Below are 57,671 nucleotides of genomic sequence, written 5' to 3' on the forward strand. Positions count from 1 at the left end.
ACAAGGCGTTAAGATTAACGATAAACACATCGAAGTTATCGTTCGTCAGATGCTGCGTAAAGTGACTATCGCGGATGCAGGAAGCTCTGAATTCCTCGAAGGTGAACAAGTCGAGTACTCACGTGTTAAAGTTTCGAATCGTAAACTGGAAACTGAAGGTAAAATTCCAGCTAACTTTGCTCGTGATCTGTTGGGTATTACTAAGGCATCTCTGGCAACAGAATCCTTTATCTCAGCAGCATCGTTCCAAGAAACAACACGCGTACTGACTGAAGCTGCCGTTGCTGGTAAACGTGATGAATTACGTGGTCTGAAAGAAAACGTTATTGTTGGACGTCTGATCCCAGCAGGTACTGGTTTTGCGTATCACCAAGACCGTATCCGTCGCCGTCATCTGAACGATGTTGTGGAAGCTCCACAAGTGAGTGCAGATGAAGCAACAGCGAATTTAGCTGAGCTATTAAACGCAGGTTTTAGCAGCGACAATCAGAACTAATTTCTGATTTCACTGTAAAATTTCTGATTGAAGCCAGTGCCGAAAAGGTACTGGCTTTTTTTATATCTAATAATTTTATAAATTTAATTTTTTCCAGTTAGCACCAGCCAACTCACCCATAAAGTCTTTTTATGTCGCACATTTATCTGAATATGTAATACGTATTTCTACTTTTGAAATATATCGAACACTAAAAAGAAGTAATAATAAATTAGTTCGACTAAAGATAAATAGTAATAAAAACAATGATAAAAATTTATTTTTAAACTATTTAATTGAAATAAATAAAAGGAATATGCGATGGATAAAAAAAAGACAAATGAACAGACTGATACAAATCAAACCAACCTTTCGGATTATTATGGATTACTATCAAATTCAGTAGGAGTAATGAATACATCTCAGATCGTTACAGGGAGTGGGCAAATTGCATTAGATTTAGTTGTGGTTATCGATACGAGTGGCTCAATGTCTGATGAAGCAGGGGATTTGAGCAAACAGATTGATGCGACGATTGAAGCTGCATCAGCAAAGTGTCCATCCCACCTTCGGGCGACATTTTTAGGTATCGAAGGGACTTGGGCAAACACAAAGTTTGACCAATCTGCCAGTGAATATTTAATCAAAATAGGTGCGAACGAAAGGGACCTACAAGCTAGATTACCGTTTAAAGAATCCGATGGGCGAGATCATGCTGGAAATAAAGAGGATTTATGTCGGGCAGTTATTGATATTAGTAAGCATTTTGACTGGCGAGATGATGCGCGTAGGGCTATTTTTGTCTTGGGTGATGAAGGAATGGAGGGGGGCGGTGGAATTCTCACGCGTGCTGCCATCGCAAAAAATAATGAAGCGATATCCGTTGCTCAAGAAAGAGGTATTAAGGTGTATACCTACCAAGGCACACCGGATGATAACCCAAGCAATCTAGATCGCTTTCCGACCTTGGTGGATAGAGATAACGTGACGCGAGAATATGAACGCCTAGCTAAAGAAACTGACGGTCGAGCGTATATTTACACCACTGGGATTGCAAACTTCTCGTTGGTTTTACAGGAAATACTGTGTGATAGTTTAACACCGCCAGTAAAACCGGATAGAAGACTTTCAGAATGCGACTCTGTTTGTGAAAACTTGCCACTCATTATAAATACCGTGAATACGTTGTCTGATATTATAAAAAAGACAATAGATTCTTGCTGCCCGGATCCCAAACATGATGACCCCTCAGACTGCCAGTGTAAACATTAGAATTGGTTAGCTAGAAAAAGTAAAAAGCGGGAATATGTCCCGCTTTAATTATGTGAATGGTAAATATAGTAATTAGTAAAAAATACCAATAATCGCACAGTGAGCCACAAAACCTACCATCAACGGCACGGCGGTTCGTTTTACTACGTCAAACGGCTGCAGTTTTGCGCCACTGGATACGGCAATAATAACCCCCGCAACAGGCGACATACCTCGACCCATGTGTGAGGCTTGTTGCATAGGTAAAATCATCGCGATCGGGTTAACGCCCATACTATGTGCAATTTGTGGAATTAACTCCACAAATGCCAAGAACGGTGCATTACCTGACCCCATGATGATTGCTGCAGCTAAAGTGACTAAGGCGAACACAATCGCCATGGCAAATGGTGGTAAGCCGACGGATTCAGCACCTAAAATCAGTTGGTCAATTGCTCCACTGACTTTAATACCATGAGCGAACACCCCAGCGGCAACCAATAAGCCAACCACATTACTAAATGCATGACCCATACCATTTAGAAATGTTTGGAACCCATTACAAACCAGTTTGAAGTTACGTACACGAAGAGTTTCAATCACCATACAGATTGCCATTGCAATCAGTACGATAGTCACGACATCTAAGTGAATACCTGAAAAAAATAAATTGGATGTTCCGACCGCCATAATAATGGGTAACATAGGAAGAAGTGCATAATACCCAGGAACTGACTTGGTCACTTTTTCTTTTTCATGAGACTGGATGGCTTTACCTATCTCAGGTACAAAGCCTTGCTTACGGTCACAGTGACGTTGCCAGAAAATATGGGTAATACCGACCACTAATACCGTCGCTAACGCTGCAGGCCCTTGGTAGTAAAGTACGTATTCAACGACAGACATATCGACCGCTTTCGCACCACGGATAGCATCAATCGCAGTTGGTGTGTAGGCTACCCCAAGAGATGTTGCGATAACCCCAGCAGCCGAAGCGGGCGATAGACCCAAACCTATCATAATTGGGAACATGGTTCCCATTAACAGTACGGCTAAGCCTGTCGCTGATGGAATGGCTAATTGCAAGATACTCGCCAGCAAGAAAGAGAAAAATAGCAATACATAAGGTGAACGCATATTTTTCAGGGGTTTTGTTGCGACACGTACCACTGCTTCATTGGCACCGATATGGTCCATATAGTGCGCAAAGCCCATCAATGCCATGATCATTAAACCGAGATCCGCTGCACGGCTACTGAATAAATCTCTCATGACTTCAAAGGGGTCGAGCCAAGTGATACCGGTGGTGGCGACATTTTTAGGGAGGATAGGTCCCCAGCCAAGGGCTAGGGTGAATATCATCAATACTAAGCCAGCGATTAATAATACTGGTTCAGCTTTGTATCCCTTCAAAATAAACCGCGCAACCAAAACAACGATAATCAGAACCGTTAGAATTGGGATCATGCTTTAGCTCCTGGTTTGAAGCGTTCTGCGGTGATTTGTACCACTTGTTTTAGTACATCGCTGGCGGCGTAAAGGGATTTCACTGGCAGGTATTCATAGATTGAATGGAAATTATGCGCTCCGGTGAAGATGTTAGGGCAAGGTAAACCATTTTGCGATAATGCAGCTCCGTCATAGCCACCACGCATTGGGATGACTTTTGGCGTAATGCCACAAGCTTGATAGGCATCAACAGCGATATCGATTGGATAACGATTGTCACCTTGTAAGCTGTTATAAACGTTAGAGTAGCGATCGGATAATTTACAAACGACACTCTCTTTACCCCATAAGCCTTCACAACTTTCAGCTAGTTGCTTCAGGAAAGCCATACGTTTGCGATAGCCGTCTTCGGTAAAATCACGCACATCCATTTTTAAAACAGTACGGGCGCTGTTACCTGACATTTGTTTCACCCAATAATAACCTTCACGGCCTTCAGTATATTCAGGCGCTTCTCCGCCCGGAAGCATGGCAATGAATTTCTGGGCCATTAGTAACGAGTTGATCAGCTTACCTTTTGCGGACATTGGGTGTGCGGATTTACCCGTAAAGATGATTTCGGCATCACCTGCGTTCCAGTTTTCATAAACTAATTCACCAATACCACAGCAGTCGAGGGTATAGGCAAAATCAGCACCGAATTCTTTAACATCGAAAACTTTAGCGCCACGTAGCCCTTGCTCTTCATCCGGCACAAAACCAATTTTAATTGTGCCGTGTTTAATCTCTGGGTTCTGCTTAAAGTATTGCAGCATATCCATGATAGAAGCAATAGCGGCTTTATCGTCAGCACCTAATAAGCTGGTTCCATCAGTGACAATGATGTCATCACCGATATAATTCACCAGTTCAGGGAACTCACTCTTGCGTAGATAAATATTAAGCTCTTTATTCATACACAAATCTTCACCGGTATATGGCAAGATTTGTGCTTTAGTGTCATTGGTTTGTTCTGCACTGGTGTCTAAGTGGCCAAAGAAAGCAACCGTCGGCACATCATAATCAAGGTTAGATGGCAACGTTGCGGTGACAATGGCTGTGTCACGCAGCTTAATATCTTCAACGCCGAGAGCTTCTAGCTCTTGAACCAGCTGCTTTGCAAGGACGCGTTGTCCTTCTGAGGAAGGCATAATTCCTGCCGCGCCCTTTTCCCTATCAGTGGTGGTGTTAATTTTGGTGTAAGAAATAAACCGCTCAACAATATTCATTCTTTTATTCCCCAGCATCTTATAGAATGCGTTTTACATTAGTTATATCTGTGGTTGTAATTTCATTTCACAGTATTATTCTTTTATCACAATTAAATATATTCTGAATATCAGACCTGAGCCATTTTTCTAAGAAATGCTAGTGAGAATATAAAATTGATAATTAATAGTGGCATTATTTGAATAATGGATTAGAATGAACGTTGTTGTTCTCTTCAGTTTTTTTGTTGTTAATTTATTGATATTAAAGATGAAAAATGTTTTATTTTAGTTAGAAACATTTTTCCCTCCTTATCTTAGATCTATTTATAAATACATGGTTTATAGCTCAGTGATATTATTTTAAATAATATTTTCATTCTTTATATTTTTTATTTTATCAATATATATAAAATTCAGAATGGTGTTTAATAGTGCATATTGTTGTTTTTATAAGGTAAGTGACCATTCACTGGTGTTTTTATTATCAAATATGAGAGGTTTTTGTTGTTTTGGTTTTGAAGTATGTTGTTGTTTTTATGGGAGTTTAACTATAGATATATAAATTGGATTAATGAATGAAAAATATCGTAAATTTCATATTTGTAAAATAAGCGGTGTTTTAATGGTATACAAGTGATTTTTTTGTCATGATAAAATTAACAATACCATTTATTTTGCATAGTTTGATAAAAAATCAAATTTAAAACATGCAAATGTATACATAAATATGAAGCAAGGAACCAATATGCCTAATTTTACGATAAGTAAAAATAACATTATCTCAGGTTTTCAATGGTTCTTTTTTATCTTTTGTAATACGGTTGTTATTCCTCCGACGTTACAGTCCGCTTTTCATTTATCACCACAAACCACATTTGTTATTACCCAATATGCTTTCTTATTAACAGCTCTGGCTTGTTTATTGCAAGCATTCTTAGGGCACAAGCGCTCAGTAATGGAAGGGCCGACAGGGTTGTGGTGGGCAACAATTTTGACTGTCACATTATCAGAATCGATGCAAGGAACTTCTCTTGGCACTATCGGCTGGAGTTTAGCTATTGGTATTTTCTTGTCTGGGGTCGTGACTATTCTTATTGGTTTGAGTGGATTGGGCGGTTGGTTGGCGCGTTTGTTTAAACCGGGTGTTTTAGTCGTATTCATGTTTTTGCTTGGCGCCCAGTTAGTAACTATTTTCTTAAAAGGAATGCTAGGACTACCATTTGGTGTTGGCAGTGAAAATATTACAGTCAATTACCCTGTCTTCTTTTTAGCGCTCGCAATACTGATATTTGTCATCGGGATGATCATTTATTTACCTATGAGTATCAGTAAATATGCATTATTGATTGGAACAATTACCGGATGGCTTGCTTATAGTGGGTTATTTGGTAGCACAATATCATCAGTTTCATCAGGGGAATGGGTGCTATTTCCATTAGGTCGCTCCGATGAAGTCAATATGAGTATTGTATTGACGGCTATTTTGGCGGGGATATTAAACACATCCAATACGTTTGGAGCGATGCGAGGAACTGATGTGTTTTACCCCAATTCATTGCCGACGAAGTCTCTATATCGACGCAGTTTTATGATGTCAGGGTTCGTCACAATATTAGCCGCGCCAATAGGGGTGGTGCCTTTTTCACCGTTTGTTTCATCCATTGGCTTAATTACTCAAACAAAAGATAGTTCACGTATCTCTTTTAGTATTGGTAGCCTTATTTTCTTATGTGTGGGGGGCGTTGCGGTATTAACTCAATTTTTTCGCTCTTTACCGTTAGCCATTGGTAGTGCAGTCATGTTGGCGACTTATCTGCCCCTGTTATTTTCTTCATTTTCATTTCTGGCAGATATGAAGCTGAATGCACGTAATATTTATCGTCGCGCATTACCTATTTTTATTGGTATCTTCTTGATGTCAGCACCTGCTGCGGTATTAAATTCTTTGCCAACAATGTTTAGTTCTTTATTGGGGAATGGGCTACTAATGGGCATTATCTTGGCACTTATTTTAGAAAATACGATCAAGTGGGATAACATAGCTTAATGTTTTGATAAAAAAAGCAAAGATGAAGGAAAATCTTTGCTAGAAAAGAAATAAAAAGGGATGTGATTTCATTTGGGCGTTTATTTTTTAGTATAAACCCAATTTTTTATATCAATAGGCTTAGTGATAATTTTGTTATCAATCAAAAATTGTTGAGTTTGCTTTAACTTACGGATGTCATTATCAGTAATATTAACGGAATAGCGTTTAGAAAAACTATCTATACTATGAAAATCATGTATTTTTTTATGATTTCAATATTAGTATCGCTTTCTTTAGCAAGTAAAATTTCTGCCTGATCGGGGTTATTTTGCGCATATTTACTTGCTTTTAATAAAGCAATATTCATTGCTTTAATCACCTTCTCATTTTGATTTATGAATGCTTCTCGCCCTACGATAACAGAAATACCTGAGAGTTCAGGTTCAGTACGGGTTGAATAAAGTGTTGTAATCGTCGGAGATTTATTTTCTAAACGGGCGGTACTTTGCTCAGTCCATACCATCGCATCAATTGCTCCGTTTAATAATGCGGATTCAGCATCATTTGTCATTTGAATAATATTGAAGTCAGATAATTTATATCCTTGTTGTTCAATAAATAGCGTGAAATACCGTTGCATATACGTTCCTCGTGGTAATGCAACTTTCTTGCCTTTAAGGTCAGCTAACGAGTGAATATTGCTATCTTTTCTTACTGCGATATTAGCATTGATGGAAGAATCCTCTGACATGATTAATTTTAAGGGAACACCTCTCGATGTGGCTATAATTCCCGGAAAATCTGCATAAACAGCAATATCAATAGCATTTGTCGCTAGGCCTTCATTGACGGCTGGACCTGCTCCTGCAAAACCAGAAATGGAATATTGGTAATCAACTTTTTGTAGCTCTTCTTCAAGATATCCTAGCTGTTTTGCTAAACCGAGCAAACCACTTAAACGACCATTATTATCCGCTGTGCCAATACGAACAATTTTTTCATTATTTTGCCTGTCAGGCAGCTTTTCATCCCCACAGCCAACTAAACTAAATGAAATGAATATGATGATAGGAAAAGTGATATAATTTAATAATGTCATGATATATTCCTTCTAGATTTCATATTCACTTGCGAAAAGCTCCGCAGAATTGTAAAAAAATTCTTGAAGAATAATTTTTTTATAATATGCAAAATCTGAACTACCACGGTTTCGTGGATAAGGGAGATTAATATCAATTGTTTTTTTTATCTTTCCAGGACGTGATGACATAATAATTACGCGATTTCCCAAATATATTGCCTCTTCAATATCATGGGTAACTAAAATCATAGTCAGTTGCTTTTCTTGTTTGATAGATAAAATTTCTCGTTGCATTTCAATTTTGGTTAAAGCATCAAGTGCGCCAAGCGGTTCATCTAATAACAATAATTCAGGCTGAGTGATTATTGTACGGGCAATTGCCGCACGTTGTGCCATTCCTCCTGAGAGTTGTTTGGGGTAAGCATTCGCAAACTCAGTCAAGTTTACGAGTTTTAAATAATTTTCAACTAGAATTTTCTTCGTTTTTTTATCTATATGATCTAACCCAAAAGCAATATTATCGGCAATTGTTAACCAAGGTAGAAGCCTATTTTCTTGAAAAATCATTCCTCTTTCTATATTTGGCTCGGTTATCTCTTTATTTTTAAAAGGCACACTTCCACTATTGAATTGGTTTAAGCCTGCAATTATGCGCAGTAAAGTACTTTTCCCACAACCACTATGGCCAACGATAGCAATAAATTCACCTTGTTGAACTTGAAAGTTAATATCTTCTAAAACAGGAAGTAACTTATTATTGATAGTAAAATTTTTAAATCCATGCTTGATTGATAGCATATTTATTTCCTTTCTGTTCGTAACCATGGCAGTAGGTAATAAGATATAATTAATAAAATTTTATCTAATAATAAACCGACTATACCGATAACAAGAATACCCACTATAACGACTGGGGAATCTAGCATAATTCGGGCATCATTGATGCGATAGCCAATACCTGAGTTAGCTGCGATCATTTCTGCTGCAACGACTGTTGCCCAAGATAACCCCATTGCAAGCCTTAAACCTGTAAATAGGTTGGGAAGTAGTGATGGAATATAAATTTTTCGTAATTTTTGCCAGAGATTGAATTGATAAAGATTACCTAATTCAATATAAGTCATAGGTGTCGTTTGTATTCCATTGATGGTACTTAGTAATATAGGGAAAAAGGCACTTTTTATAATAAGAATAATTTTAGTTACTTCACCAATCCCAAACCATAAAATTAATAATGGTATCCATGCTAGTGGAGGGATTTGACGTATAGCATTTAATGTTAGGTTGAAAATTTGGTTTGTTCGTAGCGACAATGCCATGATAATACCAAGAAAAAAAGCAAAAATAGCAGCGATAGCAAAGGCTATTAATACTCGGGATAAACTAATTGATATATCTTGCCATAATTGCCCAGAATATAATTGGAAATTCAAAGAATGCCATGCTTGCGGAATAGATGGAAAAATAACAGGAGAAACACCTCCAATTGTTGTTGTAATATACCAAATTGTAAAAATAATGACTGGAAGTAGAAGTAAATAAAAACTGTTTTTCAACATGATATATAAACCTCAACTTATTTTATCGAAATATTGATTGAGGAAGCTCACATATGTTTTTGTATCCTGTAATCCAACGAGTTTATCCACTAATTTTCCATTATTTGAGACTGCAATAATAGGTATACTTCTAAGTGAATACTTTTGAAGAATTTCAACAGAATTATTTACAGAGAGATAATTGATTTTATTTATTGAGTAAAGTTTCACTAATGAAGGTAATAACTCATTCAATACTTTACATTTATTGCACCAATTAGCACCGAAGAAAATCAAATTATTTTTATTTTCATTAATAATTGAATCGAATGTTTCACTATCTATTTCATATATTTTATCGGAAAAGAAAAATATGTCAGATTTTTTGGAGGAATGATTATCTCCAGTGCGAGCAATACATAAGATATCATCATCTGGAATTTTATGTTTTATTATCCCTTCGATATACACTCCTGTAATTGTATCTTTAGGGGCTGCATTTGGTAATCGAAATTGAGAGACATCCGTAGGTGCTATGCTATTTTCTTCAGGTATATCTAATTGAGGGATCCAATCATAAGGGATTCTATAAGCACGATAGATCATATTATTGCGTTTTTTTCCTTCTCGCCAGTAAGGTGAGACATATTCCCACACAATCTCATGTTCAGCTGTTATTTCAATCAATCGCCCATTTGAGCCTTCGGTAATTAAAGTATTACCATTTGGTAGACGCTGAGCGCTACTTACATATGGGCTATAGAATCGACTCGAATCCATGGGAGATGCAAAACCTAGTTTTTCTGCATCATGTTGCCAAATAATTTCGAGAGTAACTGGGTTTATTTCTAATACTCGAGAACTATCTCGCCATGCATTTTTTAAGCCATATACAGATGAAGGGTTTGGTGCTCCATAACCAGCCCAACCTCCATTATCAAAAATTAACAGATTTCCTGCACCTGGAAGGCCATGAGGTATAATATGAGCATGATGAGGTCCGATAATCCAACCAAGATGATGAACTTGTTTGTCGTTATAATCGGGCCCTAATTGCCAAACTATTTTTCCAGTTTTTCGACTAGTTATTCCGATTATATTTGCTTCTCTAGAATCCCAAATAATATTATCAGGATGAAAACGTTCGTCTCCATGATCATAATGTAGATTTGGTCCTATACGAGACATGGTATTAATATGTAGATAATCTCCCATGCCTCCACCAGCACTACGCATATTTGGGTTACGATATAAAACATTTCTAGCTTCTTCGCTGAAATTTAATTCTGAAAAGTGATCGCTAAATGCCCATTGCCAGATAATATTACCTTGCCAATCTACTTCGATAAAAATATCATCAAGTAGCCATTTATCTGATATTTCAGGTTTGTAAATATTCTTATGGCATAGTATTAGAGTATTTCCGCTATGGGTTTGTGATGTTAATGTAGGAGAGTAATAACCAACGGGGTTTCCATCACGTTGAAAATCATGATGTTGTCTTGCCATCCATATTATTTCTTGATTGGGATCTTGTATTCTTTCTAATTTATTGAATGACCATATAATGTTACCATCCCAATCAAATTGAACTAAATCAACTTGATCTTGAACACCATATTTAGGTGATCGCAAACCATGACTACCAAATAAACATCCACCAGGTAAAATTTTATTAGGAAAACCATCAACTCCTTGCCATAAATGCACTTCTCGACCATTCATATCAATTAATAGCGCACCTTTTCCAGGTGCGTTAAAAAGGGTATAACCACTAAATGTTTTTTCTTTATTGAAAATAGTAGTTCCTGAAGGATAAATACTTGGGTGTCCCATATTAAATATTCCTATAGTAAATTTTTTCTATGTGGAATAATGGTATAAAGGTAATGGGTTTTGAAATATCTTTTATTATGGTGTTATAACTTAATAGAACAATAAAGTAATGTTCTATTAAGTTTTTATATTTATAATGTTACGTAATAAGAATATAATACGTAATTAATACAAAAAGTTAAAAATATGATTGATTTTTTCCTAGTGATGGCAATAAGTATTGCTCATATTTTATGATTAGTAGCACAGTATGAATGATATTAAACTATATATGAATTCATTTACTGATCGTTACTTGCGGGCTAACATCGCGTTAGCCCGCAAGATTTAACGGCCTAAATAGCTATCCCAATCTTTCCAAACGGGCTGTAAACCGGCTTGCACAAGGGCATGTGCGACTTGTGTAGCACTGCGGTTATCATTTGGGGAAAACTGTTCTAACTCTTCTTTGGTATCTGCATAGCCACCCGGCTGGGTTTTTGAGCCGGCACTGACGTTGTTAATTGCCAATGGCACCACGTGATCACGGAAATAAGGTGATTCACGGGTTGAGAGGGAAAGCTCAACATTCGGTGCGAGTAAGCGAAAAGCACAAATTAATTGCACTAATTCCGCCTCACTCATCAGAGATGCCGGTTCAACGCCCCCCGCACAAGGGCGCAAGCGAGGGAATGAGATAGAATAACGACTTTGCCAGTAGTATTGCTGTAGGTACAACAAATGTTCTGCAACCATATAGCAATCGGTACGCCAACTGTTTGATAAACCAATTAACGCACCAAGGCCGATTTTATCTATACCTGCTTCCCCTAAACGCTCTGGAGTGGCTAGGCGCCAGTGAAAATCCTGCTTTTTACCTTTGAGATGATGTAGCTGATAGGTGGGCTCATGGTAGGTTTCTTGATAGACCATCACACCGTCTAACCCCAACGTTTTCAACTCTTTATATTCCTCTGTGCTTAATGGCTGCACTTCCATCATTAAGGAACTGAAATAAGGGCGAATGATGGGGAGTGTGTGGCGAAAGTAGTCCATACCCACTTTACTTTGGTGTTCTCCGGTGACCAGCAATAAGCTATCAAAACCAATTTTGCGAATGGTTTCGCACTCATTAATGATTTCGTCGTCATTTAGGGTTTTACGTTTGATTTTATTACTCATCGAAAAACCGCAATAAGTACAATCATTTGCGCATAAGTTCGATAAATAAAGTGGCACGTAAAATCCAACGGCATGGCCAAAGCGCTGGCGGGTGAGCTTCTGAGCCTTTTGTGCCATTAGTTCAATATAGGGACGGGCAGCAGGGGAAAGCAGTGCCATAAAATCATCGAGTGTGAGTATGTCTGCCGCCAAAGCGTGTTCCACATCGACAGCGGTTTTACTGTTTATCCGCAGTGTCGTATCGTCCCAATCCAGCGCTTGTAAGCGTTCTTGGAAACTTGGGATCATGATAAGGCCCCTAAGAAACTGGTTAACGGACTGGATGCTTTCGCCTGTTGCTTCGGTGCAGCTAACCCACTTTGATAGGCCAATTCAGCTGCTTCGACAGCCAATTTAAACGCTTTTGCCATAAGTACAGGTTGCTTCGCTACCGCGATTGCAGTATTAACTAAAACGGCATCCGCCCCCATTTCAATCGCTTCTGCCGCATGGCTTGGAGCACCGATTCCCGCATCGACGACGACTGGCACAGAAGCTTGTTCAATAATGATACGAAGCATTTCTTTAGTTGCTAAGCCTTTGTTTGTGCCAATCGGTGCCCCTAATGGCATAACAGCAGCACAGCCAACCTCTTCTAAACGACGGCATAACACCGGGTCTGCGCTGCAATAAGGCAATACAACAAATCCCTCTTTAACGAGCTGCTCTGCGGCGAGTAATGTCTCAATGGGATCCGGTAGCAAATAACGCATATCTGGATGAATTTCGAGTTTGACCCAATGAGTACCGAGGGCTTCTCGAGCTAGGCGCGCAGCAAACACCGCCTCTTGGGCATTTTTCGCCCCTGACGTATTCGGTAATAGTTTCACACCCAGTTCTTGCAGAGGTTGTAGAATGCCATCATCTTGCCCACGTAAGTCAATACGTTTCATTGCCATTGTCACTAATTGACTGCCTGAGGCCGCAATGGCATCTTGCATTAGGTTGGCGCTGGCAAATTTACCTGTTCCAGTAAACAGGCGTGAGTGAAAAGTTAAATCTGCGATCTTTAACATCATTAGCCCCCAGCGATAGCTTGAAATAACAAGATATTGTCTTGGTCATTAATGAGATGTGAATCCCACTGACTTTTAGGAATGATCACTTGGTTGATAGCAAGTGCGGTTCCCACTATAGGGCGGTTGAGAGTGGAAAATAATTGATTAACCGTCAGTGGGGCGTCGAATTCCATGGGTTGGTCGTTAATTATGATATGCATGTTTCTTCCCGACAGATTGGACATTGCAATGATGGCGTTAATTGCAATGTATTCCATTGTTGCTGCTTACCATCGAATAAACGCAGTTTACCGCTCAGTGAAGAGGGAAGGCCGACGAGTAATTTGATGGCTTCCAGTGATTGTAAAGTCCCGATCACCCCGACGACGGGGCCAAGTACACCAGCCGTTCGGCAATTGCGTTCGGGTTCATTTTGGTCGGGGTATAAGCAGGCGTAGCAACCCGTACTAAATGGCGGCTCTAACACCATTAATTGGCCACCAAACCCAACCGCACTACCGCTAACTAAGGGGGTATTGGTCATGACACAAGCGGCATTGACCGCGTGACGGGTGGCCATGTTATCGCAGCAATCAAGGACTAAATCGACTTGTTCAGCTAAGGGAATTAACGTCTCAACATCCAACTTCTGTGCGACAACATGGGTTTTTACCAACGGATTGAGTTGATGCAATCTATCTGCGGCAAGCTGTGCTTTAGATTGGGAAATGTTGTCTGTATCGTAAAGAACTTGTCGTTGTAAATTAGAAACATGTAAATCATCGTGGTCAGCTAACCACAATTCGCCGACACCAGCACCAGTTAAATAAAGGGAAGCGGGTGAGCCTAAACCCCCTAAGCCGACAATGAGGACTTTGCTATTTTTCAGTTTTTGTTGCCCCTCGGGGCTGATGTCTTCAAGTAATAGCTGGCGGCTGTAACGCATGAATTCTTGGTCACTTAACATGATTGAATTCCTCAAATCATCACTAACCCTGTTTTTATGATGATAAAACAGGGCTAATTTTGTGATTAAAAATCGACTAGTTGGCGTAATTTTGCTCAATTAAATTCAGCAAGGTTTCTGTTGCAGCGCGCCAATCATCGGCTTTGGTGATCGCACTGACCAGCGCGACGCTGCCCACTCCAGTTGCTAGCACTGCGGGGACTTTCTCAATGGAAATCCCCCCAATGGCGACCGTTGGGTAATCAGGCGTGGCTTCCACCATGGCTTTAAGTGTTTCCAAGCCCTGAGGTGAAGATGGCATCTCTTTGGTTTGTGTTGGAAAGATATGCCCCATCGCAATGTAAGAAGGACGCACAGATTTTGCGATAGCCAGTTCATGCTCATCATGCGTTGATATTCCTAACCGTAGCCCAGCTTGGTGTATTGCCAGTAAGTCGGTCGTTTCTAAATCTTCTTGGCCCAAATGTACGCCATAAGCACCGAATTCAACCGCTAAGCGCCAGTAGTCATTGATAAATAACCGCGCGTTATGCTTTTTACCCAAAGCGATGGCTTTTTGAATATCATCACGCACATCGGCATCTGCTTTGTCTTTGATGCGCAATTGGATTGTGGAAACACCTGCATTAAGCAGGCGTTCAATCCATTCAACGGAATCAACGACAGGGTAAAGCCCAAGGCGTTGTTCGGTCTCTGGAAAGGGTGACGTTGGCGTGATAATAGCGTTAGGCGATTTTTTCATTATCAGTGACCTCTGTATTCACAATCTCTGCGCCATGGTACAGTTCGCTGCCGTGAGCACGAAAGGCCTCTGACATCTGTTCCATACCCGCTTCTTTTTCAGTGGCTTCTTTTTGGGCAGCGTAATCACGGACTTCTTGGGAAATCTTCATCGAACAGAATTTCGGTCCGCACATTGAGCAGAAATGGGCAATTTTTCCAGAAGCTTGTGGCAAGGTTTCATCGTGATATTTGCGAGCAGTTTCAGGGTCTAATGCCAAGTTAAATTGGTCTTCCCAACGGAACTCAAAACGTGCCTTGGACATGGCATTATCACGAATTTGCGCACCTGGATGGCCTTTGGCAAGGTCAGCGGCGTGGGCTGCGATCTTATAAGTGATTAGCCCTTGTTTAACATCGTCTTTGTTTGGTAAACCCAAATGTTCTTTCGGGGTGACGTAGCACAGCATTGCACAACCAAACCAGCCGATCATGGCCGCACCAATCCCAGAGGTAAAATGGTCATAACCTGGTGCGATATCCGTCGTTAGAGGACCTAATGTATAGAATGGCGCTTCGTGGCAGTGCTCCAACTCTTCCGTCATATTACGGCGGATCATCTGCATTGGCACGTGACCAGGGCCTTCGATCATCACTTGAACATCATATTCCCACGCAATTTTGGTTAACTCACCAAGGGTATGTAATTCGGCAAATTGTGCTTCATCGTTGGCGTCTTGGATTGAACCTGGGCGCAGGCCATCCCCTAATGATAAGGAAACGTCGTAAGCGGCACAAATTTCACAAATTTCGCGGAAGTTTTCATATAAAAAGTTTTCTTGGTGATGAGATAAACACCATTTAGCCATGATAGAACCACCACGAGAAACAATCCCCGTTAGGCGTTTAGCGGTCATTGGCACATAGCGTAGTAATACGCCAGCATGGATAGTGAAGTAATCGACCCCTTGCTCGGCTTGCTCTAATAATGTGTCACGGAACATTTCCCATGTGAGATTTTCGGCGACACCGTTCACTTTTTCGAGTGCTTGGTAGATAGGTACTGTACCAATCGGCACAGGGCTATTACGTAAAATCCATTCGCGAGTTTCGTGAATATAACGGCCAGTGGATAAATCCATGACCGTATCTGCGCCCCAACGCGTCGACCAAATCAGTTTTTCCACTTCCTCTTCAATGGAGGAAGTGACCGAGGAGTTACCAATGTTGGCATTCACTTTAACCAAGAAATTACGGCCAATGATCATCGGTTCTGATTCGGGATGGTTAATATTAGCAGGGATGATGGCGCGGCCCGCAGCCACTTCTTGGCGAACAAATTCAGGGGTAATATTTTCCGGTAAATTTGCGCCAAAGCTTTGGCCTGGGTGTTGTTGTAATAAAACTTCGCCACGAATGCGTTCACGCCCCATATTTTCACGGATGGCAATAAACTCCATTTCAGGGGTTACGATACCTTTTCGTGCATAGTGTAATTGGGTAACACATTTGTTAGGTTGGGCTTTTAATGGGTGGGGGCGGTTGTTAAAGCGCAGATGGTCAAGGCCTGCATCAGCAAGACGTTGTTGGGTAAAATCGGAGCTTAAATTTTCGACAGGTACGGTATCAGCACGTTCACTTATCCATGGCGCACGAATTTTTTTAAGGCCTTTATGGACATTTAATTCAGAGACTGGGTCGCCGTAAGGGCCAGATGTATCATAGATAGGAACAGGTTCGTTATCTTCAAATTGTGGGTTGTCTTTATCGCCCCCGATCAAGGTTTGAGAGAGTTGGATTTCTCGCATCGGGACTTGGATATCGTCTCTAGAACCTTGTAAATAAATGCGCTGTGAATTAGGAAACGAAACGCCAGAAACGGTATTAATAAAATTTTCAGCGGCATCACGTTGAGCTTTACGGGTGCGAGCGGGTGCTGCTTGTGGCGATAAATCAGCAGTAGGGATGATATTTTGTTCTGTATTATTGGACATAGCAATTTCCTGACATTGTCACGGCTATCACAGTTTAGTGTGTAGCGGGTTTATCGAAAGAAAGTTGCTTGTCAGGAGTTCGGAGGAGTAATAAAAAGGCTTGCGCTGAATTTTTCACCAAATCTAATGGGGTGAAATGACGCTGAGTGATTACTCTTGTTCCCTTCGCGGGTATTAACCCGATCAGGTTCCGCGGATCCCGAATTAACGGTCTCAGCCTGATGCATTGCATGCTAGGCACTCCGACAAGAGGTTTCAGTATAAGCTTTCCTCGTTATTCTTCAAGCGATAAGTGCGTTGGCTGCACTCGGCTCCCCAAGTCACATACTTATGTATGCTCCTTGGGATATCCTTGTTTGCCGTCTTCTTCTCACTTGAATAATTTAGAGGAAAGAGGAAATCAAAGTGGAATAAGACTATTTCCTCGTCATTCTTCGCGCGATAAGTGCGTTGGCTGCACTCGGCTCCCCAAGTCACATACTATGTATGCTTATCGGGATAATTCTATTCATCTCCTTCCTCTAGCACGAATAATTTAGAGGAACCTTTGAAAGGCAAGTTAGTTAAAACCTAAAAAATTGAAATCAAGGCTGAGATAAAAATAAGATTTATAAATTCCACTGATATTGCGGCCAGTTGTTTTCATTGGCGGCTTGGAGGAGGCGAGGGTCACCGTTGACGATAAAGGTTTCGTCAGCAAATTGACACATAGGTAAGTCATTAGCAGAGTCAGTATAAAAATAAACATAGGCATCAGTGATTGGCTGGTAGCGTATCCAGCCTAATAGGCGTTTGACTTTGCCTTCTTTAAAGGTTGGTATACCGTCGATTTCTGTGGTGTAGCAGCCATCTTGTTGCTTGATATCGATCCCCATGGCGACGTCTGCACCCAGTTGATCCGCAATCTTTTTCACAATAAATGAAACCGTTGCGGAGATCACAATAATGGGGATCCCTTTGGCTCGATAATGTGCGATCGTTCTAATCGCTTCAGGGTAGACTCGCGGTAAAATCACACTTTGTACAAAATCATCCAACCAGATATCCACTTGATCAGCTTTCACATTGGCGAGAGTCTGCAGGTTAAAACGTAAGTAAGTCGGCATATCTAATGTGCCTGCATTATATTGCGCCATCATGGCTTTATCCGCTTCCACAAACTGTGGGTCACTGATAATTTGCCTGTCCCACAGATATTGTGTCCACAATACGCTACTATCACCTTGAATTAACGTATCATCTAAATCAAAAATGGCCAGTTGGTTTTGCATTATATTCCTATTCACTGATTAACTAAGTGTGCGAATTTCATTTTTATTAAACATAAGTTCAAGGTGAGTTCCTGGTTCAAATAAACGCTCAGATGAGCGGTTAAGTAAATCCACGGTCATGTCACCTGCGGGGGTATTCACACTATAACGAATGATATTGCCGAGCAACTGATGATCCAATATCACGGCATCAACAGGGTGAGAAATATGGCTACCATACTGTCGGCCAGCTTCTTTGACATATATAGACTCAGGACGGATAGCCAATGTGCCTTGCAAATCAAGGCCTAGCATTGTATTGGCTTTTTCTGAATCAACAAGGTTGTAATGCCCCATAAACCGAGCAACAAACTCTGTTGCTGGTTGGGTATAAATATTCTCAGCTGTACCACTTTGTACTATCTGGCCTTTATTCATAAGAAAAATACGATCAGACATAATCATCGCTTCATCTTGATCATGAGTAACAAAAATTGTGGTTAAGCCTAACTCACGTTGAATTTGGCGGATTTGCTGGCGCAAGTGCTTGCGAATGCGTGCATCAAGAGCGGAAAGCGGCTCATCAAGTAACAAAATTTGCGGTTTCATCACCAATGCTCTTGCTAGCGCAACGCGTTGGCGCTGCCCCCCTGACAGTTGATGGGGAAATTGTTGTTCTTTGCCTTGCAATTCAACTAATTCAATCACTTCAGCGACTGCTTTAGATCTCGCTTGGCTATCAATTTTACGCATTTTTAAACCAAACGCGATATTGTCAACCACAGTCATATTGGGAAATAAAGCATAACTTTGGAACACCATACCCACTCCGCGTTGTTGCGCGGCTTGGTGGGTTACATTCTGGCGATTAATATAAAGTTCACCATGATTAAGTTGTTCAAGCCCTGCAATACAGCGTAATAAGGTAGACTTTCCGCAACCACTTGGCCCTAGTAGGGTAATAAATTCACCTTTTTCGATAGTAAATTGAATATCAGCAAATACCTGATTAGTGCCAAAAGATTTGGCTAAATTTTCTGCAATAACATAACTCATCATTCATCTCCTGAACGATTTAATCGCATTGCTAACCACGTCAGCAATAAGGTAAATAGAAAATAAGACATCACCAGGGCAGAAGTGAAGTGTCCGCTGGTTTGTCGCATATTGAAAAGATAGATTTGCAAAGTTTCATAACGTGTTCCCACAAGGATATTGGCAAACACAAATTCACCCATTAAAAATGAAAATGAAATTAATAATGAAACCAACATACCTTTGCGAATATTCGGTAACACAATCATCATGAAGGCTTGGAATGTACTGGCACCGAGTAAATGTGCAGCATCCATTAAGTCTTGCAAATTAATGCCTTGGAAGCTATTCGCAAGCGCACGATACATAAAAGGTAACGTGATGGTGAAATAGGTACCAATCAGGATCCAAGGTGTGCCAACTAACATGAATGGTTCATCAGCAAATATTTGCAACAAACCTACCGATGAGACCACCGGTGGGATCGCAAAGGGTAAAATAATCAGTAAATCCATTATCCCTTTGAGTTTGGGGAACCGATAAAATACGGCAAACGTCATCGGTAAAATAATTAATGTGCTAACCAGTAATGTACCAAAGCAAATAATCAATGAACGACCAAACGCCATAAGAAAACGCGGGTCTTGCCATAATTGTAGATACCATTTTATGGACAAGGCGTCAGGTAGCACTGTGGCCCCCCAAGAGGTTGCGATGGAATACAAAAATGTGGCGATAATCGGTAGCGCTAATAAGCTAGCAACACAGATTAGTACTAATTTATGCAGCCATAACCCAGAGGATTTATTGCCATTGGTTATGGCTGGGCTAATCGCATTATTATTTTGCATGGTAGCTCCGCTTGATTAACCAATGATGGATGGCAGTTATAAAAGCTAAGATAGCGATAAGTAGCATTGATAACGCAGCAGCCATATTCGGCTCGAGAAATAAATCACCGGAAACTAAACTGGCAATTCGGATAGTCACAAGGTTGTAATTACCACTCGTTAACGCATAAGTACTGGCGTATGCGCCCATTGCATTCGCAATTAGGATAATAAAAGTGCCAAGTAAAGCAGGAGAAAGCACTGGAATAGCGACTTTCAACCAATAGGTTAGCTTACTTGCACCCATCGTTTTCGCTGCGTCTTCCCACTCCGGTTTTAGTGCGTCAAAGGCGGGGTAGAGCAACAACACACCTAATGGGATCTGAAAATACACATACAACAGCATCAAGCCACTTGCGCTGTATATATTAAAATCTTCGATAATTCCCCATGATTTGAGTTGTAAGGTAATCGCCCCATTGAAGCCCAAAATAATAATGAATGCGAAAGCAAGGGGAACCCCGCTGAAATTGCTGGCCATGGTGGTGAAGGAGATCATTATTCGGCGAATTTTCCCTTGCATTTTATAAATGGAAAATGCCGTGATACTGGAAATCAATAAGCCAATCACACTACAAATAACGGAAAGCCATAACGTGTTTTCAAACGCTTGCAAGTAAAAATCATTATTGAATACTTCAAGATAGTTACCGAATGACCATGTTTCTTCGTAGATAAAGCTATTAATGAGCACCCAAATCATTGGGGCGATTTGGAATAGACTAAACAACACAAAGAATGGCAAAAGTAGCAGTGCGGCTCGCCAGTGAAAACGAGCAAAACATTTTTTCAACATGGCAGTTTTTCCCTGTTGTTGGTATGTCTGTTCACAGGGAGCAGGGATATCAGCCATTACAAATCTCCTCGTAACAGCGCATCACAAACTGGTTTATCGAGAGAGTTGGCACCAAGTAAGTGACAAATGGTTCCGCAAATTGCAGTTTGCTCAATATTGCAGGGTTGATGAGAAAACTGCGAGCCGATCACAAACAATGGTACTAAGCACTCTTCGGGGAGCGTTCCACCATGGCTACGATCATTGTTCATCCCATGGTCACTCGTGATCAGAATTTGATAACCTTGCTCAACCCATGTAGGAATATAATTCGACAGGATAATATCTGCATGGCGTGCTGCATTACGGTATTGTGGGGAATCAAAGCCAAACTTATGCCCTGTATCATCTATGTTCATAGGGTGGATCAATAAAAAATCAGGGTTAAATTGAGTCCGTAAATATTCCGCATCGACAAATAAATGGTCATCAGGGTAATGGTCTGCTTGATAAAAGCAGCCGTGTTGGATAGCGAGTGAATCATCGTGGGTGAAACGGTCTCGTAAGGCAACAAAAGGTGCCCGGTTATACAGTTCACTCACCCAATAATAAGCAGCGGCAGCGGTCGTTTTGCCGGCAAGGCGCGCGAGAGAAAATATGCTGTCAAAATGGGATAAACGGACAATTTGGTTATTCACAATACCGCTTTTGATCGGAGGAACGCCTGTTAGTATGCATTCATATAAAGGACGAGACATCGAAGGAAGCTCACACTCTAATTGGTAACATGTTGCGCTGTCGGCTTTGACTAAGCCGTTGAGATAGCCCATACAGTGATGGGCTACTGAATAACTTAAACCGTCTAGGACAACAAGTATGACTTTTTCAGACATTAATTTTTCCTAAAATCAATTCATTAAATTACTGCTGGTGGATCAAAACTTGCTGTTGCCACATTTTAGGGAGATTACGAGATGACTTTTCCCAACCTTCAGCATTTTTAATTGGCTGAACATTTTTATACTGTTCTTCAGGTAATAATTTGGCTTTAATATCATCAGGTAACGTTAAATATTGTGCACGAATTGGTCGTGCATAACCTTCAGCAAGGTTAATTTGCCCTTTATCACTGAAAATAAACTCACGAGCTAGCTTCGCTGCGTTAGGGTTTTTGGCAAATTTATTGATGATAGTGGTGTAACCTGAAATTACAGAGCCATCAGATGGGATCACAACCGTAAAGCGATCGCGATTGATCTGATCACGGTAATTCAGTGCGTTAAAGTCCCATAATATGCCAACTTCGACTTCACCTTTTTCGATATTTGCGACAGTTGGGTCATTAACGGATAGGCGTTTTTGTTTGGCGAGTTCAGCAAAAAATTCAATGGCAGGCTTTAGGTTGTTTTCATCCCCACCACGCGCAAATGCAGCAGCCAGTACAGCGTTATTCGCTTGTGCAGCGATGCCAACATCCCCAACGGTGACTTTATATTTCCCTTTGAGTAGGTCATCCCAGCTTTTCGGTGCATCTTTTACTAAATCATTATTGATCATAAAAGCGATAGACCCCGTATAGGCTAAAGCCCAATGACCGTCTTTATCTTTTGCCCAATCAGGAATTTGTGACCAAGTTGTTGGTTTATAAGGCTGAGTTACTCCTTTTAGCACGGCAACAGGCCCAAAAGAAGCACCGACATCACCAATATCTGCTGTCGCATTATTTTTTTCAGCAGCAAATTTGGCAATTTCTTGGGCGGAACTCATATCGGTATCTTGATGCTTCAAGCCATATTGTGTTGCTAAGTCTTGCCAAGTTCCTTTCCAGTTCGCCCAAGTATCAGGCATCCCAACGCTGTAAACTTGTCCTTCTTTTTTCGCTGCATTGATTAATTCTGTTAAATTAGTCTCGGCAGCTAATGTCACACTGGATGCGGTCAATGATAGTAAAATCGCAGGAACGATAGTTTTCATTATTTTCTCACTTTTGAAGAACGGTGAACCGTATTGGTTACTTAGCATCCTAATTTTAAGACGTGACAGTTAGTTGATCCTTTTATGACAGTTTTTAGACATTTTATGGAATGGAACGTCTAAAAAGTGTCAAAATTGCTAAAGAAAAACAATGAAACAAACGTTTGAATGACTTTGTGTCAAAAAAGTATATTGTGTCATTAATAGATTTATTTTACCGACAATAAAAACTGACAAAAGACGTGAAAAATGAATAAGTTAAAATTATCAGGAACAGAAAGTGGTTGGTGGTTTATCTGTTTTTCCGGGCGTTTGTGGTTACCTCATGGAGACATTCCTCGAGGTATGGCAAAGGACTATTTGTTAGAAGGAAAAACAGCAACACCCATTGGTGAGTGGCAAGGGGAAATCGTCTGGTTGATAGCCGAAAAAATGCCATCAGATATGGCTTCTCCCCGTATTGTTGCTGCGCAAGATGAAGGCTTATTTCGCCTCGCTGGGCGAGGTGTGCAATTAGCAGAATTCTATCGCTCTCACCGCTATTGTGGCTATTGCGGTACCGCAATGCGCCATAGTGAAACAGAGTGGGCATGTTTGTGTGATCATTGTCATGAGCGTTATTACCCGCAGATCGCCCCTTGCATTATCGTGGGGATCCGCCGTGATGACCATATTCTATTAGCTCAGCACCGACGCCATTCGCAAAACCCGTTATTTACGGTTCTTGCTGGTTTTGTCGAGGTTGGCGAAACGTTAGAAGAAGCAGTCATGCGCGAAGTCATGGAAGAGAGCCATATTAAAGTAAAAAATATCCGCTATGTTTCTTCACAGCCTTGGCCTTTTCCTCATTCCTTAATGATGGGGTTTCTTGCGGACTATGAGAGTGGTGATATTAAAGTCGACCCGAAGGAACTGGTGAGTGCAAATTGGTATCATTACGATGATTTACCGTTGATCCCACCGGCAGATACAATAGCTAGGCGTTTGATTGAAGATACGGTCGCATTGTGTCGTCAAAGTGAATATGAAACGGGCGAATAGCACAGCGCTGATATTGTTATCATTAACATGATACAATAATGAACTTCGCTCTTAGCCACTTGCGGCGGCCACTTATAATAATGGAGTAAATAATGACTGAGTTAAAAAATGACCGCTATCTACGTGCTTTGCTACGTCAGCCTGTAGATGTGACCCCTGTATGGATGATGCGTCAAGCAGGGCGTTACCTGCCTGAATATAAAGCAACACGCGCGGAAGCTGGTGATTTTATTGCTCTGTGCAAAAACACCGAATTGGCTTGTGAAGTAACATTGCAGCCATTACGTCGTTTTCCATTAGACGCTGCAATTTTATTTTCTGATATTCTTACCATCCCTGATGCAATGGGGCTTGGGCTATATTTTGAAACGGGAGAAGGCCCGCGTTTCCATAAACCGATTATGAGCGCAACGGATGTAAAAAATATCCCTATCCCTGATCCTGAAATGGAACTTGGTTATGTGATGGACGCCGTTCGTGCCATACGCAAAGCCCTTAACGGTAATGTGCCACTCATTGGTTTCTCTGGTAGTCCGTGGACTCTGGCGACTTATATGGTGGAAGGCGGTAGCAGCAAAGCCTTCACTAAAATCAAAAAGATGATGTACGAAGATCCGAATTCATTGCATTTGTTATTGGATAAACTGGCAGATAGCGTCATTTTATACTTGAATGCGCAAATTCGTGCTGGTGCACAGTCTGTGATGATTTTTGATACATGGGGTGGCGTATTAACTAAGCGTGATTATTTACAGTTTTCACTGAATTATATGCATAAAATTATTGATGGCTTAATTCGTGAAAATGATGGTCGCCGTGTGCCTGTGACCTTATTCACTAAAGGTGGCGGTCAGTGGTTAGAAGAAATGGCAGCAACGGGTTGTGATGCATTAGGCCTTGATTGGACGACTGAAATTGCCGATGCTCGTCGTCGTGTTGGTGATAAAGTTGCCCTGCAAGGAAATATGGACCCATCCATGTTGTACGCACCACCTGCGCGTATAGAAGAAGAAGTACAAAATATTCTGTCGGGCTTCGGTCAAGGTGAAGGGCATGTATTCAATTTAGGCCATGGTATCCATCAGGATGTTCCACCTGAGCATGCAGGTGCATTTGTGGATGCTGTTCACCGTTTATCCCGCCAATATCATCAATAATTATCATTTATTGATGTTCTTGATTTATGGTGTATTTATAGGATCTTGTAAGTACACCATTATCATCTATGATTAAGAATAATTAAATCTCATAAGCAATGGACGCATGATGGTTTTAGATACCCAACGGTTACGAACAGAACAAACTAGCCAAGCCTCAAAAATCATTTTGCATGATGAATTTCCTCCCCTCAAACTGATTGGTGGGGCGGATGTGGGCTTTGAGCAGCAAGGTGCGATTACGCGTGCTGTGGTGGCTGTACTCTCTTGGCCACAGCTAGAACTTGTTGAGTATCAAATAGCAAGAATACCGACGCAATTGCCTTATATACCGGGGTTACTTTCTTTTCGCGAAGTACCTGGCCTAATGGCCGCGTGGGAAAAAATACAAAATAAACCTGAATTAGTGCTTGTGGATGGACAAGGGATTGCACACCCTCGACGGTTTGGTGTTGCCTGCCATTTTGGGTTACAAGCGAACATTGCCACAATTGGTGTAGCAAAAAGCCGTTTATGTGGTGATGCCGATGAGTTAAATGAAGACCCCGAAAGTGTTCAGCCGTTAATGGCAGGTGAAAATCAACTTGGTTGGGTGCTGCGGAGCAAAAAACGCTGCAAACCATTATATGTTTCTCCGGGACATAAAGTCGGTTTTTCGTCTTCCTTAGAATGGGTTAGGCAGTGTCTAAAAGGGTATAGGTTGCCTGAGCCAACACGTTTTGCTGACGGAATTGCATCAAATCGAACGTTTTTTAAGCGAATGAATGAGAAAATCAGCTAATTATCAGCAAAATATGTGGCATTGACAGATTTTCAGGTAAACTGCGAAGTATTAAGATTGATGAGTCAGAAATTATGTTAAGAAATCCCATTCATTTGAGGTTGGAAAAATTAGAAAGCTGGCAACACACGACTTTCATGGCAAGCTTATGTGAAAGAATGTATCCCAACTTTCAGATGTTTTGTCTGCAAACTGAATTTGCCGATGCAAAAGTTTATCGTTCCATCCTTGATTTAGTTTGGGAAACTTTGGTCATTAAAGATAGCAAAGTCAATTTCGACAGTCAGTTAGAAAAATTAGAAGAAATTATCCCATCAGCGGATGATTTCGATATGTATGGTGTGTATCCAGCTATTGATGCCTGTATTGCATTGGGTGAAATTATTCATTCGAAATTGAGTGGTGAAACCCTCGAACACGCAATATTGGTTAGCGAAGCATCCATTCGTACAGTTGCCATGCTCGAAATGACTCAAGCAGGGCGGGAAATGACAGAAGAAGAACTCAAAGAAATCCCGGCCGTTGAAGAAGAGTGGGATATCCAGTGGGACATTTTCCGTTTACTGGCAGCTTGTGAAGAGCGCGACTTAGAGTTAATTAAAGGATTAAAATCTGACCTCCGCGAAGCGGGGGTGAGCAACATAGGTATTACTTTAAGCTGATTTTTGCATTTTCATTATCGAAAACGTGACTTGACGCAGTAATGCTGAGTACTAAGACTTCACATTTGCCCCTACTCTGGTCTACATTTAGGGGCGAGAAGAAGTGGCTATCGGGGGCGTGTATCAGGGGCTGTCAATTTGGCATATCCGACGCACTCGATGCTTTGCAAACGATAAACACACTGTGTAAGGATAATTTATGAATAAGACTGAATTAGTTGATGCTATCGCAGAATCAGCGGACCTGACCAAAGTTCAGGCAAAAGCAGCATTAGAATCTACTCTGAATGCTATTTCTGAAACGCTGAAAAAAGGCGAGCAAGTCCAACTGGTCGGTTTCGGTACTTTTAAAGTTAGCCATCGTGCTGCACGTACTGGTCGTAACCCACAAACTAAAGCAGAAATCCAAATTCCTGCTACAACAGTACCTGCTTTCTCTGCCGGTAAAGCACTGAAAGAAGCTGTAAAATAAGAACATTGTACAGACGAATTACCAGAGGGGGTAAAAAACTCCCCCTTTTGTTTATTCAAAAAGGGTTGCTGGTATTGGGAGTCATCTCAATGCTAAGCGCCTGTTCTTCTAATGCACCAAAGCTGCCTGAGTTTAGTGCAAGTGGTTTTATTGCTGATGATGGCGTCATTCGTATGTGGCGGCTGAATAATGCACAAAGCCAACCACTCGTCTTAATGGTGGTTTATAGCCCCTATAAAGGCACAGACACTTCCGTTAATTTCTTCGAATACCGCTCCGGTAAACTCTGGCAAATTCGCAGCCAAATCTTGAACCAAAAAAATGGTGATATCACCGAACAATTACGCTTCGATAAAAACAATGACGTTGTTTTTATGCAGCGCGCCCAAGATGGCCATAAAACATCGCTTTCAACAGATGACATCACGCGTTGGCGCTTTGAAGCTGAACGAGTACTTGAGACAAACACTGCGCTTATTGTTGGTGGCGTCAAACTCTATCAAGGTCGCTGGCAACAAGGTAAAGTGACCACCTGTGAAGGTGATGTGCGAGAAATAACCTTCGAGCCCTATGCTGAAAATTGGTTACAGAGCCGTGCGAAAGTGTGGCATTCGCAGTTAAATTTAGCGTGGTTGGAGTCTTCAGAGGGAAATCAGCTTTTGATGGTAGCTGATACCGATTTTTGCCGCTGGCAACCTTCTAAAGATAGCTTATAAATAATCGCTCGTCGTCTTTCGAATCACAGCTATATTGCTACGTTCGCTCACTCTAGTCACATACTTATGTATGCTCCTAGAGATTCTCTCTCTTGGAGCTTTGCTGTGATTCGAAATACTTAGAGCCATTGTCTGTGTGAATGGTCAAAGGCAAAAACAAATTCAAAAAATAGAAAATAAAAAAGCTGATAAAAGTTTCCTCTTATCAGCTCAGGGAATGGTTTAGTACTTTGTATTATTTTATACGAGCGATAGCACGGTAGCCGATATCGTTGCGGTAGAAGCTATTATTCCAGTGAATGGTTTTTGCCACTTCATAAGCTTTTGCTTGGGCTTTAGCGATATCATTACCTAATGCTGTTACGCATAGGACGCGACCACCGGCAGTCACGACTTCTCCATCTTTCATGCGAGTACCCGCATGGAAAACTTTACTATCAGCCGCTTCAGTAGTTGGTAAACCCGAAATTATATCGCCATTGTGGTAGTCGCCTGGGTAACCACCTGCAGCAATTACTACCCCTAAAGCAGGGCGCTCATCCCATAATGAATCTTTACCTGCCAGCTCACCTTTTGCCCCCGCTAAACATAAAGCGACTAAGTCCGATTGCAAACGCATCATAATAGGTTGAGTTTCAGGGTCGCCAAAACGGCAGTTGAATTCGATAACTTTTGGGTTACCTGCTTTATCAATCATTAATCCAGCGTATAAGAAGCCTTGATAGCGGTTTCCTTCCTGATCCATACCTTTAACCGTTGGATAAATAACTTGTTCCATCACGCGTTGGTGTATTTCATCTGTGACAACAGGAGCTGGGGAGTAAGCGCCCATTCCACCTGTATTTAAACCTGTATCACCATCACCGACACGTTTATGATCTTGGCTAGTTGCCATTGGAATGACATTTTCACCATCTACCATAACGATGAAACTCGCTTCTTCACCATCAAGAAACTCTTCGATAACAATACGATGCCCTGCATCACCAAAGGCATTTCCCGCTAACATATCGTGAACAGCTTCTTTTGCTTCTTGTAGGGTCATGGCAACGATAACGCCTTTCCCCGCGGCAAGGCCGTCAGCCTTAATTACAATAGGCGCACCGACTTTATCTAAGTAAGCCAAAGCGGGCTCTATTTCAGTAAAATTTTCATAAGCGGCAGTTGGAATATTGTGACGAGCTAAAAAATCTTTGGTAAATGCTTTTGAACCCTCAAGCTGTGCAGCACCTTGGGTTGGGCCAAAAATAGTTAAACCAGCGGCTTTAAATGCATCTACAACACCAATAACTAATGGTGCTTCAGGGCCGACAATCGTTAAATCAATTTGTTTTTCTTTAGCGAATTGGAGCAGCCCATCAATATCTGTTGCCGAAATATTCACGTTTTCGAGTGTAGGTTCTAATGCTGTTCCTGCATTACCTGGGGCAACATAGACTTTTTCCGCTAAAGGTGATTGCGCAGCTTTCCATGCCAATGCATGTTCACGACCACCACCACCAATAATTAAAATATTCATGACTAGGCTCCTAATAATTAGTGACGGAAATGACGCATATTAGTGAAAAGCATGGCAATACCATGTTCATTTGCGGCTGCAATCACTTCATCATCGCGAATAGAACCGCCAGGTTGGATAACACAAGTTACGCCAACAGCTGCCGCGGCATCAATACCATCACGGAATGGGAAAAAGGCATCTGAGGCCATCGCACAGCCAGCGACTTCTAGACCTTCATCTGCGGCTTTAATACCTGCGATTTTTGCAGAATACACACGGCTCATTTGCCCTGCGCCAATACCGATAGTCATATCATTTTTGGCATAAACGATTGCATTGGATTTTACAAATTTCGCGACTTTCCAACAGAATAACGCATCTTTTAGCTCGCGTTCAGTGGGTTGGCGCTTAGTTACAACGCGAAGTTCTTCTTTTTCAACCATTCCTAAGTCACGGTCTTGCACTAATAAACCGCCATTTACGCGTTTAAAGTCTAAACCTGCAACGGGTTTGCTCCATTCGCCACATTCAAGTACGCGGACGTTTTGTTTAGTTTCAAGAATAGGCAATGCATCTTTAGCAACAGAAGGCGCAATAATGACTTCCACAAACTGACGTTCAATAATCGCTTGAGCGGTTTCTTTATCTAATTGACGGTTAAAAGCAATAATGCCACCAAAAGCCGAAGTTGGGTCAGTTTTGAATGCATTATCATAAGCTGTATGAATAGAATCTCCGATAGCAACACCACAAGGGTTTGCATGTTTGACAATTACACAAGCAGGTTCTTTGAATGATTTAACACATTCAAGAGCTGCATCAGTATCAGCGATATTATTATAAGACAGGGCTTTACCTTGGATCTGCTGCGCAGTTGCAATAGACGCTTCTTTTGGATTTTCTTCTATATAGAAAGCCGCATCTTGATGGCTGTTTTCTCCATAACGCATATCTTGTTTTTTTATAAAGTTTAAATTCAAAGTGCGAGGGAAGCGGCCGGAAGGCTGAGTCGTATCACCGTAATAAGGGGCAACTAATTCACCAAAGTAATTCGCAATCATGCTGTCATAAGCTGCAGTGTGTTCAAAAGCTTTAATTGCGAGGTCAAACCGAGTCGACCAATTTAGTGAGTTCTCGTGGTTATCCATCTCATCAATGATGGTTTGATAGTCATTACTATTTACCACAATTGCGACATCTTTATGATTTTTAGCCGCGGAGCGCACCATGGTCGGGCCGCCAATATCAATATTCTCTACAGCATCTTCAAGGGTGCAATTTGGTTTTGCCACGGTTTGGGCAAATGGGTATAGATTAACAACGACCATATCGATAGGCGCGATGTCATGTTGTTGCATGATGGCATCATCTGTACCGCGACGCCCTAAAATTCCGCCATGCACTTTTGGGTGCAATGTTTTCACTCGGCCATCCATCATTTCAGGAAACCCTGTGTAATCTGAAACTTCAGTTACGTTTAATCCTGACTCAGCGAGTAACTTTGCAGTACCGCCAGTAGATAGAAGCTCAACACCACGTTGAGATAACGCCTTAGCGAATTCAACAACCCCTGTTTTATCAGACACACTAAGCAGGGCACGACGAATAGGACGAAGCAGTTGCATGAGATAGATCCCTTGGATTTGAATAAATAAGGCAATAACGAATATCAGTCAGTAAAAACTCAAAGAGCTTTTCTTATATACCTATTATATCTATTGATGAAAGCCAAGCGGAATTAGCCCGCTTTCCCTATAACAATATATAAGTCACTAACAATTTCAGAACATAAAAACAAAATCAATGCTGAAATTTCGAGCCAATTGTAACGCAAACGTTTGCGTAATGCGCGGTAATTTTTAAATTATTTTCATGTTGTGGATAACTTGGTGTATAAGTCGGTATAAGTGGGGGTTTTGCTGTGGAATGCAGCAGTTGAACAAAATAATGCAAAAAAGGGGTTGCCAGATTTTTCTGACTCCCTATAATGCGCATCCACTGACCGGGAACAAGACAACGCAAAGCGCGATGAACACTGAAACGGCAGCGAGAGATTCTGAAAAGAAAAAGCAAAAAATTGCTTGACTCTCACGGAGGAAAACGTAATATACGCCTCCTCGCGACAACGACCTCGAAGTCGAAAATCGAAAGATTAGTCGCAACGCTCTTTAACAATTTATCAGACAATCTGTGTGGGCACTCACAGGACACTATCAAAAAAATATTTGATTTTAAGTCTTGAAGAGTGACTAACACGTTAATTCATATATATGAAATAAGGTAGTAACGCTTATTTTGGAAGGATAACGCGAAGGCAAGCAGAGATAACCCGAGGCAGTACTTAGGTACGGCGAGGGGAAGCGATGCGAAGCCGACAAAGTTAGCCGAACAAAAGAACGTTACGGTCAGTAAGACATTCTTTGAGCATCAAACACTTTTAATTGAAGAGTTTGATCATGGCTCAGATTGAACGCTGGCGGCAGGCCTAACACATGCAAGTCGAGCGGTAACAGGGGAAGCTTGCTTCCCGCTGACGAGCGGCGGACGGGTGAGTAATGTATGGGGATCTGCCCGATAGAGGGGGATAACCACTGGAAACGGTGGCTAATACCGCATAATCTCTTAGGAGCAAAGCAGGGGAACTTCGGTCCTTGCGCTATCGGATGAACCCATATGGGATTAGCTAGTAGGTGGGGTAATGGCTCACCTAGGCGACGATCCCTAGCTGGTCTGAGAGGATGATCAGCCACACTGGGACTGAGACACGGCCCAGACTCCTACGGGAGGCAGCAGTGGGGAATATTGCACAATGGGCGCAAGCCTGATGCAGCCATGCCGCGTGTATGAAGAAGGCCCTAGGGTTGTAAAGTACTTTCAGTCGGGAGGAAGGCGTTGTTGCTAATATCAACAACGATTGACGTTACCGACAGAAGAAGCACCGGCTAACTCCGTGCCAGCAGCCGCGGTAATACGGAGGGTGCAAGCGTTAATCGGAATTACTGGGCGTAAAGCGCACGCAGGCGGTTGATTAAGTTAGATGTGAAATCCCCGGGCTTAACCTGGGAATGGCATCTAAGACTGGTCAGCTAGAGTCTTGTAGAGGGGGGTAGAATTCCATGTGTAGCGGTGAAATGCGTAGAGATGTGGAGGAATACCGGTGGCGAAGGCGGCCCCCTGGACAAAGACTGACGCTCAGGTGCGAAAGCGTGGGGAGCAAACAGGATTAGATACCCTGGTAGTCCACGCTGTAAACGATGTCGATTTGAAGGTTGTTCCCTTGAGGAGTGGCTTTCGGAGCTAACGCGTTAAATCGACCGCCTGGGGAGTACGGCCGCAAGGTTAAAACTCAAATGAATTGACGGGGGCCCGCACAAGCGGTGGAGCATGTGGTTTAATTCGATGCAACGCGAAGAACCTTACCTACTCTTGACATCCAGAGAACTTAGCAGAGATGCTTTGGTGCCTTCGGGAACTCTGAGACAGGTGCTGCATGGCTGTCGTCAGCTCGTGTTGTGAAATGTTGGGTTAAGTCCCGCAACGAGCGCAACCCTTATCCTTTGTTGCCAGCGATTCGGTCGGGAACTCAAAGGAGACTGCCGGTGATAAACCGGAGGAAGGTGGGGATGACGTCAAGTCATCATGGCCCTTACGAGTAGGGCTACACACGTGCTACAATGGCGTATACAAAGAGAAGCGACCTCGCGAGAGCAAGCGGAACTCATAAAGTACGTCGTAGTCCGGATTGGAGTCTGCAACTCGACTCCATGAAGTCGGAATCGCTAGTAATCGTAGATCAGAATGCTACGGTGAATACGTTCCCGGGCCTTGTACACACCGCCCGTCACACCATGGGAGTGGGTTGCAAAAGAAGTAGGTAGCTTAACCTTCGGGAGGGCGCTTACCACTTTGTGATTCATGACTGGGGTGAAGTCGTAACAAGGTAACCGTAGGGGAACCTGCGGTTGGATCACCTCCTTACCATTGAAGTGTTTTTGTGAAGTGCTCACACAGATTGTCTGATAGAAAGTAGAGCAATAGGCTATACGTGGGAGACTTATTCGAAAGAATAGGGCTTACATGAGATACCGCGCAGTAAGTGCAATATCTTGTGTCCCCTTCGTCTAGAGGCCTAGGACACCGCCCTTTCACGGCGGTAACAGGGGTTCGAATCCCCTAGGGGACGCCAATTGCGCCGATATCGAGTGAAAGACGATGTCCCCAATAATGATTAAGCCAATTATTTTAATAGTTGGTTTAACAATTATGCTCTTTAACAATCTGGAACAAGCTGAAAATTGAAAACAACGCACATTGTTTATCGCTTAAACAATGTGAGAGTCTCTCAAAAATCTCAACTTGAATAGTGTACTTTGAACTATCGAGTCGACGAGCGAAATGAGTTCAAGGCAGCCCGCGCACAGCAAGCGCAGCGTACTTTAAGTACGTGAGCATTGCGCGCACGGACTAACGCCGAAATCATGAAGCACAGTCACTCGTTGTAAGAAGACGCCTTCGGGTTGTGAGGTTAAGCGACTAAGCGTACACGGTGGATGCCTAGGCAATCAGAGGCGATGAAGGACGTGCTAATCTGCGATAAGCGTCGGTAAGGTGATATGAACCGTTACAACCGACGATTTCCGAATGGGGAAACCCAGTGCAATTCGTTGCACTATCGTTTGATGAATACATAGTCAAACGAAGCGAACCGGGGGAACTGAAACATCTCAGTACCCCGAGGAAAAGAAATCAACCGAGATTCCCCTAGTAGCGGCGAGCGAACGGGGAGCAGCCCAGAGTCTTAATCAGCATTAGCATCAGGAGAACGGTCTGGAAAGTCCGGCAGTAAAGGGTGATAGCCCCGTATCCGAAGGTGTTAGTGTTGTGAACTCGACGAGTAGGGCGGGACACGTGTTATCCTGTCTGAATATGGGGGGACCATCCTCCAAGGCTAAATACTCCTGATTGACCGATAGTGAACCAGTACCGTGAGGGAAAGGCGAAAAGAACCCCGGCGAGGGGAGTGAAATAGAACCTGAAACCGTGTACGTACAAGCAGTGGGAGCCTTGATTTATCAGGGTGACTGCGTACCTTTTGTATAATGGGTCAGCGACTTATATTCTGTAGCAAGGTTAACCGTATAGGGGAGCCGTAGGGAAACCGAGTCTTAACTGGGCGAATGAGTTGCAGGGTATAGACCCGAAACCCGGTGATCTAGCCATGGGCAGGTTGAAGGTTGGGTAACACTAACTGGAGGACCGAACCGACTAATGTTGAAAAATTAGCGGATGACTTGTGGCTGGGGGTGAAAGGCCAATCAAACCGGGAGATAGCTGGTTCTCCCCGAAAGCTATTTAGGTAGCGCCTCGTGAACTCATCTTCGGGGGTAGAGCACTGTTTCGACTAGGGGGTCATCCCGACTTACCAACTCGATGCAAACTACGAATACCGAAGAATGTTATCACGGGAGACACACGGCGGGTGCTAACGTTCGTCGTGAAGAGGGAAACAACCCAGACCGCCAGCTAAGGTCCCAAAGTCATAGTTAAGTGGGAAACGAAGTGGGAAGGCTCAGACAGCCAGGATGTTGGCTTAGAAGCAGCCATCATTTAAAGAAAGCGTAATAGCTCACTGGTCGAGTCGGCCTGCGCGGAAGATGTAACGGGGCTAAACTATGCACCGAAGCTGCGGCAGCGATATGTAAATATTGTTGGGTAGGGGAGCGTTCTGTAAGCCTGTGAAGGTGTACTGTGAGGTATGCTGGAGGTATCAGAAGTGCGAATGCTGACATAAGTAACGATAATGCGGGTGAAAAACCCGCACGCCGGAAGACCAAGGGTTCCTGTCCAACGTTAATCGGGGCAGGGTGAGTCGACCCCTAAGGCGAGGCAGAAATGCGTAGTCGATGGGAAACGGGTTAATATTCCCGTACTGGTGATAATTGCGATGGGGGGACGGAGAAGGCTAGGCTATCCGGGCGACGGTTGTCCCGGTTTAAGAATGTAGGCAGGTGAATTAGGCAAATCCGGTTCACTACATGCTGAGGTTCGATGACGAGTCACTACGGTGATGAAGTAGCTCATGCCCCGCTTCCAGGAAAAGCCTCTAAGCTCTAGATTATCATTAATCGTACCCCAAACCGACACAGGTGGTCAGGTAGAGAATACTCAGGCGCTTGAGAGAACTCGGGTGAAGGAACTAGGCAAAATGGTGCCGTAACTTCGGGAGAAGGCACGCTGGCGCTAGGTGAAGTCCCTCGCGGATGGAGCTGAAGCCAGTCGCAGATACCAGCTGGCTGCAACTGTTTATTAAAAACACAGCACTGTGCAAACACGAAAGTGGACGTATACGGTGTGACGCCTGCCCGGTGCTGGAAGGTTAATTGATGGGGTTATCCGTAAGGAGAAGCTCTTGATCGAAGCCCCAGTAAACGGCGGCCGTAACTATAACGGTCCTAAGGTAGCGAAATTCCTTGTCGGGTAAGTTCCGACCTGCACGAATGGCGTAATGATGGCCAGGCTGTCTCCACCCGAGACTCAGTGAAATTGAACTCGCTGTGAAGATGCAGTGTACCCGCGGCAAGACGGAAAGACCCCGTGAACCTTTACTATAGCTTGACACTGAACATTGAGCCTTGATGTGTAGGATAGGTGGGAGGCTTCGAAGCGTGGACGCCAGTCTGCGTGGAGCCAACCTTGAAATACCACCCTTTAATGTTTGATGTTCTAACGTTGCCCCGTTATCCGGGGTGCGGACAGTGTCTGGTGGGTAGTTTGACTGGGGCGGTCTCCTCCCAAAGAGTAACGGAGGAGCACGAAGGTTGGCTAAGCATGGTCGGACATCATGCGGTTAGTGCAAAGGCATAAGCCAGCTTGACTGCGAGAGTGACGGCTCGAGCAGGTACGAAAGTAGGTCTTAGTGATCCGGTGGTTCTGAATGGAAGGGCCATCGCTCAACGGATAAAAGGTACTCCGGGGATAACAGGCTGATACCGCCCAAGAGTTCATATCGACGGCGGTGTTTGGCACCTCGATGTCGGCTCATCACATCCTGGGGCTGAAGTAGGTCCCAAGGGTACGGCTGTTCGCCGTTTAAAGTGGTACGCGAGCTGGGTTTAGAACGTCGTGAGACAGTTCGGTCCCTATCTGCCGTGGGCGTTGGAAGATTGAAAGGGGCTGCTCCTAGTACGAGAGGACCGGAGTGGACGCACCACTGGTGTTCGGGTTGTCATGCCAATGGCATTGCCCGGTAGCTAAGTGCGGAAGAGATAACCGCTGAAAGCATCTAAGCGGGAAACTTGCCTTGAGATGAGTCTTCCCTGACCCTTTAAGGGTCCTAAAGGAACGTTTAAGACTAAGACGTTGATAGGTTGGGTGTGTAAGCATAGCGATATGTTGAGCTAACCAATACTAATGAACCGTGAGGCTTAACCTGACAACACCGAAGGTGTTTTAGAGAGATTGGGTTGTTTTTGATAGCGAGTGAGAAGCCGAGAGGTGAAGGACACACAGCTTGTTTGAGATTGATGTTTTGGTTTAGTGCATAAAAGTGACATTAAACGGGAACAAACAGAATTTGTCTGGCGGCAATAGCGCGGTGGTCCCACCTGACCCCATGCCGAACTCAGCAGTGAAACGCCGTAGCGCCGATGGTAGTGTGGGGTCTCCCCATGTGAGAGTAGGGAACTGCCAGACATTAAATTAGTGAAGAAGCCACCCATTGGGTGGCTTTTTTGCGTTTAGGGGTAACGAACTAATTGTTGATGTTAGAAGTGAAGTTCCTTAATATCCCAACTCCCAACTCCCAACTCCCAACTCCCAACTCCCAACTCCCACTTCTTTCTTTTAACGGCTCACTTAATTTAATCCTTCTACGCAGGGCGATTAGTCATGAATATAACCATCGTAATCATGAATATAACAGTCGCAAATGGAAGTTCATGATACAAAGTAGTGAGTAACAGCTCACTTGTTTCTTAATTAGTCGAGTGCAATAAAATTAACTATATCACTACAATATGGTGTGGTAGTGATTATCTACTAGCGCCATGAATGGAAGGTCTGGAACTAAAGTAGTGAGTAACAGCTCACTTATTATTTAATTAGTCATTTTTAATTTTAATAAAACCAACTGGATATGGTGTGGTGGTTATCTATTACTACTGTGAATGGAAGGTCTGGAACCAAAGTAGTGAGTAACAGCTCACGTATTATTGATTTAATCGTAGTTAATTCCAGTAAAATTAACTGGATATAATTATCTGGTGATTATCTATTATTGAAGCCGATATAAGGGTTTGTACCAAAGTTGTGAGTAACAACTTACTGGTATTACAGAATGAGTTAACTAATTGAGATAGTGGAGATTGTGGATTTTAAAGCTAATTATTGAGTATAAATTATGTAAAAGCCTTCTTATTATTTGTAGATAATAAAAATGAGTCACTCTCAATATAAAATATGGGAAATCAATAAGTTGATTGTCGGATATACTGGTTGAGAATGAGTAATAAGTTCTAGTGCTTGAAATTATTTCATTTAACCTTGAAACACTCGACAAGACGAATAACATTAGTTAGATTATTTGGCATTCTAGAAGTCTAAACGTATAAACGGAAGAGGGAGATGAATGATGCCTATTCGTTTACCAGATGAACTACCGGCAGTTAATTTCTTGAGAGAAGAAAATGTTTTTGTTATGACAACAACAAGAGCTAGTCATCAAGAGATCCGTCCCTTGAAAGTATTGATACTCAATTTGATGCCGAAAAAGATAGAAACTGAAAATCAGTTTCTTCGTTTACTGTCAAACACACCATTACAGGTTGATATTCAACTATTACGAATTGATCAACGAGAGTCAAAAAATACTCCAACAGAGCACTTAAATACCTTTTATTGTGATTTTGAAGACATACAGGATCAGAATTTTGATGGCTTAATTGTAACGGGTGCTCCACTAGGACTGGTAGAGTTTAATGACGTGCTATACTGGCAGCAAATAGAAAAGGTAATAGCTTGGGCGAAGGAACATGTCACATCAACCCTTTTTGTTTGTTGGGCTGTGCAAGCGGCTTTAAAGGTGTTGTATGACTTACCTAAATGGACCAGAGAAGAAAAACTATCAGGTATATACCAACATGATACGTTAGAGCCATATGCTTTACTGACAAGAGGGTTTGATGGGTCATTTTATGCGCCTCACTCTCGTTATGCCGATTTTCCTGAAGATCTTATTCGTCAGCATACTGATCTGGAGATTTTAGCAAGCTCACAGGAGGCAGGTGCTTATTTGTTTGGGTCAAAAGACAAACGGTTAGCATTTGTGACAGGTCATCCCGAATATGATGGAGATACGCTAGCACAAGAATATTGGCGTGATATAGATGCTGGAATTTCGCCTCAGATCCCATGCAATTATTTCAAAAATGATGATCCCAATAACCCTCCAATGGTGAATTGGCGTAGCCATGGGCATTTATTGTTTTCAAATTGGTTGAATTATTATGTGTATCAGATCACACCTTTTGATCTTACTAATATGGAACCAACACTAGATTAAAAAAAGAAATATAAATTTAGTAATGACAATAAAATAAGTGTTTTTGCTGGTTGTACCAGTTTAAATTAGGCTTATATCGTAAAAACAGGTGTCAAAGCTAGTCTGAAAGCAGCTATTTATTAGCTGCTTTTTTTATTTCCAACGAAAAATTTCAAAAGTACAGCTTCTTATAATTAGTTGATTTAACGGCTATTTAACATTTTATTTAAAGCAAAGGAATGGGTAGTCAATTTATTTATTATTCAAAAGCACATTATTATCAATGGCTTATTTGTTTATTAAAATAAAATGGAAATCGTTTTTGATTTATTTTTGTTTTGATCTTATGCTTAATTCATAGTCAACGATGAATGAGGGTTTGGTCGATGGAGCAGCAACTACCTATATCGGAATTAACATTCACAAAGAATATTGAACAGCTAGAAAATCAAGTTTTATCTATTGATTCTATTGTGTTTCTTTCTAAATTAGTTGAAGAGTTTCTTCCTCGTAGAGAGAAATTATTAAAAGATAGGGTGCTCAGGCAGCAAAAGATCGATGCTGGCTCTTTGCCTGATTTTATTTCGGAATTTGATTCCATAAAAAAATCAAATTGGAAGATTCAAGGTATCCCAGCAGATTTGCAAGATCGCCGTGTCGAAATTACTGGGCCGGTCGAACGTAAAATGGTTATTAATGCTTTAAATGCTAACGTAAAAGTATTTATGGCGGACTTTGAGGATTCTCTGTCTCCTTCATGGGAAAGATTGATCGATGGTCAAGTCAACTTAAGGGATTCGATTCGTGGTGATATTTCTTATACCAATGAAAGTGGAAAGGTCTACCAATTAAAATCTAATCCTGCTGTTTTGATTGCTCGTGTTCGTGGCCTTCATTTAGATGAAAAACACGTTTTATCAGGAGAGAAGCCGATCCCTGGTGGCCTATTTGATTTCGCTATTTACTTCTTTAATAACTATGAAGCGTTATTAAAAAAAGGAAGTGGCCCTTATTTTTACATCCCAAAACTTGAATCTTGGGAGGAAGCAAAATGGTGGAGCGATGTCTTTAGTATGGCTGAAGATTTGGTGGGGATACCTCGGGGTACGATTAAAGCAACCGTACTAATTGAAACATTACCCGCAGTATTTCAAATGGATGAAATCTTATACCACATGCGCCACCACATCGTGGGGCTGAATTGTGGACGTTGGGACTACATATTTAGTTATATCAAAACGCTGAAAGAGCACGCAGATCGTGTTTTGCCAGACCGCCAAGTTGTCACAATGACACAATCATTTTTAAGTGCTTATTCGCGCTTATTAATTAAAACGTGTCATCGTCGTGGTGCATTTGCGATGGGGGGAATGTCTGCTTTTATACCCAGTAAAGATCCTCAAGAAAATGAAATTATTTTAGCGAAAGTAAAAGCAGACAAAGAGTTAGAAGCCAAAAATGGGCATGATGGCTCTTGGATTGCACATCCGGGCTTAGCGGATACTGTTATGAGCGTGTTTAATCAAGCTCTTGGTGATCAGCAAAACCAGCTACATGTATCCCGTGATTTTGACGAAGAAATCACGGCTGGCCAGCTATTAGAGCCTTGTGCCGGTGAGCGAACAGAAGCAGGCATGCGAGCTAACATTCGTGTTGCGGTTCAATATATCGAAGCATGGATCTCAGGGAATGGTTGTGTACCCATCTATGGTTTGATGGAAGATGCTGCGACAGCAGAAATTTCACGGACTTCAATTTGGCAGTGGATCCGTCACGGTAAAACACTGTCCACCGGTGAGAAAGTGACTAAGACCTTATTTGAAGAAATGCTGGATGAGGAATTACAAGTTATTCAAAAAGAACTTGGTGACCAGCGTTTTCAAAGTGGTCGTTTTCGTGAAGCTGCGGAACTGATGAGGCGGATTACAACACAGGATGAACTTATTGAGTTCTTAACTATCCCCGGATACCAATTATTAGACTAGCTATAGCAAAGAAAAAATTCGATAACCCTACATATTCTTATAAAGGAAGTGGATCATGACAACATCGCGCTTAGAACAAATTGCCCAATTAGAAAATGAATGGAAAAAACCACGTTGGAAAGGTATTACTCGCCCATATACAGCCGAAGAAGTGGTGAAATTACGTGGTTCTGTGAATATTGAACACTCTTTAGCACGCAAAGGCGCAGAGCGTTTTTGGGATCAATTACATGGTGGTTCAAAGAAAGGTTATGTAAATGCACTGGGCGCTTTAACGGGTGGGCAAGCGCTACAGCAAGCGAAAGCAGGTATTGAAGCTATTTATTTATCAGGTTGGCAGGTTGCTGCGGATGCAAATACGTCATCGAGTATGTATCCAGACCAATCACTTTACCCTGTTGATTCAGTGCCATCAGTAGTTAAGAAAATTAATAATACATTTCGTCGTGCAGACCAAATTCAGTGGGCGAATGGTATTGGCCCTGACAATAAAGAGTATATTGATTATTTTTTACCGATTATCGCGGATGCGGAAGCGGGCTTTGGTGGCGTATTAAATGCCTTCGAACTAATGAAAAATATGATAGAAGCGGGGGCTGCAGCCGTCCATTTTGAAGACCAATTAGCCGCAGTTAAAAAATGTGGCCATATGGGGGGGAAAGTTCTTGTGCCTACCCAGGAAGCAATTCAAAAACTGGTTGCAGCTCGTTTAGCTGCGGATGTTTCAGGTGTACCAACTATCTTGGTTGCTAGAACGGATGCGGATGCTGCGGATCTTCTCACATCTGACTGCGATGCTTATGATGCAGAATTTGTTACAGGAGAACGCACCTCTGAAGGCTTTTTCCGTACCAAAGCAGGAATTGAGCAAGCGATTAGCCGCGGGCTAGCTTATGCACCTTATGCAGACCTAGTTTGGTGTGAAACGTCGAAGCCTGACCTTGAGGCAGCAAGACAGTTCGCTGAGGCTATTCATGCTAAATATCCAGGTAAGTTATTGGCTTATAACTGTTCTCCATCATTCAATTGGAAAAAGAATTTAGATGACAGCACAATCGCCCGCTTCCAAGACGAACTTTCAGCGATGGGTTATCGTTTCCAATTCATTACGTTAGCCGGTATTCACAGCATGTGGTTCAACATGTTTGATTTGGCTCATTCCTACGCACAAGGTGAGGGCATGAAACATTATGTTGAAAAAGTTCAAGAGTGTGAGTTTGCAGCAATGAATAAAGGCTATACCTTCTCTTCACATCAGCAAGAGGTAGGAACAGGCTATTTTGATAAAGTGACAACCGTTATTCAAGGAGGGGCTTCATCAGTGACGGCTTTAACTGGCTCAACTGAAGAAGAGCAATTCTAGTTAGATTATTTTCCTTTCAATCGGTGTTTCTGGTGTCTTTATTGGTTAGCTATATCTGTTAATTTTTCAGGCACGTTTAGTGCCTGTTTTTTATTCAATGCGAGTCTGTATTCTTATAGGAGTGGTTATGATATTGACGACAGAACAGATAATAGCGCAGACCATTTTACAGGGTTTTGATGCGCAATATGGTCGCTTCCTTGAAATAACCTCAGGTGCACAAGAAAGGTTTGAACAGGCAGATTGGCATGCTATTCAGCATGCGATGAAAAGACGAATTCAATTGTATGACCATCATGTTGGCTTAGTCGTCGCTCAGCTACAGTTTATGGGGTTAGTACAATCGTTAACACCCGATAAACTGGCACAGATAAAAAATATTTATAAAACTTTATTACCAGATTACCCAAGGTTTGAAATAGCAGAAAGCTTTTTTAATTCCGTTTATTGTCGGCTATTTCAGCATCGAGAGCTGACACAAGATAACCTATTTATTTTTACGTCTCAGCCTGCGAGGCGCTTTTCTATTTCGCCTAGGCCGTTATCTCGCGAATATGTTGTTAATAATAATTTAGAGGGATTATTGTTTACGATGTTAAGTGGATTACCTCTCAGGCTAAAGTGGCGGAATCTGGATTTCGATATTCATTGCATTATCAATGTATTGAAAACAAGATTTCCCGATATTGAAAACCAAAAAGTCAGCTTACATATCGCAAATGAGCTATTTTATCGTAATAAGGCAGCTTGGTTAGTTGGTAAAATTTATATTAATGATGAGGTTTACCCATTCTTACTCCCTATTCATCATGATGATGGTCAGTACATTTATATCGATACCTGTTTAACTGAGTTTGATGAAGCCAGTATTGTGTTTGGTTTTGCTCGGTCCTATTTTATGGTGTATGCCCCTTTTCCAGCAGCTCTGGTTTTTTGGTTGAGGGAGATTTTACCGAGCAAGTCAATTGCGGAATTATATATGGCAATTGGCTGTCAAAAGCATGGAAAAACAGAGTACTACAGAGAGTATCTCGCCTATATTAATTTTTCACGAGAGCAATTTACTGTCGCTCCAGGTGTGAAAGGAATGGTGATGTTAGTCTTTACATCGCCTTCATTTGACCGTGTTTTTAAAATTATTAAAGACCAATTTGCACCACAAAAGCAGGTAACACGAGAACGGGTTTTAGAATGCTATCGTTTGGTTAAAGAGCACGATAGAGTTGGCCGGATGGCTGATACCCAAGAGTTTGAAAATTTTGTGATTAGCAAATCTTCTATCAGCGATGAATTGATGGCGGAGTTACTGAAAGAGGCTCCATCTCAAATTGAAGATCTAGGTGATAACATATTGATTCGTCATCTGTACATGGAAAGAAAGATGATCCCATTGAATATCTATATGGATAATGCTACTGACGCACAATTACATAATGCATTAAATGAATATGGCTGGGCGATTAAGCAATTAGCGGCCGCAAATATTTTTCCCGGGGATATGTTGTTTAAAAATTTTGGCGTAACGCGTCATGGCCGTGTTGTTTTTTATGATTATGATGAAATCTGTTATATGACAGAGGTGAATTTTCGTAAAATTCCTGAGCCATTATACCCTGAGCAAGAGTTATCGAGTGAGCCATGGTATAGCATTGGTGAACAAGATGTTTTTCCTGAAGAGTTTGCTTCTTTTATTTGCCAAAATGAGAAAATTCGTCATTATTTGCAGCAAGATCATGCAGATTTATTTGCAGCGGATTATTGGAAAAAACTACAAAATAGGATTTTAGCCGGGCACGTAGAAGATGTTTATGCCTACCGTGAAGAATTACGTTTTTGTCAGAAACCCAATGAGGTTGCATAATTACAATAGTATTAATTAAAGGGAGTTAAAAACGACCCAGTAAGTGACTGAGCCGTTTTTTGGGCGCTATTTTTTTGCGCCTTGTACCGCTTCTTGTGCAAGTTGGGTAATTTTTTCGTAATTACCTGAATTCAGTGCATCTTCAGGAACGAGCCAAGAACCACCAATGCACAGAACGCTATCTAATTCTAAATAACTGAGGTAATTAGCTAGCGATATTCCACCCGTTGGGCAAAATTTGACTTGTGAGAAAGGGCCGGCAATGGCTTTTAACGCTTTAACCCCACCGTTGGCTTCTGCTGGAAAAAATTTAAACGCTTTTAAGCCATATTGCATACCAAGCATAAGTTCAGAAACGGTTGAAATACCTGGAATTAAAGGAATATTCCCTTTAGTGGCGGCATTGAGCAACTCATCCGTTAAGCCGGGGCTGATTGCAAACTGTGCTCCAGCTTCAGTGACTTCAGTAAGTTGTTTTGCATTGATAACAGTGCCTGCGCCAATAATCGCTTCAGGTACTTCTTTTGCAATAAGACGAATAGCATTAATAGCACATTCAGTGCGTAACGTGACTTCTAAAACGTTAACACCACCTTTGACTAATGCTTTTGCAAGAGGAACCGCTTGTTCTAATTTTTTAATAACAATAACAGGGACGACAGGGCCTTGTTTTAATACGCTTTCAGCGGTCATTTTCCAATTATTCATTTTCTATTCCTATTCAATGAAAATAGATTAAAAATCAATGCTACAAGCGCCTTCTTCGGCACCTGATAAGTGTCTTCTTAATGCCCCGAAAAGCTCTCTGCCACAGCCACTACGCTCAGCGGTTAAATCAGCCTCAAAGGGTTGGCGTTTATTGAGTTCTTCTTCATCAACCCGTAATTGCAATTCTCCCGTCAATGCATTTACCCTAATAATATCGCCATTTTTTACTTTTGCTAACAGTCCACCATTGTAAGCCTCAGGCGTGACATGAATTGCGGATGGCACTTTGCCGGATGCTCCAGATAAGCGACCATCAGTAACGAGCGCGACTTTGTAGCCTTTATCCATAAGAACACCTAGTGGCGGCATTAACTTATGCAGTTCTGGCATGCCATTTGCGGATGGCCCTTGGAAGCGAACAACGATGATGCAATCTTTATTGAGTTCACCGGCTTCAAAGTGTGTAGCAATCTCATTTTGATTGTTAAATACGACCGCAGGCGCTTCGATAATCTGATTCTCTTCAGGAACCGCTGATGTTTTCATCACAGCGCGACCTAAATTACCAGACAGTAATTTTGTGCCTCCATGAGGAGAGAAAGGGCGGTCTATATCAGCAATAACATCCAGATTGAATGAGGACTCTGGTCCTTCTCGCCATGCAAGTTGGCCATTGTTTAACCAAGGTTCCAAGGTGTAATTTGTTAGTCCAAATCCTGCGACAGTATGGACATCGTTATGCAATAAACCTTTTTGTAATAGCTGGCGGATAAGCAAAGCTACGCCACCCGCAGCTTGGAATTGGTTGATATCTGCTTGGCCATTAGGATAGATACGGCAAATAAGTGGAACAATGGCAGAAATATCAGAAAAATCATCCCAATTGATAATGATCCCTGCGGCTCTTGCTATAGCCACAAGATGCATGGTTAAGTTAGTTGAGCCTCCCGTCGCGAGTAATGCGACGATACCGTTAACAATCACTTTTTCGTCAACCAATTGACCAATAGGTAAATACTGACCTGACTGCTCAGTTAAACGTGTAATTTGTCGTGCGGCGGCTTCTGTTAATGCATCTCGTAGTGGTGAATCGGGGGATACAAATGATGCACCGGGTAGATGCAACCCCATCACTTCCATCATCATTTGATTCGAGTTAGCCGTACCATAGAAAGTACAGGTGCCTATCCCATGGTAAGACGCTGCCTCAGCCTCTAATAAAGCGAGTCTATCAACCTTGCCTTCAGCATACAGCTGCCGAATGCGCACTTTTTCTTTATTTGGTAAACCCGTAGCCATTGGGCCTGCAGGAACAAATATTGCAGGAAGGTGGCCGAATGAAAGCGCACCAAGCATTAAACCAGGAACAATTTTGTCGCAAATGCCTAAATAGAGTGCGCCATCAAACATATTGTGGGATAGGCCAATAGCGGTTGACATGGCAATGACATCTCGACTTAACATCGATAACTCCATCCCATCTTGACCTTGGGTTACACCATCGCACATTGCGGGAACACCCGCAGCGACTTGGCCAATAGAACCTGCTTCTAATAATGCTTTTTTGAGTTGTTCTGGATACTTATCGTATGGGCGGTGCGCTGAAAGCATATCATTGTAGGAATTGATGATAGCAATATCAGAGCGGGTCATGCTTTTAAGAATTTGTTTTTCTTCACTTTGACAGGCTGCAAAACCATGGGCAAGGTTACCACAAGCTAATGATGCTCGATGGACAGTCATACTACGAGCCTGCTCTATTTTCTTGAGATAAGCGGCTCGAGTTTTCACGGAACGAGAAATGATACGTTGAGTGATGCGATCAAGTTCTTTATTGATCACCGAAGGATTTGTCACTTTAGAGGTGGTCATGCTCATGATAATTGCTCCATAGCGCAGTAAAAAGATGAATCAAACTGCAAGTCGATTTGGATCGTGTCTATCGTTATTTGCTCGAGTACTATAGCATCAATGTTACCGGTAACATTGTTCAATGAAAATGTAGGCGTTGCAATATGGAAAATGAATATTCGAAGCTATCTGTGATCTGAATCAAATTTATATTATGGTATGGATAGTGTGGAAAATAGACAAACAAGCATGCTATAGTGTTTTTTTTGATGGTTTTATCATCAAATTCAATTAGATAATTGTACAAAGTTAGGTTGTACCAATGAAAAGAGCGCAGGAATGTTAAGGTTAGCTATAGCTGCATTTGTATTGCTATTGGCCAGTTTGGTAAGAGCTGAAGTAGTTTTAACTTCGGGGTCATATAAAATTTTAGCTGGCGTTTTTAATGAGCAAGCAGCGATGCAATCACATAATGCATCACAAGCAGACAAAATTGATGCATTGACTCAATTTTTTTTAACGACGCCTTATAATAATCAAACATTGAATATGAGTCCGCTATCAGCTGAAAAATTAGTCATTAATTTGAAAGAAATGGACTGTATGACATTTATAGAGTACACCGAAGCTTTTAAGCGTTCTAAAAGCTATGACCAGTTCGTTTTGAACTTAATCAATATTCGTTATGTCAACCAAAATATTGCATTTAAATATCGTCGGCATTTTTTTTCTGATTGGGTGCAAGGGCCTGAAGCGATTGCGGTCGATATTACCAATGAAATAAGTTTACAGGCAGTTAAGGTAAATAAACGACTTAATTTAAAAAATCACAATGAGAGGTATATATCTGGATTGCCCATCAAAAATAGATTAATAAGCTACATTCCAGTAAAATATGTCGATGATGATTTGCTGATGAAGTTAAAAACAGGTGATTACATTGGGATTTACTCAAGGGGTAATGGATTAGATGTCAGCCATGTGGGGGTTGTAATACGTAGGGGGAATAAGACAATATTTAGAAATGCTTCTTCACACCGTGGAAATCTTCAGGTTATTGATATTGAATTGAGTGATTATTTAAAAGGAAAGTCTGGGATTGTTGTTTTTAGACCCAGATCAGATTATTAACCTATTTTTTTGATATAAAGAAATAAGTAAATTCAAAGTTTATGTATGTATAAAATCAATACATAGAAAATAGTTTAATAATGAAAATCATACAAGTATTTTTATTGGTTACCAATTATTGCTAGTAACATTTAAAATGTAAAAATATATTAAATTATCGATTTGATCAAAAAAAAATATATAAATATTATTTTATACTAAAAATGGAAAAACTTTTATAAAGCAATAGATTGCTTTATAAATACGACTGGAGTCTCTTTTTTTTGTATATAAAAATGATGCTTGCCTATTAATCTTGCCACCTTTGATTGTTCATAACTATTTTAAATGGTGATAATTAATTTTATAATGAGTAATACTAGCTAAATTATTTTTCTTATTTAAATTTAGGAGATGGTTATGCATATCGCTAAAAATAAAAATGTTTATGCATTATTAGGTAATCATTTACGGAAAGCTAGAGTGAGTAAAGGGTTATCAGGAAATGAGCTAGGCTCAATTATTCATTTGAGTCAACAGCAAGTATCACGATATGAGTTAGGTATTAATAAGTTGAGTTTAGATAAACTGATTGAAATCGTGATTTTTTTAGATATCGATATTAATGAAATTACTAAAATTATTGTTAAGCAGGTTGAGTATGAAAAAATGAGTTAGAAGTAACCAAAATAAGTTTTTTTATTGTACCTTTATGAAATTATTCTAACTAATTTATTTTTTAAATATTCAGTATAAGAATGGGTTGTGACTTATACATATAGGGAACTAGGCGATTAAATTGTTAGAACGGTCGAAAAATAAATTTTATAGTAAATACTTAAAATTGAAAATAATTTGAAACTAAATTCTAGAAATAAAAATAATCAATTCAATGTCCTTTATTTTTAAGGCGGAACTTATTCGTGCTCATCATGATAAGTTCTCTGGAGTTTATCTCTGTTTCTTCCAATGTTTCTTGTCATTTTAGATAAAGAGATCGTTCTAGTAAATATTAAAGCCTTTTGTTTGTTATTTGAACTAAAAGGTTTTAACTCAATGTATTTAAAAGTTTATTTCATTATCTTGTATCTGTATTCTTCTGAATAAAAGGCATTGCAGCGTTGTCGATGCATGAAAATTGATAGTATTGCTGATGACACAATGCTTAAATAAAGCTTAATGAATAATAGATTAAGGTTATGGCTCGATGTTCAAGTATATAGGGATATTATTTACCTTTTTGCTAATAGGCTGTTCGGCCTCGAATAAAGGTTACTACCTTGATAACCGTTATCCATCAAAAAATAGTAGTCAACGTATTCAATATGTCGTTATTCACTACACAGTCTCTGATGATGTGCGTTCTATAGCTACATTAACACAGGGTAAAGTGAGCTCTCACTATCTTATTCCAAGTGTACCTGAAACTAAAAATGGCCAGCCTGTTGTATTACAACTTGTTCCTGAATCGTTAAAATCATGGCATGCAGGAGAAAGTTATTGGCGACAGCATAATGGTCTGAATGATACTTCTATTGGAATTGAAATCGTCAATGCAGGATTGCAAAAGGATGTAAAAGGAAAACTGCATTGGGCCCCTTATAATGAAGCGCAAATTGTTGCCTTGATCCCACTCATCCAAGATATTATGCGGCGGTATAACATTCCCCCGGAGAATATTATTGGTCACAGTGATATTGCTCCACTGCGCAAGCAAGATCCAGGTAAGGCATTTCCATGGCAACGCCTTGCTCAACATGGAATAGGCGCTTGGCCAGACCCTAAAATAGTGACTAAATTTCTAGCGGGACGTAATGTGAATGAACCTGCTAATGTGTTACGCGTTCAAAAAGCGCTTAATTATTATGGTTATTCAACCATGCCGTTATCAGGTAAGTTAGATCCACAGACGAAAAAAATATTGCGAGCTTTCCAATTGCATTTTCGGCCTCGAGATATTGAAGGACAAGCGGATGCTGAAACAGAGGCTATCGCGTTGGCACTCATTGAAAAGTACCGTGATATGCAAAAATTTAAGTTATTTGAAAAGGCCCAGAAGTTGCCTACTATTTCAACAAATCAGCAAGGTGACTAGAGGGCAGTAAAAAGCTTTGTGAGGTTAAGTGAAATACAGGCTGCTAGTATTTCACTTTCACTGTTTATCTAGCGGTTTGCACCATATTCATGACTGATTTCTTTTGCCGCCTTAATAACCATAGCACCCAACTCAGTAATACGATCATCCGTGATACGAGATAATGGGCCTGAAATAGAAATGGCTGCAAACGCTTCTTTGTGCTCATCATAAATACAAGCCCCAATACAACGTAACCCTAAAGCATGTTCTTCGTCATCATAAGAAAAACCTTGTTTTTTTGCCTGTTGTAAATTCTCTTTTAAGGCTGATGGGTTAGTTAATGTATAAGGCGTATAAGCATGTAAACCTTTACGGCTTAAAAGTGGAACTAGTTTATCTTCCGGTAAGTTAGCAATGAATGCTTTACCTGCCCCCGAGGCGTGTAATGGCAGTTTTCCACCAATCGGAGCTGACATTCTCATTAGCGCATTGCATTGTACTTGGTCAACAATAACGGCATCGTACTCGGTATGGTCTAGGATCGCTAAGTTGACGGTTTCCCCTGATTCATCCATTAAGCGGCGCAGTATCGGGTGAACAAGGGCTAATAAATTGCGACTTTCTAAGAAGCTACTACCAATGATAAAAGCATGAGAAGCAATAACCCATAGGCCTAAATCACCCGTTTGACGAACAAAACCATGTTGTTCTAATGTCATTAATAGGCGGTGTGTTGTTGAGTTTGGTAAGCCAGCTTGCATCGCAAGGTCTGTGAGGGCGATCCCCCCTGTTGATTCGGAAATATATTCCAACAGTGTTAAGCCACGACTTAATGATTGTACTTGTCCTGCTGCAGCTGCGCCACTCGCCGGCCCTTTTGCTTTTTTAAGTTTCTTAGTAATTGGTGCCGTTGCCATTAAGTCTCTCCTGACTGTCATTTAGCTTCTATTATGAACTATTTCACCTGAAAATACTCATCGGATCAGTGAAAAGTGTGCTCTTGTGCAACCTTGAAAAACTCTCATCATAACAGCGAATTTTCGCATGAGAAGTTATGATAGGATGTTAAAAGTAAAAATTTGACTTATTTCTCAGTGTTCCATTTTAGGAGGGCAGTGCAGTGTCCGCAAAAGTTAATCAATTAGAACAAGAATTAAAAAAACGTATATTGGTATTAGATGGTGCAATGGGAACAATGATCCAACAACATAAGTTGTCGGAAGCCCAGTTTCGCGGTGAACGATTTGCGGATTGGCCGAGTGATCTAAAGGGAAATAACGACCTATTAGTCTTAACTCAACCAGATATCATTCGAGATATTCATTCTCAATATTTTGAAGCTGGGGCGGATATTGTTGAAACCAATACTTTTAACTCAACATCCATTGCGATGGCTGATTATAAAATGGAATCCCTTTCCGCTGAAATTAACGAAGTTGCTGCGCGCCTTGCCCGTGAATGTGCTGACGAGTGGACACGTAAAACCCCTGACCAACCGCGCTATGTCGCTGGCGTATTAGGCCCGACAAACCGTACCGCGTCTATTTCTCCTGATGTAAATGATCCGGCTTATCGCAATATCACTTTTGATCAGCTCGTTGAAGCTTATCGCGAATCTACACGATCCTTAGTGAAAGGCGGTGTGGATCTGATCATGATCGAAACCATTTTCGACACATTAAATGCAAAAGCCGCGATCTTTGCAGTTGAAACCGAGCTGGAGGCTTTAGGCATTGCTTTGCCAATTATGATCTCGGGGACGATCACGGATGCTTCTGGTCGTACATTATCAGGGCAAACAACGGAAGCTTTTTATAACTCATTGCGCCATGCACAACCGATATCATTTGGCTTGAACTGTGCGCTAGGCCCTGATGAGCTTCGTCAATATGTTTCTGAATTATCAAGGATTGCTGAATGTTATGTCAGTGCGCATCCCAACGCAGGCCTACCAAATGCGTTCGGAGAGTATGACCTTGATGCACAAAATATGGCTGAACAAATTCATGAGTGGGCCACTGCAGGGTTTTTGAATATTGTTGGTGGATGCTGTGGAACGACGCCATTACATATCAAAAAAATGGCAGAAGCAGTAAAAGGCATCGAACCACGTCAATTACCGTCACTCCCTGTTGAATGTCGTTTATCTGGTTTAGAACCGCTAAATATTGGCGAAAAATCATTGTTTGTGAACGTTGGGGAAAGAACCAACGTGACTGGTTCGGCAAAATTCAAACGATTGATTAAAGAAGAAAATTACCAAGAAGCCTTAGATGTGGCGCGTCAGCAAGTAGAAAATGGTGCGCAAATTATTGACATCAATATGGATGAGGGGATGCTGGACTCCCACGCAGCGATGGTACGTTTCTTGAATCTGATTGCTGGTGAGCCAGATATTGCTCGTGTGCCTATCATGATTGACTCCTCAAAATGGGAAGTGATTGAGGCCGGGCTTAAGTGTATACAAGGTAAGGGGATAGTTAACTCAATCTCAATGAAAGAGGGGATTGAGGCATTTATTGAGCACGCTAAATTATTGCGTAAATATGGTGCTGCCGTGGTCGTCATGGCATTTGACGAAGTTGGTCAAGCAGATACACGTGAGCGGAAAATTGAAATTTGCCGCCGGGCTTATCAAATCCTTACCGAAGAGGTGGGCTTCCCACCTGAAGATATTATTTTTGACCCGAATATTTTTGCCGTAGCTACCGGAATCGAAGAACATAATAATTATGCAGTTGATTTTATTGAAGTCTGTAAGGATATCAAGGCTCAATTACCGCATGCGATGATTTCTGGTGGGGTTTCCAACGTCTCCTTTTCATTTAGAGGGAATGACCCTGTCCGTGAAGCAATTCATGCTGTTTTCTTGTATTACGCCATTCGTAATGGAATGGATATGGGGATCGTTAATGCAGGGCAGCTTGCCATCTATGATGATTTACCCGAGGAATTAAAAGACGCTGTTGAAGATGTGATTTTAAACCGCCGTGATGACAGTACAGAACGTTTGCTTGAGCTGGCGGAAAAATACCGTGGAGCAGGGGCCGGAGAGCAACAAATTCAACAAGCAGAATGGCGTAGTTGGGAAGTAGAAAAGCGCCTTGAGTACGCATTAGTGAAAGGGATTACCGAATTTATCATTGAAGATACAGAGGAAGCTCGTCAGCGTGCTTCGAGCCCAATTGAAGTGATTGAAGGCCCTTTAATGAACGGTATGAATGTGGTTGGTGACCTATTTGGGGAGGGCAAAATGTTCTTACCTCAAGTGGTGAAATCTGCCCGTGTGATGAAACAAGCAGTTGCCTATTTAGAGCCTTATATTCAAGAACTTAAGCAATCAGGTAGTAGTGCAGGAAAAGTTTTGCTCGCGACTGTAAAAGGCGATGTTCATGATATTGGTAAAAATATCGTTGGGGTTGTATTGCAATGTAATAACTATGAAATCATTGACTTAGGTGTAATGGTTCCGTGTGAAACTATTCTAAAAACAGCACGCGAAGAGAACGTTGATATCATTGGTTTGTCTGGGTTGATCACGCCATCGCTTGATGAAATGGTGCATGTGGCAAAAGAGATGGAAAGACAAGGATTTACCTTGCCATTATTGATAGGTGGAGCAACAACATCAAAAGCACATACCGCTGTAAAAATTGAGCAGAACTATAGTGGGCCAACGACTTACGTGCAAAATGCTTCACGCACCGTGGGAGTGGTGGCTGCATTATTATCAGAAACACAAAAAGCAGATTTTGTGGCGCGTACTCGCCGTGAATATGAAACTGTTCGTCAGCAACATGGCCGTAGAAGGCCAAAAACACCGCCTGTGTCACTGGATGTGGCGCGAGCGAATGCCGTTAAGATTGATTGGCAAAGTTACCAACCACCGGTACCAAAATTCCTTGGTATTCAAGAAGTCACAGCGCCTATTTCAACCTTAAGAAGCTATATAGACTGGACGCCATTTTTTATGACATGGTCTCTAGCGGGGAAATACCCACGGATTTTAGAAGATGAAGTGGTGGGTTCTGAAGCTCGTAAACTATTGAAAGATGCAAATAATATGTTAGATAAGCTAGACAAAGACGGCTTATTAACACCAAAAGGTATTTTTGGCCTGTTTCCTGCGAACCGTGTCGGGGATGATGTGGAAATTTATACCGATGAGTCGCGAAATCAGGTGCAAGTGATGGGGCTGAATTTACGCCAACAAACCTTAAAAACGGAATTTCCAAACTATTGTCTATCAGACTTTGTTGCGCCAAAAGATAGCGGTAAATCCGACTATATTGGTGCTTTCGCTGTGACTGGGGGCTTAGAAGAAGATGCGCTTGCTGATGCATATGAACAACAGCATGATGATTATAATAAAATCATGGTGAAAGCGCTGGCGGATAGGCTAGCGGAAGCGTTTGCTGAATATTTACACCAACAAGTTCGTGTGCGTTACTGGGGTTACGCAGCTGATGAAAACTTGAGTAATGAAGAACTTATTCGTGAAAATTACCAAGGAACCCGTCCTGCACCGGGGTACCCAGCTTGCCCTGAGCATACAGAAAAGGCAAAAATTTGGCAGTTACTTGATGTGGAAGCTAAAATTGGTATGCAGCTCACCAGTTCTTATGCGATGTGGCCGGGTGCCTCAGTATCTGGCTGGTATTTTAGTCATCCAGAAAGTAAGTATTTTGCGGTAGCTCAGCTACAAAAAGACCAAATTGAGGATTATGCAAAACGCAAAGGGATGTCGGTGACAGAGTTAGAGCGTTGGCTAGCACCAAACTTAGCTTATGATCCTGAAGATTAAAACCAAATCAATATATTGATTTTTCATGTATCCGGCACCATCTTATAGGTAATACATTAGAGGGGTCCAATGATGAGCTATGAATTTATTATTGAAGAAGAGCTGCCACGCTCGGCGGTTTTTCCTTATCAGATCCAAAACAGCGCGGCACCTGAAACTTTTATGATGAGTGAGGATGCGGTGAGTGCCATGATGAGTGTGTTACAGATCATGGACAAGCTTGATACCGATGATTCATTGGGTGAGCACTGTTTTAATCAGATTTGGTTAAGAAGTGAGCTAACACCTGCGAGAGCAGAAGAAATCTATCTGTTTTTAGAAGAAAATTTAGCGGTAGAACCTGTCCCTTCAGAGGAAGAGATTACGGCTTTTCATCAAGCCCAATTCGATGAAAATAAGCTGTTATCTCAAGAAAGCCCTAAAGACGGTATGGTACCCGTGCATAAATTCTCGACCAATGATGGTTGGCTGGTGACTACAAAAGAGTGTGAATGGATTGCCGAAGTATTTTCACCAGAGCTGGTGAGCGAAAACCACTTTGTCGTTTCTCAGATCTCTGAACTGTGTAAGATTAGCCACCGTACATTGGAAGCCCTGCTAATTGAGTGGGGTAAATTTAATTTATTTGCCAGCAAACACGGTGGCTACCGCGTTAATTAAGTACTGTGGCTTATTAAGGAGACTATAGTTTCAGTTAGAAGCTGGCGTCTCCTCCGTTTTTTATAATTCCGTTGTAATTCTATTTTTTCAGCCTATATCCCTTATGAATTTTTTATTGGAATGATATGTTAATGACATAACGCCAATAAATAGGTCATGGTGATGAAATTACGTTCTTTTCTGTTAGTTCTCTATGTTAGCGCTATTTCCCTTGCACAAGCTGGCAATGCGATTGAAGCGCCTTCGACGAAAAATAAACCGGATACACTACAGGCACAGTCTAAAAGTACGCCTATGTCTGATGAATTCAAAGCCAAATTAAAGCGAGCGCATGCTGGTGATGAAGAGGCGATGGTAGATGTTGGGCTTGCTTATATGGATGGGACTGAGTTTTTAGCCGTCAATGAGAAAGAGGCTTATCGCTGGTTTAAAAAGGTGGCTGACCGAGATAATACGGATGGGGACTATTATTTAGGAATGTTGCTGCAAAACCAGGAAAAATACCAACAAGCGGAAAAATGGTATCGCCGAGGTGCCGAAAAAGGCGATGCTTATTGCCAATATGCGATGGGTTACTTATATGAACATGGTATTGGGGTTGAGCAAAATTTAAAACAAGCAAAAGCATGGTATGCAGAAGCCGCAGAGCAAGAACACGCTAACGCACAGTTTGCCATGGGGCTATTTTATCATGATGGGCTAGGTGGTGGTATTGACTACCAAAAGGCGCGTGAATGGTATGAAAGAAGTGCGGGCAATAATATTGCCGCCGCAGTGAATAATTTAGCGGTGATGTATGAAAATGGTGAAGGCGTAGAACTGGATGATGAAATGGCGATTTACTTATATCGCCAAGCCGCCAATATGGGCTCTGCAACAGCGCAACTGAATATGGGGGATTTTTATCAAGAGGGTCATAGCGCAATAGAAAAGAATAGCTACCAGGCGATGTACTGGTATAAACGCGCGGCGCAACAGAACAATATTGCGGCTCAATTGGCTATTGCGAAAGCTTATGAACAAGGCAATGGCGTTGGTAAAGACCTTGCTGAAGCCTTTATCTGGTATGAACGTGCTGCACAAAATAAATCCCAAGATGCAGGAATGAAAGTGGCTGAATTCTATGAAAAAGGGTTGGGTGGCGTTAAAAAAGACCCAGAAAAGGCTATTGAGTGGTATGTATCACTTGCCAACAGTGATAGTAAAGCGGCTCAAATTAAGTTGGCGGAACTGTATGTGTCTGGTGAGCTGAAAAATGTTGATGTGAATGACATTTTGAGTTGGTTGCTGATTGCTCAAGAAAATAACATCGAAGCGCAAAACCAGTTAGCTATCTTTTATTTAACAGGAACGGGTGTGGCGAAGGACACACACACAGCACGGCAATTACTGGAAAAAGCGGCATTTAAAAAGAATAGCGATGCTCAAAATAACCTTGCGGTGATGTATGCACGAGGCGAGGGCGGTGAAAAAAATATTTTCCGCTCGGTAATGTGGTTTGAACGAGCGGTAGAACTCGGTAATGAAACGGCAAAAGGAAATTTGGCGCTTTTAAAACAGAATAAAGGCGTGACGGGAAAAATGTTGCAATACACTGGTAGTGTTGCGCAACCCAGCAAAAATGCTAGAGAGGATTAGTTGTATAATATAGAAGGCGATCGAAATGATCGCCTTCTGGTATTTTGATCAAGTTTCCACACTATTCGAATAAGTTACTGTGCAAGGTACGAACGATCTCTTCAGCATCATTTCCAGGTACTAATAAACAAATATTGTGGCTACTTGCGCCATAGCTGATCATGCGAATATTGAATGACTCAAGTGCGCCAAAAATTTGTCTTCCGAGACCATTCACTTGCGACAGTTCATTACCTATGATTGCGACGAGCGCTAAATCCTCTTCCACTTCAACACGACATAATGCGGATAGCTCGGTCATTAGCGCATTGGTGAGTAAACTGCCGTTAGTTCCCGTTGAACCCGTTGTGTCTAAGGTTAGGGCGACACTGACCTCTGAAGTCGTAATTAAATCCACTGAAATATTGTGGCGCAGTAAAATGGTGAAAATTTCTGCTAAGAAACCGCGCGCGTGCAGCATTTTTAGGCTATGCAAGGTGAGTAGTGTTTGTTTGCGGCGCAGTGCTAATGCCCTAAATTGCGGTGGATTTGTGGTTTTATCACACACAATGGTGCCGCCAGCTTCAGGGGCTTTACTTGAACCAACAAAAACAGGGATCCCTGCGCGTACAGCAGGAAGTAATGTTGCTGGATGCAAAATTTTTGCACCAAAAGTTGCCATTTCAGCCGCTTCATCGAAGGCAATTTCATCAATTCGCTGTGCACTCGGTACAACGCGAGGGTCAGTGGTGTAAATTCCGGGAACATCAGTCCAAATATCGACACGTGATAAATTAAGTACCTCGGCTAATAGCGCCGCGGTGTAGTCACTTCCACCACGACCAAGCGTTGTTGTACGCCCTTTTTCATCACGGCCAATAAACCCTTGAGTGATCACCACGGACTCCGCGAGGCGTGGCATAAGTTGCTGTTCTGACAAGGCTTGTAGCTGAGCAACGTCAGGTTCAGCACGGCCAAAACTGTCATTGGTTCTCATTACTTTGCGTACATCGAACCATTGGGAGTTGGCGTTGCGTTGGCGCAGTACTTCAACA

43 protein-coding genes, 1 tRNA gene, 3 rRNA genes and 1 riboswitch (2 of these 48 running past the window's edge) are annotated in these 57,671 nt (G+C 41.7%); of the genes, 23 read left to right on the plus strand and 24 right to left on the minus strand.

The features are described 5' to 3' along the window. A protein-coding gene (gene rpoC, locus M0M83_RS01785) for a DNA-directed RNA polymerase subunit beta' (protein ID WP_125895089.1) crosses the window boundary here: on the plus strand, positions 1-496 show its 3' portion. It extends 3,728 nt beyond the left edge of the window; 496 of the gene's 4,224 nt are visible here — the last part of the coding sequence; the start codon falls outside the window, past its left edge; the stop codon is at positions 494-496. 390 nt (positions 497-886) lie between these two features. Continuing rightward, positions 887-1,747, plus strand: a complete 861-nt coding sequence (locus tag M0M83_RS01790) for a VWA domain-containing protein (protein ID WP_248467458.1) — start codon at positions 887-889, stop codon at positions 1,745-1,747. 72 nt (positions 1,748-1,819) lie between these two features. On the opposite strand, the gene dcuC is transcribed toward M0M83_RS01790, so the two are convergent. Both dcuC and pepT read right to left on the minus strand, forming a co-directional pair. Next, positions 1,820-3,193 carry a C4-dicarboxylate transporter DcuC gene (gene dcuC / locus M0M83_RS01795; protein ID WP_102140200.1) on the minus strand — a complete coding sequence of 458 codons (1,374 nt, stop codon included), beginning with the start codon at positions 3,191-3,193 and terminating at the stop codon, positions 1,820-1,822. Next, the gene (gene pepT / locus M0M83_RS01800; RefSeq protein WP_125895093.1) at positions 3,190-4,443 is read right to left on the minus strand and encodes a peptidase T; all 1,254 of its coding nucleotides are present in this window, start codon (positions 4,441-4,443) and stop codon (positions 3,190-3,192) included. The genes dcuC and pepT overlap by 4 nt, the downstream gene beginning before the upstream one ends. Before the next feature lie 727 nt (positions 4,444-5,170). Between pepT and M0M83_RS01805 the strand changes: the two genes are divergently transcribed. Continuing rightward, complete coding sequence (locus M0M83_RS01805; protein ID WP_248467459.1) at positions 5,171-6,472, plus strand: uracil/xanthine transporter; 1,302 nt, start codon at positions 5,171-5,173, stop codon at positions 6,470-6,472. 220 nt (positions 6,473-6,692) lie between these two features. Here the strand turns inward: M0M83_RS01805 and M0M83_RS01810 are convergent, their stop codons facing one another. The 16 genes from M0M83_RS01810 to M0M83_RS01885 form a co-directional block, all read right to left on the minus strand. Further along, positions 6,693-7,553: an ABC transporter substrate-binding protein gene (locus tag M0M83_RS01810; RefSeq protein ID WP_248467461.1), complete on the minus strand. Its 861-nt coding sequence runs from the start codon at positions 7,551-7,553 to the stop codon at positions 6,693-6,695. A 12-nt stretch (positions 7,554-7,565) separates the two neighbouring features. After that, a complete protein-coding gene (locus M0M83_RS01815) occupies positions 7,566-8,333 on the minus strand; it encodes an ABC transporter ATP-binding protein (RefSeq protein ID WP_248467463.1) in 768 nt (255 codons plus the stop codon). 2 nt (positions 8,334-8,335) lie between these two features. Further along, entirely contained in the window at positions 8,336-9,094 is a 759-nt protein-coding gene (locus tag M0M83_RS01820; RefSeq protein ID WP_248467464.1) for an ABC transporter permease, read from the minus strand. Positions 9,095-9,106: 12 nt separating this feature from the next. Next, positions 9,107-10,909 (minus strand): arylsulfotransferase family protein, encoded by a 1,803-nt coding sequence (locus tag M0M83_RS01825; RefSeq protein WP_248467465.1) that lies wholly within the window; start codon positions 10,907-10,909, stop codon positions 9,107-9,109. A 327-nt stretch (positions 10,910-11,236) separates the two neighbouring features. Continuing rightward, complete coding sequence (thiH, locus tag M0M83_RS01830) at positions 11,237-12,358, minus strand: 2-iminoacetate synthase ThiH (RefSeq protein WP_248467466.1); 1,122 nt, start codon at positions 12,356-12,358, stop codon at positions 11,237-11,239. Beyond that, positions 12,355-13,125 carry a thiazole synthase gene (locus M0M83_RS01835; protein WP_248468407.1) on the minus strand — a complete coding sequence of 257 codons (771 nt, stop codon included), beginning with the start codon at positions 13,123-13,125 and terminating at the stop codon, positions 12,355-12,357. The genes thiH and M0M83_RS01835 overlap by 4 nt, the downstream gene beginning before the upstream one ends. A 2-nt stretch (positions 13,126-13,127) precedes the next feature. Continuing rightward, entirely contained in the window at positions 13,128-13,328 is a 201-nt protein-coding gene (gene thiS / locus M0M83_RS01840) for a sulfur carrier protein ThiS (protein ID WP_004264499.1), read from the minus strand. After that, positions 13,316-14,074: a HesA/MoeB/ThiF family protein gene (locus M0M83_RS01845; protein ID WP_125895107.1), complete on the minus strand. Its 759-nt coding sequence runs from the start codon at positions 14,072-14,074 to the stop codon at positions 13,316-13,318. Before M0M83_RS01845 ends, thiS begins: the two co-directional genes overlap by 13 nt. 76 nt (positions 14,075-14,150) lie before the next feature. After that, positions 14,151-14,816 (minus strand): thiamine phosphate synthase, encoded by a 666-nt coding sequence (gene thiE, locus M0M83_RS01850; protein WP_213914525.1) that lies wholly within the window; start codon positions 14,814-14,816, stop codon positions 14,151-14,153. Beyond that, positions 14,800-16,788 (minus strand): phosphomethylpyrimidine synthase ThiC, encoded by a 1,989-nt coding sequence (gene thiC, locus M0M83_RS01855; protein ID WP_248467467.1) that lies wholly within the window; start codon positions 16,786-16,788, stop codon positions 14,800-14,802. The genes thiE and thiC overlap by 17 nt, the downstream gene beginning before the upstream one ends. 143 nt (positions 16,789-16,931) lie before the next feature. Continuing rightward, positions 16,932-17,043, minus strand: a riboswitch (TPP riboswitch). A 353-nt stretch (positions 17,044-17,396) separates the two neighbouring features. Beyond that, positions 17,397-18,059, minus strand: a complete 663-nt coding sequence (locus tag M0M83_RS01860; RefSeq protein ID WP_213914527.1) for an HAD family hydrolase — start codon at positions 18,057-18,059, stop codon at positions 17,397-17,399. An 18-nt stretch (positions 18,060-18,077) separates the two neighbouring features. Then, complete coding sequence (locus M0M83_RS01865) at positions 18,078-19,094, minus strand: ABC transporter ATP-binding protein (protein ID WP_125895135.1); 1,017 nt, start codon at positions 19,092-19,094, stop codon at positions 18,078-18,080. Then, the gene (locus M0M83_RS01870; protein ID WP_248467468.1) at positions 19,094-19,924 is read right to left on the minus strand and encodes an ABC transporter permease; all 831 of its coding nucleotides are present in this window, start codon (positions 19,922-19,924) and stop codon (positions 19,094-19,096) included. Before M0M83_RS01870 ends, M0M83_RS01865 begins: the two co-directional genes overlap by 1 nt. Continuing rightward, positions 19,914-20,816, minus strand: a complete 903-nt coding sequence (locus M0M83_RS01875; RefSeq protein WP_125895116.1) for an ABC transporter permease — start codon at positions 20,814-20,816, stop codon at positions 19,914-19,916. Before M0M83_RS01875 ends, M0M83_RS01870 begins: the two co-directional genes overlap by 11 nt. Beyond that, positions 20,816-21,631, minus strand: a complete 816-nt coding sequence (locus tag M0M83_RS01880; protein ID WP_248467470.1) for an alkaline phosphatase family protein — start codon at positions 21,629-21,631, stop codon at positions 20,816-20,818. The genes M0M83_RS01875 and M0M83_RS01880 overlap by 1 nt, the downstream gene beginning before the upstream one ends. 28 nt (positions 21,632-21,659) lie before the next feature. After that, entirely contained in the window at positions 21,660-22,712 is a 1,053-nt protein-coding gene (locus M0M83_RS01885; RefSeq protein WP_125895121.1) for an ABC transporter substrate-binding protein, read from the minus strand. A gap of 249 nt (positions 22,713-22,961) precedes the next feature. Here M0M83_RS01885 and nudC point away from each other — a divergent pair, with 249 nt between their 5' ends. The 6 genes from nudC to M0M83_RS01915 all read left to right on the plus strand — a co-directional run bounded on the left by nudC (position 22,962) and on the right by M0M83_RS01915 (position 27,541). Next, positions 22,962-23,753: an NAD(+) diphosphatase gene (gene nudC / locus M0M83_RS01890; protein ID WP_102140167.1), complete on the plus strand. Its 792-nt coding sequence runs from the start codon at positions 22,962-22,964 to the stop codon at positions 23,751-23,753. Positions 23,754-23,845: 92 nt separating this feature from the next. Beyond that, the gene (hemE, locus tag M0M83_RS01895; RefSeq protein WP_125895123.1) at positions 23,846-24,910 is read left to right on the plus strand and encodes a uroporphyrinogen decarboxylase; all 1,065 of its coding nucleotides are present in this window, start codon (positions 23,846-23,848) and stop codon (positions 24,908-24,910) included. 109 nt (positions 24,911-25,019) lie between these two features. Next, positions 25,020-25,691 carry a deoxyribonuclease V gene (gene nfi, locus M0M83_RS01900; protein WP_125895137.1) on the plus strand — a complete coding sequence of 224 codons (672 nt, stop codon included), beginning with the start codon at positions 25,020-25,022 and terminating at the stop codon, positions 25,689-25,691. Positions 25,692-25,765: 74 nt separating this feature from the next. Then, a complete protein-coding gene (locus M0M83_RS01905) occupies positions 25,766-26,353 on the plus strand; it encodes a YjaG family protein (RefSeq protein WP_102140164.1) in 588 nt (195 codons plus the stop codon). Positions 26,354-26,552: 199 nt separating this feature from the next. Beyond that, on the plus strand, positions 26,553-26,825 hold the full coding sequence (locus M0M83_RS01910) for an HU family DNA-binding protein (RefSeq protein WP_004264522.1): 273 nt from the start codon (positions 26,553-26,555) through the stop codon (positions 26,823-26,825). Between the two features lie 89 nt (positions 26,826-26,914). Then, entirely contained in the window at positions 26,915-27,541 is a 627-nt protein-coding gene (locus M0M83_RS01915; protein ID WP_125895125.1) for a DUF1481 domain-containing protein, read from the plus strand. Positions 27,542-27,776: 235 nt separating this feature from the next. Here the strand turns inward: M0M83_RS01915 and purD are convergent, their stop codons facing one another. Together purD and purH are read right to left on the minus strand one after the other, a co-directional pair. After that, positions 27,777-29,060, minus strand: coding sequence for a phosphoribosylamine--glycine ligase (gene purD / locus M0M83_RS01920; RefSeq protein WP_248467472.1), 1,284 nt, complete (start codon positions 29,058-29,060; stop codon positions 27,777-27,779). A gap of 17 nt (positions 29,061-29,077) precedes the next feature. Beyond that, the gene (gene purH / locus M0M83_RS01925) at positions 29,078-30,667 is read right to left on the minus strand and encodes a bifunctional phosphoribosylaminoimidazolecarboxamide formyltransferase/IMP cyclohydrolase (protein WP_248467475.1); all 1,590 of its coding nucleotides are present in this window, start codon (positions 30,665-30,667) and stop codon (positions 29,078-29,080) included. An 813-nt stretch (positions 30,668-31,480) separates the two neighbouring features. On the opposite strand from purH, the gene M0M83_RS01930 reads away from it, so the two are divergent. The 8 genes from M0M83_RS01930 (at position 31,481) to aceK (ending at position 43,789) form a co-directional block, all read left to right on the plus strand. Next, a 16S ribosomal RNA gene (locus M0M83_RS01930) occupies positions 31,481-33,020 on the plus strand. Positions 33,021-33,152: 132 nt separating this feature from the next. Further along, positions 33,153-33,228 (plus strand) — tRNA-Glu (locus M0M83_RS01935). Positions 33,229-33,565: 337 nt separating this feature from the next. Beyond that, positions 33,566-36,474 (plus strand): 23S ribosomal RNA (locus tag M0M83_RS01940). Between the two features lie 144 nt (positions 36,475-36,618). Next, a 5S ribosomal RNA gene (gene rrf / locus M0M83_RS01945) occupies positions 36,619-36,734 on the plus strand. Together the 16S, 23S and 5S rRNA genes with 1 tRNA gene alongside form the textbook arrangement of a ribosomal RNA operon. Positions 36,735-37,671: 937 nt before the next feature. Then, a complete protein-coding gene (gene metA / locus M0M83_RS01950) occupies positions 37,672-38,601 on the plus strand; it encodes a homoserine O-acetyltransferase MetA (protein WP_125894990.1) in 930 nt (309 codons plus the stop codon). 365 nt (positions 38,602-38,966) lie between these two features. Continuing rightward, positions 38,967-40,565, plus strand: a complete 1,599-nt coding sequence (gene aceB / locus M0M83_RS01955; RefSeq protein WP_248467476.1) for a malate synthase A — start codon at positions 38,967-38,969, stop codon at positions 40,563-40,565. Between the two features lie 55 nt (positions 40,566-40,620). After that, positions 40,621-41,928, plus strand: coding sequence for an isocitrate lyase (aceA, locus tag M0M83_RS01960; protein WP_213914515.1), 1,308 nt, complete (start codon positions 40,621-40,623; stop codon positions 41,926-41,928). 127 nt (positions 41,929-42,055) lie between these two features. Next, positions 42,056-43,789 carry a bifunctional isocitrate dehydrogenase kinase/phosphatase gene (aceK, locus tag M0M83_RS01965; protein WP_248467478.1) on the plus strand — a complete coding sequence of 578 codons (1,734 nt, stop codon included), beginning with the start codon at positions 42,056-42,058 and terminating at the stop codon, positions 43,787-43,789. A gap of 66 nt (positions 43,790-43,855) precedes the next feature. On the opposite strand, the gene M0M83_RS01970 is transcribed toward aceK, so the two are convergent. Both M0M83_RS01970 and edd read right to left on the minus strand, forming a co-directional pair. Continuing rightward, positions 43,856-44,497 (minus strand): bifunctional 4-hydroxy-2-oxoglutarate aldolase/2-dehydro-3-deoxy-phosphogluconate aldolase, encoded by a 642-nt coding sequence (locus M0M83_RS01970; protein ID WP_248467480.1) that lies wholly within the window; start codon positions 44,495-44,497, stop codon positions 43,856-43,858. Between the two features lie 27 nt (positions 44,498-44,524). After that, on the minus strand, positions 44,525-46,369 hold the full coding sequence (gene edd / locus M0M83_RS01975; protein WP_423811135.1) for a phosphogluconate dehydratase: 1,845 nt from the start codon (positions 46,367-46,369) through the stop codon (positions 44,525-44,527). Positions 46,370-46,687: 318 nt separating this feature from the next. Here edd and M0M83_RS01980 point away from each other — a divergent pair, with 318 nt between their 5' ends. The 3 genes from M0M83_RS01980 (at position 46,688) to M0M83_RS01990 (ending at position 49,553) form a co-directional block, all read left to right on the plus strand. After that, on the plus strand, positions 46,688-47,479 hold the full coding sequence (locus M0M83_RS01980) for an N-acetylmuramoyl-L-alanine amidase-like domain-containing protein (RefSeq protein ID WP_248467482.1): 792 nt from the start codon (positions 46,688-46,690) through the stop codon (positions 47,477-47,479). A 399-nt stretch (positions 47,480-47,878) separates the two neighbouring features. Further along, positions 47,879-48,136: a helix-turn-helix domain-containing protein gene (locus tag M0M83_RS01985; protein ID WP_248467483.1), complete on the plus strand. Its 258-nt coding sequence runs from the start codon at positions 47,879-47,881 to the stop codon at positions 48,134-48,136. A gap of 529 nt (positions 48,137-48,665) precedes the next feature. Continuing rightward, positions 48,666-49,553 (plus strand): N-acetylmuramoyl-L-alanine amidase, encoded by an 888-nt coding sequence (locus M0M83_RS01990; protein ID WP_125894929.1) that lies wholly within the window; start codon positions 48,666-48,668, stop codon positions 49,551-49,553. Positions 49,554-49,621: 68 nt separating this feature from the next. On the opposite strand, the gene iclR is transcribed toward M0M83_RS01990, so the two are convergent. Further along, positions 49,622-50,452: a glyoxylate bypass operon transcriptional repressor IclR gene (gene iclR / locus M0M83_RS01995; RefSeq protein ID WP_036958355.1), complete on the minus strand. Its 831-nt coding sequence runs from the start codon at positions 50,450-50,452 to the stop codon at positions 49,622-49,624. Positions 50,453-50,655: 203 nt separating this feature from the next. On the opposite strand from iclR, the gene metH reads away from it, so the two are divergent. The 3 genes from metH to M0M83_RS02010 all read left to right on the plus strand — a co-directional run bounded on the left by metH (position 50,656) and on the right by M0M83_RS02010 (position 56,637). Beyond that, a complete protein-coding gene (metH, locus tag M0M83_RS02000) occupies positions 50,656-54,339 on the plus strand; it encodes a methionine synthase (protein WP_248467484.1) in 3,684 nt (1,227 codons plus the stop codon). A 69-nt stretch (positions 54,340-54,408) separates the two neighbouring features. Then, positions 54,409-54,999, plus strand: coding sequence for a hypothetical protein (locus M0M83_RS02005; protein WP_185746961.1), 591 nt, complete (start codon positions 54,409-54,411; stop codon positions 54,997-54,999). A gap of 162 nt (positions 55,000-55,161) precedes the next feature. Then, the gene (locus M0M83_RS02010; RefSeq protein WP_248467485.1) at positions 55,162-56,637 is read left to right on the plus strand and encodes an SEL1-like repeat protein; all 1,476 of its coding nucleotides are present in this window, start codon (positions 55,162-55,164) and stop codon (positions 56,635-56,637) included. 61 nt (positions 56,638-56,698) lie between these two features. On the opposite strand, the gene lysC is transcribed toward M0M83_RS02010, so the two are convergent. Further along, positions 56,699-57,671, minus strand: the 3' portion of a protein-coding gene (gene lysC / locus M0M83_RS02015) for a lysine-sensitive aspartokinase 3 (protein ID WP_125894935.1). 404 nt of this gene lie beyond the right edge of the window; the window shows 973 of its 1,377 coding nt (coding positions 405-1,377); its start codon lies off the right edge, out of view; the stop codon is at positions 56,699-56,701.

The organism is Providencia rettgeri, from assembly GCF_023205015.1.
In the GTDB taxonomy this organism is placed as follows: Bacteria; Pseudomonadota; Gammaproteobacteria; order Enterobacterales; family Enterobacteriaceae; genus Providencia; species Providencia rettgeri_E.

What these genes read in the sequence shown, in the direction of transcription:
- hemE (WP_125895123.1), top strand. Translation starts at nt 23,846, where the DNA reads ATGACTGAGTTAAAAAATGACCGCTATCTACGTGCTTTGCTACGTCAG.
- edd (WP_423811135.1), bottom strand. Translation starts at nt 46,369, where the DNA reads ATGACCACCTCTAAAGTGACAAATCCTTCGGTGATCAATAAAGAACTT.
- thiE (WP_213914525.1), bottom strand. Translation starts at nt 14,816, where the DNA reads ATGAAAAAATCGCCTAACGCTATTATCACGCCAACGTCACCCTTTCCA.
- M0M83_RS01970 (WP_248467480.1), bottom strand. Translation starts at nt 44,497, where the DNA reads ATGAATAATTGGAAAATGACCGCTGAAAGCGTATTAAAACAAGGCCCT.
- aceB (WP_248467476.1), top strand. Translation starts at nt 38,967, where the DNA reads ATGGAGCAGCAACTACCTATATCGGAATTAACATTCACAAAGAATATT.
- pepT (WP_125895093.1), bottom strand. Translation starts at nt 4,443, where the DNA reads ATGAATATTGTTGAGCGGTTTATTTCTTACACCAAAATTAACACCACC.
- thiH (WP_248467466.1), bottom strand. Translation starts at nt 12,358, where the DNA reads ATGATCCCAAGTTTCCAAGAACGCTTACAAGCGCTGGATTGGGACGAT.
- M0M83_RS01905 (WP_102140164.1), top strand. Translation starts at nt 25,766, where the DNA reads ATGTTAAGAAATCCCATTCATTTGAGGTTGGAAAAATTAGAAAGCTGG.
- M0M83_RS01875 (WP_125895116.1), bottom strand. Translation starts at nt 20,816, where the DNA reads ATGGCTGATATCCCTGCTCCCTGTGAACAGACATACCAACAACAGGGA.
- aceK (WP_248467478.1), top strand. Translation starts at nt 42,056, where the DNA reads ATGATATTGACGACAGAACAGATAATAGCGCAGACCATTTTACAGGGT.
- M0M83_RS01860 (WP_213914527.1), bottom strand. Translation starts at nt 18,059, where the DNA reads ATGCAAAACCAACTGGCCATTTTTGATTTAGATGATACGTTAATTCAA.
- M0M83_RS01985 (WP_248467483.1), top strand. Translation starts at nt 47,879, where the DNA reads ATGCATATCGCTAAAAATAAAAATGTTTATGCATTATTAGGTAATCAT.
- M0M83_RS01825 (WP_248467465.1), bottom strand. Translation starts at nt 10,909, where the DNA reads ATGGGACACCCAAGTATTTATCCTTCAGGAACTACTATTTTCAATAAA.
- M0M83_RS01880 (WP_248467470.1), bottom strand. Translation starts at nt 21,631, where the DNA reads ATGTCTGAAAAAGTCATACTTGTTGTCCTAGACGGTTTAAGTTATTCA.
- M0M83_RS01980 (WP_248467482.1), top strand. Translation starts at nt 46,688, where the DNA reads ATGTTAAGGTTAGCTATAGCTGCATTTGTATTGCTATTGGCCAGTTTG.
- M0M83_RS01815 (WP_248467463.1), bottom strand. Translation starts at nt 8,333, where the DNA reads ATGCTATCAATCAAGCATGGATTTAAAAATTTTACTATCAATAATAAG.
- aceA (WP_213914515.1), top strand. Translation starts at nt 40,621, where the DNA reads ATGACAACATCGCGCTTAGAACAAATTGCCCAATTAGAAAATGAATGG.
- nfi (WP_125895137.1), top strand. Translation starts at nt 25,020, where the DNA reads ATGGTTTTAGATACCCAACGGTTACGAACAGAACAAACTAGCCAAGCC.
- M0M83_RS01865 (WP_125895135.1), bottom strand. Translation starts at nt 19,094, where the DNA reads ATGAGTTATGTTATTGCAGAAAATTTAGCCAAATCTTTTGGCACTAAT.
- thiC (WP_248467467.1), bottom strand. Translation starts at nt 16,788, where the DNA reads ATGTCCAATAATACAGAACAAAATATCATCCCTACTGCTGATTTATCG.
- M0M83_RS01910 (WP_004264522.1), top strand. Translation starts at nt 26,553, where the DNA reads ATGAATAAGACTGAATTAGTTGATGCTATCGCAGAATCAGCGGACCTG.
- iclR (WP_036958355.1), bottom strand. Translation starts at nt 50,452, where the DNA reads ATGGCAACGGCACCAATTACTAAGAAACTTAAAAAAGCAAAAGGGCCG.
- M0M83_RS01810 (WP_248467461.1), bottom strand. Translation starts at nt 7,553, where the DNA reads ATGACATTATTAAATTATATCACTTTTCCTATCATCATATTCATTTCA.
- M0M83_RS01820 (WP_248467464.1), bottom strand. Translation starts at nt 9,094, where the DNA reads ATGTTGAAAAACAGTTTTTATTTACTTCTACTTCCAGTCATTATTTTT.
- nudC (WP_102140167.1), top strand. Translation starts at nt 22,962, where the DNA reads ATGAATAAGTTAAAATTATCAGGAACAGAAAGTGGTTGGTGGTTTATC.
- M0M83_RS01990 (WP_125894929.1), top strand. Translation starts at nt 48,666, where the DNA reads ATGTTCAAGTATATAGGGATATTATTTACCTTTTTGCTAATAGGCTGT.
- M0M83_RS02010 (WP_248467485.1), top strand. Translation starts at nt 55,162, where the DNA reads ATGAAATTACGTTCTTTTCTGTTAGTTCTCTATGTTAGCGCTATTTCC.
- purH (WP_248467475.1), bottom strand. Translation starts at nt 30,667, where the DNA reads ATGCAACTGCTTCGTCCTATTCGTCGTGCCCTGCTTAGTGTGTCTGAT.
- M0M83_RS01915 (WP_125895125.1), top strand. Translation starts at nt 26,915, where the DNA reads ATGCTAAGCGCCTGTTCTTCTAATGCACCAAAGCTGCCTGAGTTTAGT.
- M0M83_RS01845 (WP_125895107.1), bottom strand. Translation starts at nt 14,074, where the DNA reads ATGTTAAGTGACCAAGAATTCATGCGTTACAGCCGCCAGCTATTACTT.
- M0M83_RS01790 (WP_248467458.1), top strand. Translation starts at nt 887, where the DNA reads ATGAATACATCTCAGATCGTTACAGGGAGTGGGCAAATTGCATTAGAT.
- thiS (WP_004264499.1), bottom strand. Translation starts at nt 13,328, where the DNA reads ATGCATATCATAATTAACGACCAACCCATGGAATTCGACGCCCCACTG.
- M0M83_RS01805 (WP_248467459.1), top strand. Translation starts at nt 5,171, where the DNA reads ATGCCTAATTTTACGATAAGTAAAAATAACATTATCTCAGGTTTTCAA.
- dcuC (WP_102140200.1), bottom strand. Translation starts at nt 3,193, where the DNA reads ATGATCCCAATTCTAACGGTTCTGATTATCGTTGTTTTGGTTGCGCGG.
- M0M83_RS02005 (WP_185746961.1), top strand. Translation starts at nt 54,409, where the DNA reads ATGATGAGCTATGAATTTATTATTGAAGAAGAGCTGCCACGCTCGGCG.
- purD (WP_248467472.1), bottom strand. Translation starts at nt 29,060, where the DNA reads ATGAATATTTTAATTATTGGTGGTGGTGGTCGTGAACATGCATTGGCA.
- metA (WP_125894990.1), top strand. Translation starts at nt 37,672, where the DNA reads ATGCCTATTCGTTTACCAGATGAACTACCGGCAGTTAATTTCTTGAGA.
- M0M83_RS01870 (WP_248467468.1), bottom strand. Translation starts at nt 19,924, where the DNA reads ATGCAAAATAATAATGCGATTAGCCCAGCCATAACCAATGGCAATAAA.
- M0M83_RS01885 (WP_125895121.1), bottom strand. Translation starts at nt 22,712, where the DNA reads ATGAAAACTATCGTTCCTGCGATTTTACTATCATTGACCGCATCCAGT.
- M0M83_RS01835 (WP_248468407.1), bottom strand. Translation starts at nt 13,125, where the DNA reads ATGTTAAAGATCGCAGATTTAACTTTTCACTCACGCCTGTTTACTGGA.